This window comes from Falsiroseomonas sp. HW251 (genome assembly GCF_050563545.1).
Classification (GTDB): domain Bacteria; phylum Pseudomonadota; class Alphaproteobacteria; order Acetobacterales; family Acetobacteraceae; genus Falsiroseomonas.
Genome location: NZ_JBNXUM010000042.1, coordinates 1 through 53,270 on the forward strand (window position 1 = coordinate 1; position 53,270 = coordinate 53,270).

A 53,270-nucleotide genomic window follows, 5' to 3' on the forward strand; every position below is an offset into this window, starting at 1 on the left:
CTGGGACACCTGAAGCGACGGATGGCGACCTGCAATTCGACCGTGCGGCCGTGCGAGGGGAGATCCAGCAAGCGGCGCGTGTAGCGGCTATGGACCCGCCCCGACCGCTCCCCACAGCCAGGACAGCAGCCCTCCGGCGCAGCGCTTCGCACAGTCATCGCGATGCGCGTGCTGCTGATCTCGACCTTGTCGAGCAGCAGTCCATCCGGAATCACCTCATGCAGATCCGGGCCAGCCATGGCGAAAACCTAGGGTGTGGGTTCACCCACTACGCGCCGGCAGTGCAGTCGACCGCTCACCTGCACGGAATGTGAGTCAGAGCCCCATTTCCGCGCCGATTGACAAGCCGATGCCGTGGTCGTCGCGGCGAGCAGACTGACGGCCGCGCACCTCGCCGCCGGGGACCGGCTGCGCTTCGTGCAGCATCAGGGGGTCGGCTGGCAGGACACGGTCGCCTGGCAGGAGGTCGCCGCGCGCGGCATCCCGCTCGCCACGACCCCACAAGGCACGACGGTGCCCGTGGCGGAGATGGCGCTGCTGATGACGCTCGCGGCGCTGCGCCGGCTGCCCCACGCGGATGCGGAGCTGCGCCGCGGCGCCTGGCACGTGAACGCCTTGCGGCCGGTGTCGCGCAACCTCGCGGGCCGGGTGGTGGGCTATGTGGGGTTCGGGCGGATCGGCCAAGCGACCGCGGCGCGCTTCGCGGCCTTCGACACGACCGGGCTCTACTTCGATCCCATCACGCGGCTCTCCGCGGAGGACGCGACGCGGCTTCGAGTGCGTCGGGCGGAGACGCTGCAGACGTTGCTGGCGGAGGCCGAGATCGTCTCGCTGCACCTGCCGCTGACACTGCAGACGCAGCACATCCTGGATGCCGCGGCGATCAGGTGCATGCGGCCGGGATCGGTGTTGGTGAACACCGCGCGTGGCGGGCTGGTGGACGAGGCGGCGCTCGCCGCCGCGCTGCGGGACGGCCATCTCCTCGCTGCCGCGCTCGACGTGTTCGAGGAGGAGCCGCCGTCGCCCGGGCACCCGCTGCTAGCGCTGCCGAACGTGGTGCTGACGCCGCACATCTCCGCCGGCACGCGCGACGCCTTTGAGGAGAAGCTGTCGGCGGCTTTCGGCAACGTCGCCGATTTCTTCGCCGGACGGCCCGCGCGCAACCTCGTGGCGCTGCCTGCTCTGGCTTGACCTCGTTGCTTGGCGTCCGCCAGCATGGCCGCGAAGCCCGACCGGAACGCGCTGGCGCCGCTGACGGCCCGGTCGTCGTACAACGCGACGACGCGCCAGCCCTCGCGCTCGGCGAGCCGCCGGCAGACCTCGATCTGGTCGTCGATCGAGGCCTCGCGCTGGTTCTCCGAGGAGTAGCGCGCGTAGATTGCCGCGCGCAGCGGCAGGGCAGGGCGGCTCATCGGCCGGTCTCCTCGGGGAAAAGCGGAAGGGAGCGTTGCCGGCGCGCCAAGCCGCCGCGCAGTGATTTCGCAGGCCTCAGGCTGGCGCGTCTCGCGGCGACCGCGGCGGCCAGCTGCCGGCTCGCCGCGACAGAATTTGCCTGCTTGTAGTGGCGATCTGTCGTGGTCGTGCTGGCGTGGCCGAGCAGCGCCGAAGCCAGCCCTACATGGGCAGGGTCCTCAACCGCCATCGTCGTCACCGCGCAATCCCGAAAGAGATGCGGGTTGATCGCCACGCCGAGCCGCGCCTTGGTGCGCAGCGTGATCGCCTGGCGGATCGTCTGCTCGGCCATGGGATCGCCGAACACGCCGATCCACAGCATCGAAGAGGTGCGGCCACGCAGAAGGTGAGGCCGAACCTCGCCGAGGTAGTGCGCAAGCGCTGCCTCGAGCTCCTCCGGCCACTTGAACTCGATCGGCTTGCCGTTCTTTGTCTCGTCTGGCCCGAAGACAACCCGGTGCCGCTCGGCTGAGACTTCGAGCAACGTCCGGCCGAGCTCCAGGTGTGTCAGGTTGCGCATCCGCAGAGGACGCAGCGCCAGCAAGGCGATAATCAGGCCGTCGCGGAACAGCGCCCAGCGCTCGTAGCGGTGTTCGAGCGGTTCGGTCTCAGCGCCCCGCATCATCGCCAGCCCGAGTTCGACCAGTTGCGCGGCGGGACGGACCCGGCCGGCCTTGGATTTCGCGGGGGCGGCCTCGTAATCGAGGCGCCGCACGGCTGCCTGCAACCAGCCCCAGTCGTGGGTGGGCTCGAGCCCTTTGGCGATTGTCATGAGGTCGACCACGCGGAGCAGCCGCGTATAGGGCGACACGAGCGCCCGCATCGCGGTGATCCAGTCCCGCACAGTCTCCGGCGTGACGCGCGCCACTGGCGCCGCGGTCAGCAGGGCGGGGTGGCGCAGCGTGATGTGGGTCAGCCAGGTGCTGTAGCTCTGCCGTTTCTTGATCTGCGTGCGAGGACGCAGGCTGGCGCCAGGACCGGCATCGTCGAGCACGGTCGGCGCCGGCCGCACGAAGGCCTCCCACATCCGCCGATCCTGCTCGGGCCAGCGGTCGTAGGGCAGGTGGTGCCGCTCGGGGGGATAGCGCCGCGTCGGCTCGCGGTTCATGGCTGGCCGCCCTGCCGCAGGCGCTGGCGCTGCTGGCGCACCACGCCGTCGTAGTGGCGCGCCGCAGCGGTCGCCTCGGCATCGGCGTGGTGTCCCCGGGTCGTCGCCATGTCGCGATGCCGCAGCACGTCCTGCACGATGCCGTAGCCGCCGGGCGTTGCCTCCAGGATCAGCTTGGCGGAGAAATGCCGGAACAGGTGGGCGTTGATCGTAATCCCGGTGCGCTGAAAGACGCGTTCGCTGATCTGCGTGCCCAGGCTGTTGGTGGCCTTGCGGCCCGCGCCCGACGGAAACAGGAACTTGTTGCCGGGCGCCGCGAGAAGCGGCCGGTAGAACTCGAGATAGGTGCGCAGCACGCATACCACCTCAGGGCCGAGCGGCACCTCGTGCGGTTCGCGATTCTTGGTTTCGTGCGCGGCGAGGCCGCTGGCCGGCTGGTGGCGCAGCCAGGACCAGGCGAGCTCCACGAGCAGCGTCCTCGCTGGCTTGTTGCCTGCCTTGCTGATGCCCTGTTCTCGCGCGCTGTCGCCGCTCGAGTAGGGGCTCGGGGCGAGCCCGAGATAGGATGCCAGTTGCTTTCGGTTCCCGAAGTGCCGATGGAACACCTCGGAGACCAGCACGGTCGCGCCGACTTCGCCGATCCCAGCGAGACGAATGAGCTGCCTCACCTTCGGTGCGTCTGGGAAGGCGTCCGGCTGTACCGTGGCGGCTCGTCGCTCGGCGTCGAGCTGCCGCACGTGCTCGTGCACAAGATGGAGCCGCTCGAACTCACGGGCGAGTTCGGCGCAAAGGAAGCGTCCCAGCGGGCGGCCGTCAGCCGTGACGAGCCGGCCGAGTGCTGCCCGCCACTCGCCCCCGTGCAGACCTTCGACCTCGCGGATGCCGTGCAGCGTCAGAAGGCCGCGGATCCGGTTCACGTGCCTCGTCCTCTCGCGCACGAGCTGCGTCCGCTCGCGAGAGAGGCGCTTGGCGTCCTCCGCCTCCGGCGTCGGCACTTCCACCACGCGGCAGACACCCCGGTCGCCGCCAAGATACGCCCTGAGCACGAGAGCCATGGCCTCGACATCGAGGCGGTCCGTTTTTGCCCTCCGGCCCCGCCGGCTCACGAGAAAGCTCGCCGCGTCGAGGACGTGCGTCTCGACGCCGTGCTGACGGAGGAGACGAGCGAGCCAGAAGCCGTCGTAGCCCGCCTCAAAGCAGACTACCGCCGGGACCCTCGTGCCGACCTCGGCGCTGGCTCGCGCCTCAATGCGGCCGAGCAGTGCCAGCAGTCCCTGCGCGTCGCCGCCAAGCACCGTGTAGAGGGCGACCTTCGCCCGGCCCGGGAGCAGCGCTCCGACGAGCCAGCGTGAGCGGCTCAGCTCCAGCGCGACATGGCAGCGCGGCGAGGTCGTGATCGTCGGCGTCATCGGCGGGTCTCCCTGGGTTACTCCGCTGAAGCGGCCAGGCCCCGAGGCGGAGGGACACCCCCATAGGATCTACAACACCATCCATCCCCACTCCGGCTTGCGCATGCGCTCGCCGCGTGAGTTCATCGCTCAGCAGTCCAACAACCAAGCCGCATGTCCGGTTTGATGGGGGCCACTCCACCAACGTGTCCCGTTTCTTTAGCGCTGATAGCTTGAATCCCCTGTCCAATTCGCCCGTGTTGGGACGGTGGTGAATTGGGCCGAAAGCCCGGAGCCGTCGAGCAGCTCAGCGCCCTCGGCCGGGCCTTTCGCCCGGGCGCGGTGCATCGCGAATTTCTACGGCGCCAGCTCGCCGAGGCTGCCGCCGAGCGGAGGCGCCGAGCGGGCAAAGCGTGTGCTCTGGCCGCTTGGCTCGTAAACGAGATCTGGCAGCTCTCGGGGCTCTGGTCCCCGCATCCCTGATCCCATGCCCTGCCAATGGCTTACGGCTAACCTAAAGCCACTGAAGCTTGCCATTTCATCGCGACTTCCGACCCCAACCGCCTTTGCAACTGAGGATCGAGGCCACTGTTCGAGCAGGCGCGTCGGGTCAGGCGGGTTTCTCGCCCTTCACCACCACCCGGTGCAGCAGCCGTCGCGAGGCCGCATCGAAGGCGCCGCGCTGGTGCATGGTGCAGCGGTTGTCCCAGATCATCATGTCGCCGACCCGCCAATGCTGGGTCCAGGTGAAGTCACCGCCCAGCGCATGGTCCCAGAGCGCATCCAGCAGCGCCTCGCTCTCCGTGACCTCCATGCCCATGACATAGGCGTTGAAGCGCTTGCCGAGATACAGCGACTTGCGCCCGGTCACCGGATGCGTTCGCACGATTGGATGCACCGCGCCCGCAATGTCGCGGATGTCGCCGCTCGCTGGGGCGACCGTTCCCGGACGCTGCTTGCCGGACGAGACGTAGACGCCATCATGCTTGATGCTGCGGCCGGCGACCGCCTGCTTCAGCGCGTCGGGCAGCGCGGCATAGGCGGCTTCCATGTTCAGCCAGCTGGTGTCGCCGCCGCCATCCGCCGGGATCTCCAGCGAGCGCAGCAGGCTCGCCGAGGGCGGGGTCTCAATGAAGCACATGTCGGTATGCCAGTCGGCCTCGCCGGCGCCGAGCTCGCCGACCGGCTTCCCGTTCTCGACGATGTTCGAGATCTTCACGATCTCCGGGATGCCTTCGACATAGACCTTGCCGGTCAGGCGCGTGCCCGGGTTGAAGTCCAGCTCCCCGAAGCGCCGACCGAGCGCGACATGCGCGGCGTCGTCCAGCGTTTGGCCGCGGAAGCGCAGCACCAGATGGTCGTGCCAAGCCTGGCGGATGACCTCGAACTCGGCGTCCGAGAGGTTGGCGATGTCGACGCCCTCGACATCCGCGCCGAGGGCGGCGCCGGTCGGGCGGATGCGGATGCCGGTGCCGGCATGGTCGAGCATGGGCGTTCTCCTCCGGGAATGGGAACAACGCTAGGTGCGGGACTGTCTCGGGTCAAGCGAATTGGTCAGACCGGTTGACGGGCCTGTCCGGTGCCGCCTAGGCTTGCCCCGATGTCAGACCGCGCCCGCCCGGAGCTGCCACCGCTGCGCCTCGTCCGCCCGAAGCGGATGTACGAGCAGGTGGCCGAGCAGATCGAGGCGCTGATCCGCGGCGGCACCTTCACGCCCGACATCCGCCTGCCGGGCGAGCGGGAGCTGGCCGATCGGCTCGGCATCAGCCGCCCGTCGTTACGGGAGGCGCTGATCGCGCTGGAGACCGCGGGCCTGATCGAGACCCGCGTCGGCGACGGCACCTATGTGCGGCCGGATCTGCCGGCGACGCCGGTCTTCCCGCTCGCGACGGGGCGGGACCTCGGCCCCGGCACGCTCGAGCAGTTCGAGGCACGGCGCGCGCTCGAGGTCGCCGCCGCCGAGCTCGCCGCGACCCGCGCAACGGCGGAGGAACGCGCGGGGCTGCAGGCCTGCCTCGACCGCATGACCGCGTCGGTCGAGCGGCGCGACAGCCCGGCGCGGGAGCACCGGCTGTTCCACGTCGCGCTGGTGGATGCCGCGCACAACCAGATCTTCTCGCGCCTGGTGCGGGAGCTGTGGCAGGCGCGGCAGGGCCCGATGTGGGCGCTGATCGGCCAGCGGACCGAGAACATCGACAGCTGGCGCGCGGGCCTGGTGTTCCGCGCGCAACTGATGGAGGCGCTGGCGGCGCGCGACGCGCCGGCGGCCAAGGCGCTGATGGAGGCGCATTTCCATCGCGTGGGACGGCGGTATTTCGACCCGGGCGAATGACCCGGGCGGGCGAGGGGGAGGAGGAAAGGCCATGACGACCAGGATCACCCGGCGCAGCGCGATCGCCGGCGCGCTGGCGCTTGCCGCGCCCGCCATCGGCTCCGCCCAGGCGCCGCAGACCATCACCATGTGGACCTTCCTCGACCCCGCGCGTCCCGGCGGGCGGGAACGCGCGCTGAAGCAGATGATCGAGGGCTTCGAGGCCGCCAATCCCGGCCTTCGCATCCGCGTCGAGCCGCAGGTCTGGACCACTATGGCCGAGCGATTCGTGCTGGGCCACAACGCGCGCAACGCGCCCGACATCTGCTGGGTGAACTCCGAGAACCTGGGCCTGATCCTGGGGACGGAGGCGGCGGCCGACCTCTCGCCGGTGGTCAATGCCTGGTCGCAGGAACGCCGCGCCGACATGCTGCTGCCCGCGGCGCTGCAATCCGTCACCGTCCGCGGCCGCGTGCTGGCGATGCCGCTGATGGCGACGACCTTCGTGCTGATGGTCCGGCGCGACCTGCTGGCCGCCGCGGGGAAGACGCTCGACGACCTCAAGACCTGGGACGGCGTCGCCGAGGCCGCGAAGGCGATGACGCGCGACACCAATGGCGACGGCCAGCCCGACATCTGGGGCATGGGCCTCGGCATCGCGACGGAGCGTTATTCGATGACGCCGGCGGTGCTCGGTGCGCTCGGCGCCCAGGGCAGCTTCTTCGACGATCGCTGCGGCGCGCGCATCGCGACACCGGAGGCCGCGCGCGCCGTGCAGTGGCAGGCCGACCTGATCCTGCGCCACCGGGTGACGCCGCGGGAGGCGCTGGCCATGACCTCCGACGATGCGATCGACCAGTTCGCGGCCGGGCGCTTCGCGATGCAGGTGATCTCCAACGCGCGTTTCGAGCAGATCCAGCGCAACGCCTCCGGCTGGAACAAGGACGATCTGGTGATGGCGCCGATCCCGGGCTGGGCGACCGACCGCCCTGGCCCCGCGATCAGCACCGGCTGGTTCGCGTTGGCCTGGCGGCCGAGCCCGCGCGCGCGCGACGCCATGCGCTTCATCGACGTGATGGCGTCGCCGGAGGCGATGCAGCTCTGGTCCGTGCCGGGCGGCCAGGTGCCGATGCTGCGTTCCGTCGCATCCAGCCCCGCGCTGCAGCAGCCGGAGAACGCGCCGCTGAAGCAGGTCGCGGCGATGCTCGGCACGTCGGGGCTCGCCATGCCGAGCCAATGCGCCTGGGCTCGGACGCTCGCCGACTTCAACCTGGCGACGCAGCAGGTGGTGCTCGGGCAGCGCAACGTGACGGACGCGCTGCGCCAGGCGGAACGCGCGACGCAGGACCGGCAATAGGTGGGGCGCAAGGCCGATCGCTGGACGCCCTGGAAGCTGCTGGCGCCGGCGCTGCTGGTCGAGGCGGTGCTGGTGCTGGGGCCGCTGCTGATCGGCTTCTGGTACAGCCTGCACAATGTCCGCTTCTTCCAGATCCGCCGCTTCGTCGGCTTCGAGAACTATGCGCGCGTGCTCGCCTCGCCGGAGGTGCTGAACGCGCTCTGGGTCACCGCGGTCTTCTCGGTCTTCGCGCTGGTGCTGACCTTCGCGCTCGGCTTCGCGCTGGCCGTCTGGCTGGAGCGCGACGGGCGCTTCGCGACGCTGATGCGCGCCGTCGTGCTGGTGCCCTACATGATCGCGATGCTGGTGGGATCGATGCTGCTGAAATGGCTGTTCAGCCAGGAGGCGGGGCTGTCCACGCTGGTGCTCGGGCCGCTCGGCCTCGGGCAGCATTCCATCCTGGCCGATCCCGGCACGGCGATGGCGGCGCTGGTGTTCAACGCGATGTGGCGCGACAGCGCCTTCGCGATGATCATGCTGCTGGCCGGGCTGAAGGCGATCCCGCCCTCGCTGCACCTGGCGGCGCGGGTGGACGGGGCCGGCGCCTGGATGCGCTTCCGCCGCATCACCCTGCCGTTGATGCGCATCCCCATCCTGATCACGCTGGTTCGGCTGATGGTGCATTTCGTCAACATCCTGACCTTCCCGCTGATCCTGACTGGCGGCGGGCCCGGCAACGCGACGGAGGTCGTGGTCCTGAAGATGTTCCGCCTCGGCTTCTCCGACCATGTGCTGGGCCAGGCGAACGCGCTGGCGCTGATGGTCTTCGTCGTGAACCTGGCGCTGGTCGCGATCCTGCTGGCGCTGTTCCGCCGTGCGGGGCGCGTATGAGCGTCGCCGGCCGCCGCGCGGCGCGCGCCGCGGTCAACCTGCTGATCGCGGCCTACGCGCTGTTCCCGATCCTCTGGGGGCTGTCGTCCTCGCTGAAGCCGGCGGACCGCATCGTCGCCTTCCCGCCGCGCCTGCTGCCGGAGGCGCCGACCTTCGAGCACTATGTCCGCGTCTTCCAGGACGACGCTGCCTTCTACATCCTGAACAGCGTGGTGGTCTCCGCCGCCACGGTCGCGCTCACGCTGCTGCTCGGCGCGATGGGCGGCTATGCGCTGGCGCGGCACGATTTCCGCGGCCGCGGCGCGGTGATGATCGCGATCGTCTCGGTGATGAGCATCCCGATCGCATCCCTGCTGGTGCCGACGTTCACGCTGGTCTCGGTGGCCGGGCTGTTCGACACGCGGCTCGGCCTGGTGCTGCTTTACACGGCCTACCAGCTGCCGGCGGCGATCTGGATGCTCTACGGCTACTTCACGACGCTGCCGGTCGAGCTCGAGCAGGCCGCGCGCGTCGATGGCTGCTCGCCGATGCGCACGCTGCGCAAGGTGGTGCTGCCGCTGTCGAAGCCCGGCCTGGTCGCGGCGGCCCTCTTCATCCTGGTCTTCGCCTGGAACGACTTCGTGGTGGCGGTGACCATGACCTCGTCGCAGGAGGTGCGGACCTTCCCCGTCGCGATCTACTTCTACCTCGGCTTCTACGGGCGCGAATGGGGACCGCTGCTGGCGGCGTCGCTGGTCTCGATCGTGCCGATCCTCGCCGTCTTCGTCTTCCTGCAGCGGTATTTCCTGTCGGGCCTCACCGGCGGCGGCGTGAAGGGCTGAGCATGTCCACCGTCACCTTCCGCGGCGTCAGCAAGCGCTACGGCGCGACCGTCGCCCTCGACGCGCTCGACCTCGAGGTGAGGGAGGGCGAGTTCGTCTCGCTGCTCGGCCCCTCGGGCTCGGGCAAGTCCACCACGCTCAACCTGCTGGCCGGGCTGCTCGATGCCGATGCCGGCGAGATCCTGATCGGGGACCGCGAGGTCACGCGCCTGCCGCCGGAGAAGCGCGACATCGCCATGGTGTTCCAGAACTACGCGCTCTACCCGCACCTCACCGTCTTCGAGAACATCGCCTTCCCGCTCGAGGCCCGCGCGCCGCGGCCCGACGTCGCCACCATCGCGCGCAAGGTGGAGCAGGTCGCGCAGACGCTTGGCATCGCCGCGCTGCTCGCGCGCTATCCGAAGGAGATCTCGGGCGGGCAGCAGCAGCGCGTGGCGCTCGGCCGCGCCATGGTGCGCGACCCCCGCGTCTTCCTGCTGGACGAGCCGCTGTCGAACCTCGATGCGCGGCTGCGCATCCGCATGCGGCGCGACCTCAAGGCGCTGCACCACGCCATCGGCTCGACCATCGTCTACGTCACCCATGACCAGTCGGAGGCGATGACGCTCTCCTCGCGCATCGCGGTCTTCGACCAGGGAAGGCTGCAGCAATACGCGACGCCGGCCGAGATCTACGACCGACCCGCCAATGTCTTCGTCGCGAATTTCGTCGGCGACCGCGAGACGAACTTCCTCGACGGCGAGCTGCAGGAGCGCGACGGTGGGGCCATCTTCGCGACCGCGCTCGGCGCCATCCCGCTCGGTCGGCCGGCTGCCGCGGTCGCCGCAAGGGGGCGGCTCAGGCTGGGTGCACGGCCGGAAGCGATTGCCGCGACGCCCGCCCCTGGCGCGCCGCTCCGCGTCGCGCTGGCCGAACTGGCGGGCGCGGACCTCTTTCTCACGCTGGCGGGGCCGGAGGCGACGGAGGTCTTGGTTCGGGTTGATCCGCGCGCGACGCGACTCACGGAGGGCGACGGGGCGCACCTCATCTTCGACCCGGCCCGGCTTCACCTCTTCGACGCGGAGAGCGGTCGGGCGATTAGCCACGGGGCCTGACGCGGCGTGCCGCTGCGGTGGGCACAAAGCGCTTGGCTCAGACTACAGAGGCGGCCAGTGTACGCGATCAGGCTAGACACCGGATCGGCAACTCTCGGTGGCCTCTGGTCCCTGATTTGAACCTGCCACAGGTCGCCCAAATGGTCCGGCGGAAAAGCAAGCACGTGTGTGCCGACCTCTGTGCCGACCCCTGTGCGTCAGGTACGCTCTATGCGTTTTATGCGGCCACTAAGCGCTTGAAATTGTGAGAACAGCACTGGCGCTCTCTGTGCCGACCTCACGCGTGAGCGGTTTGCTAAACCGTCATAGGGTGTTAAGCCCTATCGTGGGTTCGAATCCCATCCCCTCCGCCATTTCAATGACTTAGGTGTATCTGGCCGGGGTCCAAATACAACGGTTTCCGGGCCACTGTGCCGACCTTTGTGCCGACCCGCTGTGCCGTCGTTGCGCTTTCGACGCGCCCAGGGCGAGTTAAACGTTGGCATAAGTTTGTTATGGGTTTGCCCTCGATCAGCCATTCGCCGAGCCAGGGGCGAGCGCTGGCGGGAGCGATCCAAAGCGGTTGCTGTCGCGCCCGTATCGGCGCTGGGCACCCTCGCCGCGAAGGAAGCGCGTGTAGATCTCGGTGGTCTTCACGCTCGAATGGCCGAGCTGCTCCATCAAGCGGTAGATGCAGGTCGGGTCGTCGATGAGCGACGCGATGGCGAAGGCGCGCCGCAAGTCGTGGAGGCGGTACCGTGCCAGCGGGACGGTCTGTCGCCCCTCGACCCGGCCTTCGCGGTCCTCCCGCCCCTGGCGCTGACGGCACCACTGTCCGTAGCGAGTGCTGACCACGGCGCTGTCCGCGGAAAGGTTGGCGAAGAGGCGCCCCTTGGCCGGCAGGCGGTACAGCATGTCGGCGGCCCGCCCCAAGTCGATGGTGCGCGTCTTGAGCCCGCCCGCGTTCCGCTTGACGCCGCGCCGCAGGGTCGCGTGCCTTCCGTCGGGGTGAATGTCCTGTCGATCGATTGCCAGCGCCTCCCCCAGTCGCATGCCGGTCTCGCGTAGCCAGCGGACTAGGTCGGCCACATCCGTCGACCAGGTAGCCACCTCTTCGATGAGCGTCTGCACCGCCGCATCCTCGGGCGGGTCGAGCATGTCGGCGTCGCGGCCGATGTATATCTTCCGCTCAAAGTTCCTCACCGGGTTCACGTCGATCCAGTCCTTGGTGACGGCGTAGCCGAGCACGCGCGACCACGCCGTCAGGTCGTTGCGGACAGTGCTGGACGCGCAAACATCCTCGCGGCGAGCCATGACGAAGTCGAGTACGGTCGCCGTCGTGATGTCGCCAAGGGGCGTGCCTTCCAGTGCCTCGCTGATCTGCACCAGGCTCGTTTCGTAGCGCCAGGCCGTCTTCGAAGTGAGCGCATGAGGCACGGCACGTGGAATGGGCTGTCCTGGATGCCTCGTGCGCGTAAATCGCGGATGGCGCTGGCAAGGAAGGTCCGCTTGGCCTTCCCCCCTGACCGGGATCCACGTGGGATGAGAGAGTTGGCCTCCTTGGAAGGAGGCAGGGATGCCCAGGAAGCGTCACACGGCGGAGCAGATCATTGGGCTGCTGCGACATGCTGAGGTGGAGTAGGCGCAGGGCCGGACGGTGGGGGAGATCTGCCGGCGGCTCGAGGTATCGGAGGCGACGTTCTACCGCTGGCGATCCGAGTATGGCGGCCTGAAGGTGGACCAGGCGCGTCGGCTGAAGGACCTCGAGCGCGAGAATGCGCGGCTGAAGCAGGCGGTGGCGGAGCTGACGCTCGACAAGCAGATCCTCAAAGAGGCTGCGGAGGGAAACTTCTAGGCCCCGAGCGCCGCCGGGCCGGCGTGCGGCATGTGCAGTCGGCGCTCGGGATCTCCGAGCGTCGCGCCTGTCGCGCTCTGGGCCAGCCTCGTTCGACGCAGCGCAAGGTGCGGGTGGCTCGGTCCGACGAGGCTGCAGTGAGCGATGCGGCGGTGTCGTTGGCGGCGGAGTACGGCCGCTACGGCTACCGCCGGATCACGGCGCTGCTGCGGGCTGAGGGCTGGCGGGTGAACGCCAAGCGCGTGGAGCGCATCTGGCGGCGCGAGGGGCTGAAGGTGCCGCGGCGGCAGCCGAAGCGGGGCCGGCTGTGGCTGAACGACGGCTCCTGCGTTCGGCTGCTGCCGTGCTGGCCGGGGCATGTCTGGGCGTATGACTTCGTACAGGACCGGACGCATGACGGGCGGCGGTTCCGCAGGCACGACAGGTGGGATCAGTTGCGCCTGGCCCGCTGGGTGGTGATCGTCGTTCAGCGCGCATCGAAGCCCATGCGGCGTTGATCCTCGACCTTCTCGAGCAGAAGTCCGACATCACGCTGGCGGAGATCCAGGCGGAGCTCGCCAAGGCCGGTGTGCCCGCGGGGATCGGGACGATCTGGCGCTTCTTCGACCGGCACCGGATCACGCGCAAAAAAAGACGGCGCATGCAGCCGAGCAGGACCGCCCGGACATCCTGAGGCGGCGCTGGGCCTGGTTCGAGAGCCAGCCCGACCTCGATCCCGACCGCCTGGTGTTCATCGACGAGACCTGGGCCTCGACGAAGATGGCCCGCACCCACGGCCGGGCGCCTCGCGGGGCGCGCCTGCGCTCGCCCGTCCCGCACGGACACTGGAAGACCACCACCTTCGTCGGCGCGCTGTGGCTCATTCGGCGCGAATACCAGCTGTCCGTATCACGGGCTCCCAAAAGGCCAAGTCAGCCCGCAAGACGCTCGCGAGGTCGTCGGCGGCCGCGTATCTGGCGAAAGCGCCTTGCTCTTCTATACGCCGCGCGAATTCGGCTTCCACGATGATGCGACGAAGGTCCGAGCCGAGACGCGCAAGCGCCTCGGGCGGTGAGCCGGCCGTGCCGAACACCGCGAACCAGGCTTCGAGGTGATACCCGGGACGGCCTGCCTCTCCTGTCGTCGGCACATCGGGCAGTGCGGGATGCCGGTCCTCCGCCGCCAGCGCCAGAGCCCGAACGCGCCCGCCAGCGATCTGCGCCACCGCTGGCGGGACCGAGGTGATTAGCAGGTCGATCGAGCCAGCAACGAGGTCGTTGAGTGCCGGCGCAGCACCACGATACGGCACGTGCACCAACTCTAGCCCGGTGCGCTCGGCCAACAGCGCCCCGCCGATGTGCTGGATGGAACCGACACCGGAGGAGCCGTAGGTCAGTGGACGCCGCGCGCGCCTCGCTTCCGCGAGCAGGTCCTGAAGAGACGCGGGCAGCCCGCTGCGGGCGAGGATCACGTGCGGCGCGCGGACGGCCAGGGCGACCGGCGCGAAGTCGCGCACCGGATCCCACCCCGGGTTCGCGAACACAAAGGGATTGGTGACGTGGTAGCCTGAGTACGACATCAGGAGCGTATGGGCATCCGGCCGGGCACGGGCGACCTGCTGCATGGCGAGGTTGCCCGAGGCGCCGGAGCGGTTCTCGATCACCACGGGCCGGCCCAATGCGGCGGCGAGCGGCGTTGCCAGCAGCCGTGCGGTGGTGTCGTTGGTGCCGCCGGGCGCTGCCGGCACGATCAAGGTGATCGGCCGTTGCGGGAAGGCACCGTCGCCACGGCCGAGGCGCGGCGCGGCGAGTGTTGCGACGGTCGCCAGGATGCCCCGCCGGCGGAACGTGTAGGCCGTCATCGCATGTGCTCTCCTCAGGCAGGCGCCGTCGGTCTTCAGCCTTCGATCGTGATGTTCGCGTCCCTGATGATCGGACGCCAACGGTCGGCCTCGCGCTCCATCAGCGCAGCGAAGGCCTCCGGCGTGCTCGTCTCCGCCGTCACGCCGGAACTCTCGCAATGCGCGACGATGTCGCGCATCGCCATCACGGTCGCTGCTTCCGCCGCGAGCCGATCCACGATCGGCCGAGGCGCGTTCGCCGGCAGGAAAAGGCCTCGCCAGACCGACATCTCGAGGCCGTCGATTCCGAGCTCCCGCGTCGTCGGCACGGTTGGGACCAAGCTTAGGCGCTGTGAGCCTAGGATGGCGAGCGGCACGATCCGGCCTGCCTCGATCAGCGGCATCGCCGCAATCGGGAAGTCGAACAGAGCCTGCACCGCGCCGCTCGCCATCGCGTTGATCGCCGGTGCGCCCCCGGCGAAGGGGACGTGCAGCGGCTCGCTGCCGATCTGCCGGCCGAACAGCTCGACAAGGACGTGGCCCGGCGAGCCGATGCCGCTCGAGCCGAAGGCGACCTTGCCCGGCTCCCGGCGCACCGCCGCGATGACATCGGCGACGCTGCCGAAGCCGCTGTCGCTGGTGACCATGAGTGCCGGCGTGAAACGGGTGAGCAGCGTCACCGGCGTGAAGTCGCGGACCGGGTCATACGCGAGCCGACGGTAGATCATCGGATTGAAGACGTGGGTGCCGATTCCGGCGTCGAGCGTCGTGTAGCCGTCAGGGCGCGACTGCGCGACCGCGGTGCAGCCGATGCCGCCGGCGGCGCCGGGGCGGTTGTCCACGAGCACCCCGCGGCCGAGCTGAGCGCCCAGCCGATCGCAGAAGCGCCGGGCAAGGACATCGGTGATGCCGCCCGCCGGGAACGGCACTACGTGACGTATCGACCGCGTAGGCCAGGCCTGCGCCGCCGCGAATCGCGGCAGGCTGCCGATCGCCAGGCTGGAGGCGGCGCCTCCCAGGACCGCACGCCGTTTCATCATTGCTTCACCCTCCCTTGCAATCGCATGCGTTGTGCCGAGGCGGATTGCCCGTCGGCGCGGCGCGCCGGCGTCATCATGCTGTGTCCGGTGTCACGGCCGGCGCCGACGCCGCATCGATCCAGTTGAACAGCGCGAGGCCGCCATCGACCGGCAGGACGGCGCCGGTGACGTAGCCGGTCGCGGCATCCGACAGCAGCATGGCGACAGCGCGGGCGACATCGGCTGGCGTGCCGACGCGACGCAGCGGGATCCGCGCCGCCAGCGCGGCGAAATCGGCGCTGAAACCGCCGCCCGGAATCGCGCCTGGCGCGACCGCGTTCACGCGTATCCCGGCGGGACCGAAAAAGCGCGCAAGCTCCCGCACCACCATCACCTGCCCGGCTTTCGCCGCGCTGTAGTGCGCCAGGTTGCGCGGCGTGTCGGCGTGCAGCGACGTGACGAACACCATGCGGCCGCGCGTTCCGGTCGCGGCCCAGCGGTTGCCGAGCGCCCGGCCGAGGAAGAAGCCAGAGCGGAGATTGACGTCGAGCATCCGGTCCCAGGCCTCGGCCGACACCACATCGACCGTCTCGCCGGCGCCGCGCGTCGGCGACGCCGCGTGCACGAAGAGGCTGATCGGCGCCTCGCCGATCCGGGCCAGCAACGCGTCCGCCTCGTCCCGCGCGGCGAGATCGGCCGGCACGAAGCTGGCACGCGCTCCACCGGCGCGGAGCGAGGCGATGACCGCCTCGCCCCGCGCGGTATCGATGTCGGCGAGCAGCACCTCGGCACCCGCCGCGGCGAGCTCGCGCGCGACGCCCTCGCCTATGCCGCCGCCCGCGCCGGTGACCAGCGCGGTTTCGCCGGCGAAGTGCTGCGGCGCCATGGCCGTCACGCCGCGAACACCGCCGACGATTCCATGCCCTTGAACTCGACGACGTTGCCGCAGCCGTCCTTAACCAGGGTAATGAGCTGCTCCCCCGGGGTGCCGGCGCGCGCCGTGTGCGGCGGCACGACGAAGGCCACGCCGGCGCGCGCCATGCGCGCGACCAGCGCCTCGAAGCCGGAAGGCGGCAGCACCGCGCCGAAATGCCGTACGGGCGCGGGGTCGCCGGCGGCAATCACGCCGGGGATAGGTCGCTCCGCCTCCTCCGGCAGGTGATGCAGCACGAGGTGATGGCCGAAGAAGTCCACATCCATCCGGTTCGGCTCCGTTCGGCCGACGCGGCAGCCCAGTGTCTCGACATAGAAGGCGCGCGCCTGGGCGAGGTCCGCCACCGGGAGCGAGAGGTGGAGGATTGAGCGCTCTGCGTCGGGGTGGCTCATCGGGGCGTCCTTGGTTTCTGATGAAAGGATTTCTGTTGAGACCAGCAGGCCAAACTGGTATGCCAGAAACTACAATTGGTGTTCAAGGATTAATTTCGATGCCACGACGCAGCGCACCGCACCCCTCGCCCGAGCCTCCGGCGCCCGCACGCGTCCATCGCCTGACGCTGCCCGCCCGCGTCGAGCCGCCCGGCGTGGACGCCCCCCGCGTCGTCATCGCCCGCACGCTGGAAGCCGAGATCGTGCGGGGCGCTTTTTCCCCCGGTGAGCGCCTGGATGAGCGGGCGCTGTCGCAGCGCTTCGGCGTCTCCCGCACGCCGGTGCGGGAGGCGATCGGCCATCTTGTCTCGCAGGGCCTGGTGGAGACGCGGGCGCGCTCCGGCAACTATGTCGCGCGGATCGCGCTCGCCGACGTGCTCCTGCTGTTCGAGGCGATGGCGGAGTTCGAGGCGCTGTGCGGCCGCTATGCTGGGCGACGCGCGACGCGCGACGAGGCCGCGCAACTCCGGCGCCTAGCCCAGACCTGCGCCGAGGTCGCGGGCGAGGGCCCGGATCGCTACTCGATCGCCAACATGGCGTTCCACGACGCGCTCTACGCCGCCGCCCATAACGCCTTCCTGGAATCCGCCGCGCGCCAGGCGCGGCAGCGCGCGGGGGTGTATCGCGCCTACACGTTGCAGCTGCCAGGCCGGCTGGAGCGTTCGGTGGCCGAGCACTTCGGCATCGCCGACGCGGTGATCGCTGGCGACGCCGACGCCGCGCATCGCCGCCTGCTCGACCACGTGGACATCCGCAAGGAGGATTACGCTCCCTTCCTCGCCATGGTGGCCGAGCGCGAGCGAGGCGCTTCATGAAGCGCCGCCGCGCGCTGGTCACTGGCGCATCGTCGGGCCTCGGCGCTCATTTCGCCGGTCTGCTGGCGCGTGAGGGCATCGGCACGCTTTGGCTCGCCGCGCGGTCGGAGGCGCGGCTGGAAGCGACGCTGCGGCGCTGTCGCGAGGCGGGTGCCGGGGATGTGCGCCCGCTCGCGCTTGACGTCACCGACGCTGCCGGCCTCGCCGCTTCCTTCGCACGGATCGGCGAGGCGGGCGGGCTCGACCTGCTGGTCAACAATGCCGGCATCGCGGAGACCGCGCCCGCGCTGGAGGTGGATCCCGCCGGCTTCGACCGCGTGCTCGACACCAATCTCCGCGGCGCATGGCTATGCGCGACGGAAGCGGCACGGCTGATGCGCGGATCGGGCGGCGACATCGTCAACATCGCCTCCATCCTCGGCCTGCGCGTCGCCGGTGGGGTCGCGCCCTACGCCATCTCCAAGGCCGGGCTGGTGCAGATGACGCGCGCGCTGGCGGTGGAATGGGCGCGCCACGGCATCCGCGTGAACGCGCTCGCGCCGGGCTATGTCGAGACCGAGCTCAACCGCGACTTCTTTGCGACCGAAGCAGGCGCGGCACTGGTTCGGCGCATCCCGATGCGGCGGCTCGGGCGGCCGGAGGACCTCGACGCGCCTTTCCTGCTGCTCGCCTCCGGCGCCTCAACCTGGCTGACCGCTGCCGTGCTGACGGTGGATGGCGGCCACCACGCCAGCCCGCTCTGAGGACCGCGCCATGGACTTCACGCTGCCGCCCGAGGCCGAGCGCTTCCGCCGCCTGGTGCGCGACTTCATCGAGGCCGAGATCCTGCCGCTGGAGGCCGACCGGTCGAGCTGGGACGCGCACGAGAACATCGCGGCCGCGCCGCTCGCCTTGGCGCGTGCGAAGGCGAAGGCCGCCGGGCTCTGGGCGCCGCAGGTGCCGCGCGAGCGCGGCGGCATGGGCCTGACCATGGTCGCGCAGGCCGCGTTCTACGAGGAGGCGAACCGCTCGATCTTCGGGCCGGTCTGCCTCAACTGCGCGGCACCCGACGACGGCAACATGCGCGTGCTGTCCCAGGCCGCAACGCCGCGGCAGCAGGACCGCTGGCTCGACCCGGTCGTCAGCGGCGAAGTCCGCTCCGCCTTCGCCATGACCGAGCCGGCGCCGGGCGGCGGCTCCGACCCCGCGATGATCAGGACCCGGGCCGAGCGCCGCGGAGGACGGTGGGTGGTGCATGGCCGCAAATGGTTCATCACCGGCGCGGCGGAGGCGGCGCACTTCATCCTGATCGCGCGCGTCTCGGACGACCCGCGCAAGGGCCTCGGCGCCTTCCTGTTCCACCGCGACCAGCCGGGGTGGCGCGTCGTCCGCCGCATCCCGATCATGGGGCCGGAGGAGCATGGCGGCCATTGCGAGCTGGCCTTCGACGGCCTCGAGATCGCCGATGACGACGTGCTGCTGGGCCCGGGGGATGGTCTCAGGCTGACGCAGATGCGCCTTGGGCCGGCGCGGCTGACGCATTGCATGCGCTGGCTTGGGCTGGCCAAGCGCTGCCTGGAGATCGCGGCCGAGTATGCCGAGGCGCGTACGGGCTTCGGCGTGCGGCTGGCGGAACGTGAGACGGTGCAGGTGGCCATCGGCCGCTGCGCGGCGGCGATCGAGGTCGGCCGGCTGCTGGTCATGAAGGCGGCGTGGAAACTCGACGCGGGCGAATTCGCGCGGAAGGAGATCAGTCTGGCTAAGAACCACGTCGCCGACACGCTGCACCTCTGCGCCGACACCGCCGTGCAGGTGAACGGGGCGCGCGGCTATTCGAAGGACACGGTCGCCGAGTGGATCTACCGCTACGCCCGTCAGGCGCGCCTGGTGGACGGCGCAAGCGAGGTGCATGCCATGGTCCTCGCCGGCTGCCACCGGCGCGAGGGCAACGGGTTCTGGAGCTGGGGGCACGCGGCGTGACGCTCGCCCCGGACCTCGGGCCGCTCGAGGCCTGGCTTTCCGCCACGCTCGGCTCGCGGTTGCGGATCGTCGAGGCGCGGCGGCTGTCCGGCGGCGCGATCCAGCAGAACTGGCTTCTGCGGCTGGCCGGAGACGGGCCGGCGGAGATCGTGCTGCGACGGGACGCCGCAGCCTCTGTCGCCGAAAGCCACGGCCGGGCCGAGGAATATGCGCTGCTGCGCGCGGCCGCGGCGGCAGGCGTCACCGTGCCTCGCCCGCTTGGCCTGTGCGAGGGCCCGGACGTGATCGGCGGTCCTTTCCTGGTGATGGCGAAGGTGGACGGCATCGGATTCGGGCCCCGCGTGGTGAAGGACGCGACGCTGGGCGGCGTTCGCAATGTGCTGGCGCGACGGCTCGGCGGAGAGCTCGCGCGACTGCACGCGATCACGCCGCCGCGGGCGGATCTCGGCTTCCTGGGCACGCCGCCCGCCGATCCCGCGGCGGCCGAGATCGCGCGCATTCGTGCCGCGCTGGACGGGCTTGGCGCCGAGCGGCCCGCACTGGAATGGGGGCTCCGCTGGGCGGAGCTTCATCCGCCGCGCGCCCATGGCGTCGTGCTGGCGCATCGCGACTTCCGCACCGGCAACTACATGCTCGACGCCCGTGGCCTGACCGCGATCCTGGACTGGGAGTTCGCGGGCTGGGGCGACCCGATGTCCGACCTCGGCTGGTTCTGCGCGGCCTGCTGGCGCTTCAGCCGCCAGGACCTGGAAGCCGGCGGCATCGCGACGCGCGCCGCGTTCTACGAAGGCTACGAGGCGGCGGGTGGCGGCGCGGTGGACGACGCCGCGGTGCGCTGGTGGGAGCTGCTGGCCCATCTGCGTTGGGCCGCGATCGCGCTCGCGCAGGGCTGGCGGCATGGCTCCGGCGTGGAGCCCTCGCTCGAGCTCGCGCTGACCGGTCGGCTTGCGGCCGAGCTGGAGCTAGCTGTGCTGCGGATGACTGCGCCCGAGGGCGTGGCGACACGCAAGCTCGCTGCCGAGGAACCTCCCGCCCGCGCGCTGCATCCGGAGGCGACCGGACCCGCGTTGCTCGATGCCGCGCTGCTCGCGACCGAGCGCGACCTGCTGCCCACATTGTCGGGCCACTCGCGGCTCACCGCACTGATGGTCGCCAGCGCGCTGCGCATGGCGGCGCGGGAGGCGCGGCGTCGCGGCGCGCTGCTGACGGCGGCGCCTGCGGCCGGCCTCGGCCCCGCGCTCCGCGCCGGTCGCCACGACGGCGACGCCCCTGCATGGCCTGCTGCTTGCCGATGCCGCGCTGCGCACGAGCCTGACGCGACCGGCAATGCTCACGGAGCAGGAACGCCACGCCATCGAGGAGATGACGCCATGATGCTGTCCCGGCGGGCGCTGCTGGCGGCGCCGGCGCTGCTCTGCCCGCTCCGCTTGAGGGCGCAGACGGCACGTCCGGTCCGCGTGGTGGTCGGCTTCCCGCCCGGCGGTGGCACTGACGCGACGGCCCGCACCCTCGTCCGCGCGCTGACCGCGGCGACCGGCCAGGCCTTCGTCGTGGAGAACCGGGCGGGCGCCAACGGCAATCTCGCGATGGCCGCTGTGGCAACTGCGCCGCCGGATGGCCAGACGCTCTATTTCGGCAACCTCGGCACGCTCGCGATCAGCAATGCTCTCTACCGCGACCTGCCGTTCGACACGCTGCGCGACTTCGCTGCCGTCTCCCAGGTGGTGGCGATCGCACTGGTGGTCGCGATCCGTGCCGACCTTCCCGCAACGAATCTGGCCGAGTTCCTGGCGCTCGCGAGGTCACGTCCGGGGTCGCTGTCGATGGGATCCGGCGGCAACGGGAGCATCACGCATCTCGCCTTCGAGCTGCTGCGGCGTCAGGCCGGGCTCGACATCCAGCATGTTCCCTATCGCGGCAGTGCGCCGGCATTGGTCGATCTGGCGGCAGGCCGCATCGACCTGATGATCGATACCTATGGCCTGCTCAAGCCGCAGGCCGAGGCCGGTCGCGTGCGCCTGCTCGCCTGGACCTCGGCCACCCGCCAGGCCGCCGCGCCCGACCTGCCCACGGCCGCCGAGTCCGGCCTCCCGGGCTATGACGTGACGGGGTGGCAGGGCCTGGTCGCACCGGCGGCGACGCCGGCCGAAGCGATCACGCGGCTTGATGCAGCGGTGGCGCAGGAGATGGCGGGGAGCGAGCTGCCGTCCGCTCTCGCCGCGCAGGGCGCCACGCCGGAATACCTCGGCGCCGCGGCATTCGGCGCGCGCATCCGCGCGGAACGCTCGCGCTGGTCAGCGATCGTGCGCGACGCACGGATCACGCCGGACTGCTTCGACGGGCACGCGGCAGAGCCCTTTCCGGGCCTGCGTGGCGGCCACATGCCCGGCGCGCGCAACCTCTTCTACAAGGACCTCCTCGCGCCCGACGCGAGCTTCCTGCCGCGCGCGGTGCTGCGATGGCGCCTTCTGGCGCTGGGTGTCGATGGCGCGCGCCCGGTTGTGACAACGTGCGGCGCGGGCGTCACCGCCTGCCTTCTGGCGCTGGCGATCGCCGAGGCCGGGCTGCCGGAGGCGGCGGTCTATGACGGCTCCTGGTCCGAATGGGGCGGCCGGGAGGACACGCCGGTCGCGATATCGCCCCGGGAGGAACGCACATGACGACACGACGCGCCCTGGTGGCGGCAGCTCTCGCGATGCCGATCGCATCGCCCACGCGGGCACAGGCCAACTGGCCGACGCGGCCCGTGCGCCTCGTCGTCGGCTTCCCGCCCGGCGGCTCGGGCGACTTCATCGCCCGCAGTCTCACGGAGCCGCTGTCGCGCGAGGTCGGGCAGCCGATCGTCGTGGACAACCGGCCGGGTGCCGGTTCGAACCTCGCGACCGAGCATGTCGCGCGCGCCGAGCCGGACGGCCATACGCTGCTGCTCGGCGGAAATTTCAGCCATGCCGTGAACCCTGCCCTCTACCGCCGCGTCGCCTTCGATCCGGTCGCCGACTTCACGCCGATCACGCGCCTTACCGACCTGCCGACCATCATCGCCGCAGGTCTGCAGACCAACCTCGCCTCCCTCGCGCAGCTCATGGAGCGCGTGCGGGCGGAGCCGGGCCGCTGGAACTACTCGACGCCGGGCAACGGCACGCCGTCGCACCTCGCGGGCGCGATGCTGGCCAAGGTCGCCGGCATCAGCCTGCAGCACGTGCCCTTCCGCGGCGGCGCACCGGCGATCCAGGCCGTGCTGTCGGGCGACGTCCAGCTCACCATCGCGACGCCGCCGGTGGCGCTGCCGCTGGCGCGCGCCGGGCGCATTCGCGCGCTGGCGATGACGACGCGGCTGCCCTCGCCGGTCATTCCGGACGTGCCGGGGGCGGAGGCGGCAGGTCTCCCGGCACTGGACGTCGCGGGATGGTGGGGCGTCTGGGGCCCGGCGCGCCTGCCGGCCCCGATCCGCGACCGCGCCTACGCGGCGCTCGTCAAGGTGGTGCAGGACCCCGGAGTGCGCGAACGCCTGGCAACGGAGGGGCTGCAGGCCGTCCCCTCCGCCTCTCCCGACGAATTCGCGGCCTTCGTGCAGCGCGAGATCGGCTTCTGGGCCGTCGTGGTCCGCGAAGCCGGCGAATCCCTGGAATGAGGAGAGCGGACATGGAACCGATCGGCGCGGACGGGCCGCTGTCGGGCGTGGTGGTGGTGGACCTCACGCGCGCCCTGGCCGGCCCCTATGCGACCATGCTGCTCGCCGATCTCGGCGCGCGGGTGATCAAGGTGGAAAGCCCGGCCGGCGGCGACGATGCGCGCGCCTTCCCCCCTTTCGTGGAGGACCGCTCGCTCTATTTCGCGTCGGTCAATCGCGACAAGGAATCGATCGCGCTCCACCTGAAGGACGAGGCCGACCGCGCGGTGCTCGACCGGCTGATTACGCGCGCCGACGTGCTCGTGGAGAACTTCCGCCCCGGCGTCATGGCGCGGCTCGGCTACGGGTGGGAGGTGCTGCGCGGGCGTCATCCCGGCCTCGTCATGGCGAGCATCTCCGGCTTCGGGCAGACCGGTCCCTACGCCGCGCGCACCGCCTACGACATGGTGGCGCAGGCGATGGGCGGGATCATGAGCATCACCGGCGAGGAAGGCGGCGAGCCCGCGCGGGTCGGCATCTCCATCGGTGACATCGCCGCCGGCCTCTTCGCCTCGGTCGGCATCCTCGCCGCGCTCCGCCAGCGCGAGCGAACGGGCGTCGGCAGCCTGGTGGACATCGCGATGCTGGATTGCCAGGCGGCGCTGCTGGAGAACGCGATCGCGCGCCACCTCGCCATAGGCGAGACGCCCGGGCGCATCGGCGCGCGGCATCCGAGCATCACGCCGTTCGGCCTGTTCCAGGCGCAGGACGGGCACCTTGCCATCTGCGTCGGGAACAAGGCGCAGTTCGCCGCCCTGGCGCGCGCCATCGGGCGGCCCGGGATGGCGACGGATCCGCGCTATGCCTCCATGCCGCTGCGCAACGCGCACCATGCCGAGCTCAAGCAAGAGCTGGACGCGGTGCTGGGCACGGCGCCGCGGGCCCATTGGCTCGCGCTGTTCGAGGCGGCGGGCATTCCGGGCGGCCCGCTAAACGACGTTGCGGATCTCGTTGCCGATCCGCAGATCGCCGCGCGCGGCATGATCGTGGAGACGGAAGGCGAGCGGACGCGGCTCGCCGCGATGCCGGTGCGCGTCTCGACGCAGCAGCGCCGGCGCCCGCGCCCGGCCCCGCGCCTCGATGCCGACCGCGAGGCGGTGCTGCGCTTCGTGAGCAGCACGACGCTGGCCGCCGAATGAGCACGCATGCCTGGCCCGCGCAGCAGCGGGTGCATCACGATGTGGCGCTGGCCGATACGCTGCCCGCCGAGATCGGCGCCGCGCGGCGCGTGCTGCTGGCGAGCACCACCTCGCTGCGCGGCAGCCGCATCCGCGCGGCGGCCGAGGCGGCGATCGGCCCGCGCCTTGCTGCGGCGCATGACGGGATGCGCGCGCACAGCCCGGCGGAGGACGTCGCCGCGCTCGCCGCCCTGATCCGGGAGGTGCAGGCCGACCTGGTCGTCGCGCTGGGCGGCGGATCGGTGATCGACGGCGCGAAATCCGCCTGCTTCGCGGTCTGGACCGGCCGCGCCGGGTCCGCCGCGCTGCTCACCGACCTGCCGCGCGCCGGCGCGGGGGACTGGCCGGAGGCGATGCCGAGCCCCCGCATCGTCGCAGTGCCGACGACGCTGTCCGCCGCCGAATTCTCGGCGCATGCCGGTCTCACCGACCTCGCCGCCGGGCGCAAGCACGTCTTCGGCATCGCGCCGATGGTGCCGCGCACCGTCATCCTGGATCCCGCGGCGACGCTGGAGACGCCGGCCGAGCTGCTGCTCTCGTCCGGCGTGCGCGCGATCGACCACGCGGCGGAACGCTGGTGCTCGCTGCGGCCAGAGCCCTTCTCCGATGCCGTGTCGCGCCAGGCGCTCGAGATGCTCGAGCCCGGGCTGCGGCGGCTGCGCGCCGCACCCGGCGACCTCGCGGCGCGGGCGGCGTGCCAGCAGGCTGCGTGGCTTTCCGTGATGGGTGGCTGGGCCGGCGTGCCGGTCGGCGCGAGCCACGGGATCGGCTACATCCTCGGCGCGGCGCGCGGCGTGCCGCATGGCATCACCTCCTGCCTGTCGCTGCCGGCGGTGATGGCATGGAACGCGCCGGTGAACGCGGCGCGCCAGGCGTTGCTGGCGCGGCTCTTCGGGCGCGCGGAATCGGCAGGGGAGGGGCTGCGCGACTTCGTCACGGCGCTCGGCCTGCCGACGCGGCTCGGCGATGTCGGCATCGCCGGAGAGGCCCAGCTCGCGGATCTCGCGGCGCGCTATGACGGCACGGGTCCGATCGCCACCAATCCTCGCCCGGTGACCGGCGCGGGGGACCTGCTGGAGATCCTGCGCATCGCTGCATGAGCGATGCCAAACGAAAAATCTGGTATGCCTGATTGGAGTTTTGGTGTATCACGCTCGCCAACGGGTACGAACAATCGGGAGCGGCGGACATGGACAGCATCGAGACGGCCCGGCAGGGCGCCGGCGCAGCGAAGCTTCCCTTTCGCCCGATGCTGGTCGGTGGCGACTGGCTGCCCGCCCGCGGGGGCGGCACCATCGCCGTCGAGAACCCGGCGCGCCGCAGCCTGATCGCCGAGGTGCCGCGCGGCACGGCTGAGGATGTGGAGGCCGCCGTCGCCGCCGCGCTTGCCGCCTTTCCCGCCTGGTCGCGGATCGCGCCGCGAGACCGGGGGCGCCTGCTGACCCGCATCGCTGACGTGCTGGAGGCCGACGCCGAGCCGCTGGCCCGCTGCATCGCGGAGGAGACCGGCAATGCCCTCCGCACCCAGGCGCGGCCCGAGGCACGCGGCGTCGCGGAGATCTTCCGCTACTTCGGCGGCCTTGCCAGCGAGCTGAAGGGCGAGACGCTGGCGCTCGGCGAGCACGTGCTGAGCTATACGCGGCGGGAGCCGATCGGCGTGGTGGGCGCGATCATTCCCTGGAACGCGCCTGTCGTGCTGGCCGCGCTGAAGATCGCGCCCGCGCTCTGTGCTGGGAACACGGTGGTGATGAAGGCGGCGGAGGACGCGCCGCTCGGCGTACTGATGCTCGCCGAGGCCTGCCAGCGCTTCCTGCCGGCCGGCGTGCTCAACGTGCTGACCGGGACGGGCGCGGAATGCGGCGAACCGCTGGCGCGGCATCCCGATATCCGCAAGCTCTCCTTCACCGGCTCGACGAGCGTGGGTCGGCTGATCATGGGCTGGGCGGCAGAGCGAATCGTGCCCGTCTCGCTCGAGCTCGGCGGCAAGTCGCCCTGCATCGTCTATCCCGACGCCGACAAGGACTGGGTGGTGGAGGGCGTGATCGCTGCCATGCGCTTCACGCGGCAGAGCCAGAGCTGCACCGCCGGGTCGCGGCTCTTCCTGCACCGCCGGATCCATGACCGCTTCCTCGATCGGCTGAAGGCGAAGGTGGATGGGCTGAAGCTCGGCGATCCGCTGGACGAGGCCACGGATATTGGCGCGATTATCAACCGCCGGCAGTTCGAGAAGGTCTGCGGCTACGTCCGCGACGGGCTTGCGCGGGACGATGCGCGACTAGTGACCGGTGGCCTGCCGCCCGCCGACGGTCCGCTGGCGCAGGGCTACTTCGCCGTGCCGACCATCTTCGCAGGCGCCAGCAACGACTGGCGGCTGGCGCGGGAGGAAATCTTCGGCCCCGTCCTCGTCGCCATCCCGTGGGAGGACGAGGCGGAGATGCTGCGCATGGCCAATGACAGCCACTACGGTCTCGCGGCCTACGTCTTCACCCATGAGATCGGCGCCGGGCTGCGCACCGCGCACCGCATCGAGGCCGGCTGGGTGCAGGTGAACCAGGCTGGCGGCCAGGTGCCGGGCCACCACTACGGCGGCGTGAAGCAGAGCGGCATCGGGCGCGAGTTCTCGCTCGAAGGCATGCTGGAAAGCTTTACACAGCGGAAGAACGTGAGCGTGAATCTGGAGGTGCCCTCTCGGGCTGCCTGATTTGTTGCCGCCGCGCGCCGGGAAGGGCACGGGCGAGAAGGGAAAGGGAGACGTCCAATGGTTCACCAGCGCATCACGCGCCGGGCGATGCTCGCCGCCGCCGGGCTCGGCACGGCCGCCATCCTGCCAGCCGGCGCGCAGGCCCGCGGCACGCTGAGCTTCGTCGGCTGGTCGGCGGCGGTGGACCAGGTGCGGGCGCAGATCACCGCCTTCGAGCGCGCAACGAACATCCGCGTCAACTATGAGAACTTCCCCTGGGCGCAGTTCCGCACCGCGCTCGTCACCCGCTTGGTTGGCAATGCGCCGATCGATGTCAGCTGGGTCTCCGACGCGTGGCTGCCGGAATTCGCCGAGGCCGGATGGCTGGCCGACATCTCCGACATCCCGCAGCTCACCCGCTACAACGCGGAGGCCGCGGAGTTCTGCACGCAGTCCATGATGTACCGCGGCAAGCAGTACGGCCTCGCCTACTACGGCGACCACATGAGCTTCATGGTGAACACCGAGCTGATGCAGCGCGCCGGCCTGGAACGCCCGCCCGTGACCTGGGAGGAGGTGGTGCAGGCGAGCCTCTCCATGAAGCAGCGCGGCATCTGCGAGTTCCCGCTGATGCTCTCGCTGGCCGCCGACACCTGGCTGATCGAGTTCGTCTCGGCGCTGACCTTCTCCTTCGGCGGGCGCTTCGTGGACGAGCGGGGCGAGCCGGTTATGGCGGACGCGATCCGCGGCGCGGTGCGCGCCGCGCGCTTCCTGCGGGAGGCGATCCATACCCACCGGATCCTCTCACCCGGTGCGGTGGAGACCGCCGAGGTCAACGGCCTTCGCGCCTTCGGCACCGGGGCGCATGTCTTCGCCATCATCCCGACCTACCGCATGCGCGCGCTGAACGACCCGTCCCAGTCGCCGGCGGCCGGGAAGATCCGCGTTGCGCTGATGCCGAAGGGCGGGCCGAGCGGCACGCATGAGAGCTGCGGCTGGATCCGCTTCTACGGCATGACGCCCGCAGCCAAGCAGGACCGCGCGCGGCGCGAGCGCGCAGTGCAGTTCATCGAGTTCTTCGGCGGCCGCGACACCAGCGGCAACTACTCCATGCAGAAGCTGATCCTGCAGGATGTCGGCATCCCCTTCTGCACGCTGCCGCTGAACGACGACCCGGACGTCAAGGGCTTTTGGGATCGCTGGGCGGGCGGCGGCGCGGTGATCGCGCAGCAGGCGACGCTGTCGCGCAAGAAGGACGTGATCTCACCCTGGTTCGGCGAATGGGTCGAGACCTCCAACCAGGTCTGGCAGAATGTCTGTCTCGGCCGCGCCGAACCCGACGCCGCGCTGCGCACGGCGGCCGCCAAATGGAGCGACCTGCGCCGGGCATTCCGCTGAGATGTCGGACGCGGGCCTGGTCACGAGGGACGCGCCGGCGCGGCGGGGCCGGGTGTCGGCCCTGCTCGCCCGCGGCCTGTCCTATGACGACCGCAGCGCCTGGCTGCTGGTGGCGCCGGTCATCGCCGTGCTGCTGGTGATTGCAGCCTTCCCGATCCTCTACAGCTTCTGGGTCAGCCTGCACGACATCGTGCTGACCCGGCCGCTGCGCCGGCCCTTCGTCGGCTTCGACAACTACCTGCGCGTGTTCGACGACCCGCGCTTCTGGGTCGCGGTGCTGCGCACCACCACCTATGCCGTCTTCGTCGTCGTGGTCGTAACCGTGCTGGCGATCGGCGTCGCCCTGCTGCTGAACGAGGCCTTCCCCGGCCAGCGGATCCTCGCCGCGCTGCTGCTGGTGCCCTGGGCGACGCCCTCCGTCGTGACCGGCCTGATGTGGAAGTGGATCTACGATCCGAACTACGGGCTGCTGAACGGGATGCTCGTGCAGGTCGGGCTGCTGGAGAAGTACCGCGTCTGGCTCGGCGATCCCGACCTGACAATCTTCCTCATCGCCAATGCGGCGATCTGGAAGCAGATGCCGCTGGCCGCGCTGCTGCTGATCGTCACGATGAAGGCGATCCCCGAGGACCTGTATCGCGCCGCCAAGGTGGACGGCGCCGGCGTCTTCACCCGCTTCTGGCACGTGACGCTGCCCGCGCTGCGGCCTGGCCTCGTGCTGGTGCTGGTCTACGAGACGATGATCAGCATCCGCCATTTCGACCTGTTTCTGATCATGACCCAGGGCGGCCCGGGCGATGCGAGCTTCACGCTCTCCTGGCTGATCTATGTGGAGACCTTCCGGAGCCTCCGCTTCGGGACGGGGGCGGCGATGTCCTACCTGCTGGCGCTGGCGACCTTCGTGCTGAGCTACCTCTTCATCCGCTTCGTCGGGAGGAAGCTGTGATGTCCGGCCCCCCTGTCCTGCCGCGGCTCGCGCGCGGCCTGGTCATCTCCTCCTTCTCGCTGCTCTTCGTGGCCTATGTCGCGGGGCCGGTCGCCTGGCTCGCCTCCTCCTCCCTCCAGACGGAGGCCGAGATCACCGCGGTGCCGCCGAACTGGCTGCCGCCCCAGCCGACGCTCGTGAACTTCAACGCCATCTTCACCGCGCGCGAGCGGGAAGTGACCTACGAGAACCGGCGCCAGGGCGATCCCGCGACCGGCGGCTTCCTGCCCTCCGGCGCGCAGAACCTGGTGCCGGCGCTGTGGAACAGCCTGATTGTCGGCGCCTGCGTCGGCGCGCTGAACCTGCTGCTCTCGCTGACCGGCGCCTACGCCATCGCGGTGATCCCGTTCCGCGGGCGGCACGCGACGCTCTACACCGTGCTCGCGACGCGCGTGATCCCGGACATCGCACTCGCCGTGCCGCTCTTCCTGGTGATCCGCACGCTCGGCCTGGTGAACAGCCTCTCAGCGCTGGTCGTCACCTACCTCGCGGTCACCGTGCCCTTCACCATCTTCATCCTGATCTCCTATTTCGAGGGCATCCCGCGCGACCTCTACCGCGCGGCGCGGATGGATGGCTGCGGCCATTGGGGCGCGCTGCGCCACGTCTACCTGCCGCTGGCGGTGCCGGCGATCGTCGCGGCGCTGATGTTCGCCTTCCTGACGAGCTGGAACGAGTTCGTCTTCGCCCTCGTGCTGACGCAGAACGTGGAGGCGCAGACGCTGCCGATCATCATCTCCGGCTTCATCATGGACTTCACGACGAGCTTCTCCTTCGTCAACGCGGCGGGCGTCATCGCCATCGTCCCGCCGGTCCTGCTCTCCGTGCTGTTCCAGCGCTACATCGTCTCCGGCCTCACCGCCGGCGCCGTGAAGGGGTAAGAAAGATGACCTCCATCACCTGCGAAGCCGTCACCAAGCGCTTCGGCAAGCTCACCATCGTGGACCGGCTGGACCTGTCCATCGCGCATGGCGAGTTCATGGTGCTGCTCGGCCCGTCCGGCTGCGGCAAGACCACAACGCTCAACATGATCGCTGGGCTCGAGGACGTCAGCGAAGGCCGGCTCCGCTTCGGTGAGCGCGACGTCACCTGGCTGCCGCCGCACAAGCGGGAGGTCGCGATGGTGTTCCAATCCTACGCGCTCTATCCGAACAAGACGGTCGCCGAGAATATCAGCTTCCCGCTCCGCCTGCGCGGCGTCCCTGGCGCCGAGGCGGAGCGGCTGATGAGGGAGGTCGCGGCGGAGCTCGAGATCACGCATCTCCTCGACCGCCGGCCGAGCCAGCTGTCCGGCGGGCAGCGCCAGCGCGTCGCGCTCGGCCGAGCCATCGTGCGGGAACCCGCGGTGTTCCTGATGGACGAGCCATTGTCGAACCTGGATGCCGGGCTTCGGCTCACCATGCGCTCGCTCATCAAGCGGCTGCACCACCGGCTGCGCGCGACCTTCGTCTATGTCACGCACGACCAGGCGGAGGCGATGACGCTCGCCGACCGGATCGCGGTCATGAAAGGCGGCGTCATCCAGCAGCTCGACACGCCCGCGGGCATCTACGACCGCCCGGCCAATGTCTTCGTCGCCACCTTCCTCGGCAGCCCGCAGATGAACCTCGTGGAGGGCGTGATCGACGATGCCGGCGGCTTCCGCCGCGGCGAGCTGCGCCTTCCCTTGGCCCGCCCCGCCGCGCGCCCGGGGCAGGAGGTCGTGCTCGGCCTGCGGCCGGAGGACATCGCGCGTCCCGCCGAGGCGCCGGCGCGGATCGCGGCGCGCGTGGACCTCGTCTCGCCGCTGGGCTCCGAGACGCATGTGGAGGTGAGCGCGCCGGGCGACTCCTCCATGGTGCTGCGCGTGCCGAAGGAGTGGCCGGTGCGCGAGGGCGAGGCGCTGGAAGTCGGTCTCGACCCGGCGCGCCTGCACCTGTTTGACCGCGCCAGTGGCCAGCGGCTCGCGGCATGAACGCCACGGCCGCGCCGGCCGGCGCGTTCGGCCAGCCGCTGCGGCGTCGCGAGGATGCGCGGCTGCTGCGCGGGCTCGGCACCTATGGGGACGATATCGAGGCGCCGGCGAACACCCTGCACGCGGTCTTCGTCCGCAGCCCGCATGCGCATACGCGCATTGCCGGCATGGACTTCTCGGCCGCGCTGGTGGTCCCGGGCGTCGTCGCCGTGCTGGACGGCGCCGCGATCGGGCGCGCGGTGACGACGCTCCGCCTGGCGCCGCCGATCTCCGGCCTGCAGCCGGTCGAGACGCCGCCCATGCCGGCCGACCGCGCGCGCTTCGTCGGCGATCCGGTCGCCGTCGTGCTGGCGACCACGCGCCGCGCGGCGGAGGACGCGGCGGAGCTCGTCGCCGTCGAGTGGGATCCGCTGCCGGCCGTCGCCTCGGTCGCGGACGCCATCGGCGGCACCGCGCTCGTCGATCCGGCGCTGCCGTCCAACCTGGTGGCCGAGCAGCGCTTCGCCACGCCGGGGCTGGACGCCGCCTTCGCACGCGCGGCGCAGGTGGTGGAGGCGCGCTTCGGCCAGCACCGCCAGACCCATGCGCCGCTCGAGCCGCGCGGGTGCCTCGCCCGCTGGGATGCGGGGCGGGAGCACCTGACGCTCGAGGTCGGCACGCAGGCGCCGCATCCCTACCGCACCGCGCTCGCCGCGCGGCTCGGGCTGCGCGAATGGCAGGTCACGGTCGTCTCGCCGGAGATGGGTGGCGGCTTCGGCCAGAAGATCGTGCCGATGCGCGAGGAGCTGGCCTGCGCCGCCGCGGCGCGCCTGCTGGGCCGCCCGGTGCGCTGGCGCGAGACGCGGGGCGAGAACCTGACCGCCAGCCTGCATGCGCGCGAGGAGACCATCGTGACCCGCGCCGCTGTCGCCGATGACGGCCGACTGCTCGCGCTGCGCTGCGCGATCGAGGTGGATTTCGGCGCCTGGTGCTTCTTCCCCGCCGACTACATCGCGCGGATGATCGCGCTCATCGTCCCCGGTCCCTACCGGCTCCGCGACTATGGCTACGAGACGAAGGTCTGGCTGACGAACAAATGCCCCTCCGGCCCGATGCGCGCGCCAATGGCGATCGCGGCCTGGGTCATGGAGGGCACGATGGACGCCATCGCGCGCGCCCTCTCCCTCGATCCGCTCGAGCTGCGCCGGCGTAACACGCTCGCGCCCGAGGACCTGCCCTGGACCAGCGCCTCCGGCCAGCGCTACGAGGCGATCACACCCCGCGCGACGCTGGAGGCCGCGGCGCAGGCGATCGGCTACGACGCGCTGCGCGCCCGGCAGGGTGCAGAGCCGCGCCGGTTGCTCGGCATCGGGCTGTGCAGCGTGGTGGAGAGCACCACCTATGGCTCGGCCTTCTACAAGGCGGCCGGCATCCCCGGTTCCGGCCATGAGGCGGTGTCCGTACGCATCGAGCCCTCCGGCGCCGTAATGGCGAGCTGCGGGTTGATGGGCTCGGGCCAGGGCTACGAGACGACGCTGGCGCAGGCCGTCGCGGCCGGCCTCGGCTGCAGGCCGGACGATGTTCTGGTCCAGCTCGGCCATACCGACATCGCGCCCTATGGCATGGGCAGCCGCGGCAGCCGCGGCGCCGCGGCGGGTGGCGGCGGGCTTTACGTCGCGTCCGGTCGCCTCAAGGCGAAGCTGCTGGCGATCGCGGCCGCGCTGCTTGGCCGCAACAGCGCCGACGGGCTGGAGCTCAGCAACGGCATGGTGATGCAGCGCGTGGCCGGCGGTCTGGAACCTGCCGGGCTGACGCTGCCCGAGATCGCCCGCACCGCGCATCTCGATCCGCTGCGCCTGCCCGCCGGCACGACGCCCGGCCTGCACGAGGTCTTCGCCTACGACCCGCCCGACCTGACCTTCAGCAACAGCGCGCATGCCTGCGTGGTGGAGATCGACCCTGAGACCGGCGTCTGCGCGCTGCTCCGCTACGTCGCCGCGGAGGATGCGGGAACGCTAATCAACCCGATGGTTGTCGCCGGCCAGACGCATGGCGCCGTCGCCATGGGCCTTTCCGGTGCGGCGCTGGAGCACGCGGCCTACGACGCCTCCGGCCAGATGGTGGCGGCGAGCTTCATGGACTACGCGATCGGCCGCGCCGCCGACCTGCCCGCCTTCGAGCTGCGTCACATGGACACGCCCAATCCGCACACGCCGGCGGGCATCAAGGGCATGGCCGAAGGCGGCACGATGGGCGCGATCGGCGCCTACATGAACGCGGTGAACGATGCCCTGGCGCGGGCCGGCGGCAGGCTGGAAACCCAGCCCGCGACGGCGGCACGCATCTGGGCCGCGCTGCAGGCCGGACGCGACGGCTGACGCGTCATGCCGCGCCGGCTGCCGCGGGAAGATGCCGGCGCAGAAAATCGATGACCGCGCGCACCTTCGCCGGCAGGAAGGCGCGCGTCGGGTACACGAGCCAGGCTGCCGTCTCGAACTCCGTCGCCGCAGCGCGCCAGTTGGGCAGCAGATCCACCAGCCGGCCGGCGGCGAGGTCCGCGCCGACCAGCCAGTCCGCCAGCAGCGCAGGCCCCATGCCCGCCAGGGCGCAATCGCGCAGCGCCAGCGCATTCGTCGTCGCGAGGTCGCCTGCCACCTCGACGGCGGTCACGGCGGCCGAGCCGCGCCGGAACCGCCAGCGCGCGCGGTAGTCGGGCAGCGCGGAGAGAAGGCAGCGATGCCGCGCCAGGTCAGAGGGCTCGGCCAGCGGCGGCGCGTCACGCAGGTAGGCCGGGCTCGCCACGACGCGGTAGCGCGTCGGCATCAGCCGCGCCGCGACGACATCGCCGCTGACACGCGGCGCCAGGCGGATGGCCAGGTCCACACGCTCGGCGACCAGATCCAGCACGCCGTCCCTCAGCAGCAGCTCCAGGCGCAACGCCGGATGGGCAGCGCGGAGAGACGGCAGCAGGGGCACGACACAGCGCTGGCCGAAGGCGACCGAGGCCGTCAGACGCAGCGTCCCCGCTGGCCCGCCCGTGGTCGCCGTCGCGTCCTCCGCCGCGCGGTCCAGCTCCTCGATCACGCGCGCGGCCCGCGCGAGATAGGCATGGCCGGCCTCCGTCAGCGCGAGGCGACGGGTGGAGCGCTGCAGCAGCGGGACCCCGATCCCGGCCTCCAGCGCCGCGACGGCGCGCGAGATGGTGGAGGGCTCTGTTTCGCGCGCCCGCGCTACCGCCGCGAAGCTGCCAAGCCGCGCGACCTCGGCGAAGATGCGGAGGGTCTCAGTGTCCATTGCTGCAAGCCTCGCACGGGACCCGTGCGTCGCACAGCGTGTCCGGGCCGCGCCGCCCTGCGCATGGTGGCACCCGCATCAGACGGAGCATGCGATGAGCACGGACGGGCTCGCACGGATCGGCTTCCTTGGCCTCGGCGCGATGGGGTCGCGCATGGCGGGGCGCCTTCTCACGGCAGGCCACCTGGTAACGGTGTGGAACCGCACGCCGGAAGCGACAGCGGCGCTGGCCGTCGTGGGGGCCCGGGTCGTGGCCACGCCGGCCGAGGCGGCCGCGGGCGCCGACATCGTGATGGCGATGCTGCGCGACGACGAGGCCTCCCGAGATGTCTGGACCCGGCCGGGTACTGGCGCGCTGTCGGGCATGCCGGCCGGCGCGCTGGCGGTCGAATGCTCCACCCTCACGCCGGGCTGGGTGAGGCAGCTCGGTGCCATGGCGGCGGCGGTGATCAGGTCTTGCGCCTTGAGCAGGCGATAGACCGAGGCTTCCGAGATGAAGTACCGCTAGGCGTCGGTGAACCGCACCGCCAACTCGCGCGGCGACAGCTCGGGCTCGGCGAGTGCCAGATCGACGATGCGGCTGCGGACATCGTCGGGGATGCGGTTCCAGACGCGATTGGGCCGCGAGGGCCTGTCGGCCAGTGCCTCCGGCCCGCCGCTCAGGTGGCGCTCATACCAGCGGTAGTAGGTCGCCGGTGGGCACCGGCTGCGGCGCCCCCGCAGGGGCGTAGACGGCGGTCCAGCTCGGCGCATGCATGTCGGGCATGCCGAGTTCCACCAGGCTCGGTACATGCGGCAGCTCCGATACCCGCTCGCGCGAGGTGACGCCGAGCGCGCGGACGCCGCCGGCCTGGATCAGCGGCAGGGACGTCGCGACGGCATCGAACAGCATGTTCACCTGCCCGCCGACGAGGTCGGACATGGCCTGCGCGTTGCCGCGATACGGCACGTGCAACAGCTGGATGCCGGCTTCGGCGGAGAACAGCTCCCCGAGGAGATGGGTGACCGAACCGCTCCCGCTCGAGGCATAGGTCAGCGCACCGGGCCGCGCCTTTGCCGCGGCGATCAGGCCCGCCAGCGACGGGTCCGGCAGCGAGCGCGCGTTGATCACCAGCACGTTCGGCACGGCGCCAAGCACGCCGATCGGCACGAAATCCGCGTCCGGATCGTAGTTCAGCCGCTGGTACAGCGCCTTGGCGACTCCCATCACGGCGGCCCGGCGGCGAGCAGCGTGTAGCCATCGGGCGTGGCGCGCGCGACGAATTCCGCGCCGAGGTTGCCGCCGGCGCCGGGCCGGTTGTCTATGACGACGGGCTGCCCGAGGCGAGGCGTCAGCGCGTCCGCCACGGCGCGGGCGAGGACGTCGCTGATGCCGCCGGCCGGGAAGGGCACTACCAGGCGGATCGGACGCGACGCAAAGGCCTCGGACTGGCCTTGCGCGGCAAGCGGCCTCGCGAGGCCGGCCAGCGCCGAGGCGAGAAGCGCGTCACGACGGGTCACGGATACGCCTCCTCCGAAAGCCGGCACGCTATGGTGATCGACGGTGAGCGGGACGTCCACCGCTTCGACCGAGCGCCGGTCGCCGCGGAACGCCACCTGCTCTCCGTTTGCGAGCCGGGCCAGTGCCGCCGCAACGAAGGTGGTGTCGTGGCCGATTAGGCGGGCCGCATCCTGGGTCGTCAGCCCTTGGGGGTTGCCCGCCAGGAGGCGAGCAAGGATGTTATCTGTCCGTTGACACCCCGGCACGGGCTATCAACCGAAGGTGTAGCATCTATTCGGCCGAATACACCTGCCTCAACGACAAGTATGTCTCGGGATGCAAGCCGCGATCGCCACCGGTAGAGATCGCGCGCCGCACACCCTAAGATGCTTTGCGCTGTGCTTCCCGCTTCTTTGGTAGGCTGCCCTGTTAGACGGAGGGAACAGCCGATGGCGAGGGCAACGGCCCGTCAAGCGGGCACAGGGTTCTGGTTCGATCGCGCTGCGGCGATGCTCGCAGCCCTGGTGGCGGTCGGCTTGGCGGTGTTTTTGGCGGTGCGCAACGAGCCCTTCGCCTCCGAGCAGATCTTCTTCGTGGTTCGGGTGGTGCTCAGCTTCGCAGTCGCCGTGCTCGGCGCGACCATCCCCGGCTTCCTCGAGCTAGGCTGGAAGGGCGGAGGCCTTGCCATCCGTGCCGGCGGCGCACTCGCCCTCTTCGTGCTGACCTTCGTCTACACACCGGACCTGGCACCAGGGCAGGGCCAGGGCGGGCAGACCACGATCAGCGCCCCAGGAGGCGTAGGGGCCAACACCATCACGAACAGCCCGATCACCGTGAACCCGCCGGCGGCCCCGGCGACGCCGCGATGAGCGCCCGCCTGCCGCTCTGCCTGCTCTTTCCTTGCCTGCTGGCCGTCGCGCCCGAGCCTGTCCTCGCGCAGATGCGGATCGAGGCGCCGGGCGGCGTGGCTGCAGGGCGCATCGAGAACAGCCCGATCACCATCGGCCTGCCCCCGGCCGAACAGATCCGGCTGGTGGAGGTCTTCTCGCAGCAGATCGCGGTGGGCGCCGAGGCACGGGCGCGGGCGGAGGCGAGGGCGGCAGAGCTTGGTGCGCAGCTTGGCTTCACGCGGGAGGCGGTGATCGGCTTCTTCCGCATCGTCGGCGAGAGTGACGTGCCCCCCGAGCAGATCCCGCTCAAGCTGGGCGAGGTCGCGGCACGGCATCGGGCCCTCGTGGAACGATGGTCGGTGCTCGACACCGATGATCCGGCCGCGGCCGAGTTGGCCCGGCAGGCGCGCGCAGCGATCGACGCGGGTCGCTATGACGAGGCGGACGCGCTGCTGCTTCGGGCGAGCGAGCGTGAGGCGGCGGCGGCGCGCCAGGCGGAGCAGTTGGCGCGCGATGCGCAGATGGCTGCCGAGCGGCGCTGGTTGCGGGCGGCGGAGGCGGATGGCCGTCGTGGTGATGTGGCGATGACCCGGCTGCGCTATGCTGAGGCGGCCGGGCATTATGCCGAGGCGGCCAGCAAGGTCCCCACGACGCGCCAAGAGGACCGCCGCGCGTATCGGCAGAAGGAGGCGAACGCACTTTACGAGCAGGGGTCCGAGCGCGGTGACAACCGGGCTGCTGCGTTGGCCATCGAGCGCTACCGCACCCTCGTCCGTGCGTCCGATCGCGCTGCTGACCCGCTCGACTGGGCAGCGACGCAGAACAACCTCGGCAATGCGCTCCTGGTGCTCGGGGAGCGCGAGCCGGGAACGTGGAGGCTGGAGGAGGCGGTAGCGGCCTTCCGGGCGGCGCTGGACGAGCGGACGCGCACGCACGCGCCACTCGACTGGGCAGCGACGCAGAATAACCTCGGCAACGCGCTCTGGGCGCTCGGCGAGCGTGAGGCGGGGACGGCGCGGCTGGAGGAGGCGGTGGCTGCCTACCGGGCGGCGCTGGAGGAGTGGACGCGCCCGCGCGTGCCGCTCCTATGGGCGACGGTGCAGAACAACCTCGGCAATGCGCTCCAGATGCTTGGGTCGCGCGAGGCGGGGACGGCGCGGCTGGCGGAGGCGGTGGCGGCCTACCGGGCGGCGCTGGAGGAAAGGACGCGCGCGCGCGCGCCGCTCGATTGGGCGATGACGCAGAACAACCTCGGGACTGCGCTCTGGGCGCTCGGGGAGCGTGAGGCGGGGACAGCGCGGCTGGAGGAGGCGGTAGCGGCCTATCGGGCGACGCTGGAGGAGTGGACACGCGAGCGCGTGCCGCTCGACTGGGCGACGACGCAGAACAACCTCGGCAGTGCACTCCAGGCGCTCGGGGAGCGCGAGGCGGGGACAGCGCGGCTGGAGGAGGCGGTAGCGGCCTACCGGGCAGCGCTGGAGGAGCGGACGCGCGCGCGTGTGCCGCTGCAGTGGGCGAGGTCGCAGATGAACCTCGGCAATGCGCTTCTCGCGCTCGGGGAGCGTGAGACCGGGACGGCGCGGCTGGACGAGGCGGTGGCGGCTTACCGGGCGGCCCTGGAGGAGCAGCCACGCGAGCGCGTGCCGCTGCACTGGGCGATGACGCAGAACAGCCTCGGCAATGCGTTCCAGGCGCTCGGGGCGCGCGAGACGGGGACGGCGTGGTTGGAAGCGGCGGTGGCGGCCTACAGGGCGGCACTCGAGGAGCGGACGCGCGAGCGCGTGCCGCTCGATTGGGCAATGACGCAGAACAACCTTGGCAATGCGCTGCAGGTGCTCGGGGAGCGTGAGGCGGGGACGGCGCGGCTGGAGGAGGCGGTGGCGGCCTACCGGGCGGCGTTGGAGGAGAGGACGCGCACGCGCGTGCCGCTCGACTGGGCAACAACGCAGAACAACCTCGGCAACGCCCTCCAAGTGCTCGGGTCGCGCGAGGCGGGGACGGCACGGCTGGACGAGGCGGCGACGGCATACCGGGCGGCGCTGGAGGAGTGGACGCGCGAGCGCGTGCCGCTGCAGTGGGCGAGGGCGCAGATGAATCTCGGCGGTGCGCTGCGGGTGCTCGGGTCGCGCGAGGCGGGGACGGCGCGGCTGGAGGCGGCGGTGACGGCCTACCGCGCGGCGCTGGAAGAGCTGACGCGCGCGCGTGTGCCGCTCGAGTGGGCTAAGGCGCAGATGAACCTAGGCACCGCGCTTTTGGTGCTCGGGTCGCGCGAGACAGGGACGGCGCGGCTGGAGACGGCGGTGGCGGCCTATCGGGCGGCGCTGGAGGAGCTGACGCGCGCGCGCGTGCCGCTCGAGTGGGCTAGGGCGCAGATGAACCTCGGCAACGCGCTCTCGGTGCTCGGGTCGCGCGAGGCGGGGACGGCGCGGCTGGAGGAGGCGGTGGCCGCGTTCGACGCCTGTCTGACGGTGACGGCGTCTGCTTGGCCCGAGGCTTGGGTGGGACAAGTCCGGCGTGTTCGCAAGGAGGTCTTGAGTGAAATCAGGCTTCGGACATTCGGGCGGCCGGAGCCGAAATCCGCTTCTGGTTCCCAGTAGCCCTTTCGGGTTGTCGTTTTACGTATCGGAGCGCGGCACCTCGGCGCTTCGTCCGGAAGTACCGGTGCCGTTCGGCATAAGCCGATGCGGGTCCCCGCATCCCGAACTTCGTGTCTAAACAGTCGCTTAGTCGACGCCTGCATCGGCCTATAACGAAAGCCCTCACGGCAAAGACCTGCTTCGTGCAGTCAGCCGCGCCGGACGTTCCAGAACAGCGGCATGCCGCGCAGCACGTCCTTGATGTCGCTGCGATAGGCGCTGGGCTGCAGCACCTGGCCCAGCGGGACATAGGGCACGTCGATCAGGGCTTGGCTTTGCAATTGCCGGGCGAGCACCTGCTGCGCTGGCAGATCCGGCGCGTCGAACCAGGCGGCGCGCAGGCGCTCGATCTCGGCGCTGGTGGGCCAGCCGATGTTCGGGCCCGTCATGCCGTTGCCGCGCAGCATCAGGTGCGTCGCCGGCAGCATCTGCTCGATCCCCGACGCGCCGGAGCAGTAGCCGTTCCAGCCGCCCTGCGCGACCGGCTCCGGCTTCAGGCGCCGCTGCACCACCGTGCCGAAGTCGAGCGCCGTGTAGTCGATGTTCAGCCCGCAGCGGCGGAAGGCATCCGCCACGACTTGGCCCGTCGCGTTGTTCATCGGGCTGTCCGCGGAGACCATGAACAGCACCGGCGTGCCGTCATAACCGGCCGCGAGCAGGTCGCGCCGCACCTGTTCCGGTGGGCGGACGCGCAGCGCCTCCAGGCCGTCGTCGCTCGCCAGCGGCGAGCCCGGCGTGAAGAAGCCGACGCCGGTGCGCCAGAGATCGCGGTCGTCGCCCGCGATCGCCATCACCACGTCGCGCTGGTCCACCGCGCCCAGCAGCGCGCGGCGGATGGCAGAATTGTCGAAGGGCGGATGGAGGTGGTTGATGCGGAAGGTCGGTATCTGGCCCGTCGGGTCGATCATGTCGACGACGATTCCGCGCGACCGGCGCAGGAGCGGCAGGTTGTCGGGCGGCGGCATCTCCCACCAATCCACCTCGCCGGTGCGCAGGGCCGACGCGGCGGTGGAGGCATCGGGCATCATCTTCCACTCGATGCGGTCGAAGTGCGCGACCTTGGGCCCGGCTGTGCCCTGGGTAGGGCCATTCGGGTTGGGCACATAGGCGGCGAACCGCTCATACACTGCGCGGTCGCCGGCCAGCCGCTCGTCGGCCTTGAAGCGGAACGGGCCGCTGCCGACGAGTTCCGGGACCGCCCGGTTCGGATCGCCCTCGGCCAGCCGCGCCGGCATGATCGCGGGCATCATCGCGCTCGTCTTGCCCAGCGCGTCCGGCAGCAGCGGGAAGGGCTTCTTCAGGCGGAAGACGATGGTCCGGTCGTCCGGCGCCGACAGCTCGTCGGTCGCAGCCATCAGCGCCTGGCCAAAGGGATCCCGACGGCTCCAGCGCCTAATGCTCGCCACGGCGTCGCGGGCCAGCACCCTCTCCCCGTCGTGGAAGCGCAACCCCTCGCGCAGCGTCAGCATCCAGCGCAGGCCATCATTCTCTACCACGAAGCCTTCGAGCATCTGCGGCCGCGCGCGATAGGCGTCGTCCTGGCCGAACAGCGTGTCGAAGACCAGGAAGGCGTGGTTACGCGTGACGAGCGGGTTGCTCCAGGTGGGATCGAGCACGACGAGCTCGGTGTGCGGCACGAAGCGCAGCGCGCGGCTGCCCTGGGCCGCGGCTAGGCACGGGGCGACGAGCGCCGCTGTCGCAGCCGCGGCGCCCCGCATGAGGTCGCGTCGCTTCATGTCGTTCCCTTCCCCGTCCGGCCATGCGCCGGTGTGCAGGCCGGTGCAGCCTATTCCCGTCCGGCCGGTGCACAAGTGGCCCCGGCCGGACGGGTGCGCTTCAGGGCAGCGGCGTGAACTGCAGCTGCGAGAAGGGCGTCACGCGATCGGTGCGCTCCATCTTGAACTCGGTGTCGGGACCGAGCCATCGGTTCCAGATCGCGGTCAGCTCGCCGTCCGCCTCCATCGCCTGCAGCGTCTCGTTCACCCGCGCGAGCATTGCAGGCTCGTCGCGCTTCATCCCGATGCCGATCGGCTGCAAGGCCATCGGCTCGGCGATCATGCGCATCGGAATGCCCTGGGTCTGCGAGTCGTTGACGATCTTGGTGATCGTCATCGTGTTGGCCACGATGCCGAAGGCGCGGTTCTGCTGGACTGCCATGAAGGCGGATCCGGTGTCCGCGAAGGTCAGCGGCTCGGAGTTGTTCATGCGGATCGCGAGTTCCGAGGTCGACCCACGCGTCGAGGCGAGGCGTCGGCCGGTATAGTCCGCACGCGTGCGGCCAGGATCGTTGGCGCGGACGGCGAGCATTTCCTTCGCGAGATAGTAGGGATCGCTGAACTGGACCTGCTCCGCGCGGCTCAGCGTATAGGCGAGGTTCGCGATGGTCAGGTCGACGCGGCCGAGCCGGACTTCCGGCACGCGCGCCTCGACCGAGACCGGCGTGATGCGGGCCTGCACGCCCCAGCGGCGCGCGATGGCACGGCAGAGATCGACGTCGTGGCCGACCATCTCGCGCGTGCGCGGATCCGGCGCGGCGAAGGGCGGCACGTCGGCGAAGGTCGCGCAGCGCAGCTCCCGCCGCTGCATGATGTCGGCAAGCTGGTCCGCCTTGGCTGGCGGCGCCGCGGTGACCCCGAGGGCGACAAGCCCCAGGGCCAGCATCGATCTACGCGTCTTCATGTCCGTTCTCCTCTAGCCGTTGCAGATTCGGTTCACCTCGTGCGCAGCTCCGACAGGAAGCGTTGCGCGCGTGGATGCTGGGGGCGGCCGAAGAAATCTTCCGGCGGCGCGGTCTCGACGATGCGGCCCTCGTCCATAAACCAGACGCGATCGGCCACGTCGCGCGCGAAGCCCATCTCGTGGGTCACGCACATCATGGTCATCCCGTCCTGGGCGAGGCCGCGCATGACGGTCAGCACCTCGGTCACCATCTCGGGGTCGAGGGCGCTGGTCGGCTCGTCGAAAAGCATGGCGGGCGGCTCCATCGCCAGCGCGCGGGCGATCGCCACGCGCTGCTGCTGGCCGCCGGAAAGCTGTCCCGGGAAGGCATCGCGCTTCGCCGACAGCCCCACCCGGTCGAGCAGGGCCAGCGCCTTCTCCCGCGCCTCTGCCCGCGCCGTCCCGTTCACCTTCATCGGCGAGAGCATCACGTTCTCCAGCGCCGAGAGATGCGGGAAGAGGTTGAAGCTCTGGAAGACGAAGCCGATTCGCCCACGCAGGTGATTGAGCTGCGCGCTGCTCATCTTCGCGTGCACGTCGCGTCCGTCGAAGAAGATCGATCCGGACTGGATCTCCTCCAGCCGATTGACGGTGCGGATCAGGGTGGACTTGCCCGATCCCGACGGGCCGCAGACCACCACGACCTCCCCCCGGCCGACGGATTCCGTGACGTCCACCAGGGCGGCGAGCGGGCCGTAGAACTTATTGACGCCCCTGAAGCCGATCATCTCGTCGCGGGATGCGCTCATCGCTCAGGCCTCTCCCGGTCGCGGCGTCAGGAAGGACGGGGGCGCCACCGCGGCTGGCTGCTGCGTGCGGCTCGCCGCGATCCGACGCTCCAGCACATGCACCAGCCAGGTCAGCGTCCAGCACACCACGAAGTAGGCGATCGCCAGGATCGCATAGACCTCGAAGGGCTTGATCATCAGGCGGTTGTTGATCTGCCCCGCCGCGAAGGTCAGTTCCGGCACGTTGATGATGTAGCCGAGCGTCGTCTCCTTGATGGTGGAGACGAACTGGCTGAGGATGCTCGGGATCGTGTTGAACAGCGCCTGCGGCAGGATCACCCAGCGCATCGCGCCGAGATGGCCGTGGCCGAGCGAGCGCGCCGCCTCCATCTGGCCCTTCGGCAGCGCCTGGATGCCGCTGCGCACGATCTCGCTGATGAAGGCCGCCTCGTAGATCGCGAGCGTCACCAGCATCGTCACAAAGCCCGGCACGCTGTGCCCGATCAGCAGCGGCAGCAGGAAATAGACCCAGAGGATGATCAGCAGCAGCGGAATGCCGCGCGCGAGGTAGACCAGGGCGAAGACGGGAAGCCGCAGCGCCCGCCACGGCGACAGGCTCGCCAGCGCCATCGCCACGCCGAGCGGGAAGGCGCAGGCGATGCCCAGCACCGACAGGATCAGCGTAGCCGCGATGCCCCCCAGCGGCCCGTTCGGATACTGGCCGATCAGCAGCAGGAGCCAGTTGTCCTGCACGATGCCGACGATGGTGGACAGCATCGTCATGCGACCGGCCGCATCGCGCGGTTGCGCCGTTCGAGCCAGGCGCCAAAGGCCATCAGCAGCAGCGTGCAGGCGAGGTAGATCAGCGTGCCCAGCAGATAGGCCTCGAAGGCGCGGAAGGTGCGGCTCTCGATCTCCTTGACGACGTGCAGCAGCTCCGACACGCCGATCGCCATGGCGAGGCTGCTGTTCTTGAACAGCGAGACCGTGTGGTTGACGATCGCCGGGCCGGCGTTGCGGACGGCTTGCGGCATCAGCACCCAGCGCATCGCGCCGATGTAGGAATGACCCAGGGCGCGCGACGCTTCCCACTGGCCTTTCGGCACGGCGCGCAGGCCGGATCGCAGATCCTCGCTGAAATAGGCGGCCTGGCAGAGACCCAGCGCGATGATGGCGAAGACCGCCTCGCTGTTGTGGTCGGCGAGCGAGAACTGCACGTCCGGCGGCAGCAGGCTCGCGATGCCGAAGTACCAGAACATCAGCTGCACCAGCGTCGGCACATTGCGGTGGTAGGAGATGTAGGCGGCGACGCCGCCCTCGGCGACGCGGGAGGGTAGCATGCGGACGCCGAGCAGGACGGCCGCCAGGCTCATCGCGAGCAGCCAGGATCCCGCGAAGACGACGAGCGTCATCTGGACGCCATGGACGAGCAGCCAGGCGAACTCCGGTTTCGACAGGATCGCCATGACGTCGAAGCCGGACATCGTCGCCTCAGCCGGCCGGAGGCGGGGATGACGGGCGGGCGGTCGAAAGCCCGCCGGGCACCTGGAGCGTCGGCGTGATCTCGAGATGGCCGATGTTCACCGCGACCGGCGCCGCGATCGCGAAGGCGATGGCGTCGGCGACGTCCGATGCCTCGGGCAGTTCGTAGCCCTCGATGAACTTGGCCCGCGTCTCCGGCGTGTCGCCATGGACATGGGCGAAGATGTCGGTCGCGACGCGGCCAGGGCAGATCTCGGTGACGCGGACGCGCTTGCCGAAGACGTCGATGCGGAGCTGGCGGGATAGCATGCTCACCGCCGCCTTGGTGGCGTGGTAGGTGGAGTTGCCGCCGAAATTATAAGCTCCCGCGATGGAGCTGATGTTGACGACATGGCCGCGGTCCCGCGCGACCATGCCGGGCACGACCAGCCGGCAGAGATGCAGGACGGCGCGCAGGTTGACGTCCACCAGGGTGTCAATGTCGTCGCCCTCGGCATCCAGGAACTTTCGCGGGCGGTCCACGCCGGCGTTGTTCACCAGGACGTCGATCTCGGTCGAGGCGACGAGGCGCGTGATGGCGGGCAGGTCCGCGACGTCCATTGCATGAGCGATGCAGCCGGTCCCCGCGGCGAGCGAGGTCAGCGCATCGGCGTTGCGCGCTACGGCGTGCACCGCGAGCCCCTCGCGCCGGAAGCGCCGCACGATTGCGGCGCCGATGCCGGAAGAGGCGCCGGTGACGAGGGCTATCCTGTAATCGGAAAACGGCATGCGCTTCCTCTCTCGCCGCTCACGCTACCCGAGGCGGAAGCGGGCCGGCCAAGACGGTTTCGGTTTGGCGGGATAAGGTGCTCTTATGGCCGTCGGCCTCGGCGTCCAGGCGAGACAGCGGGACCACTTGGCCGCCCTCCGCGACGATCGCCGCGCGGATCGCGCGCGCAAGGTCGACCGCGCCCAGCGTGTCGCCATGGACGAGGATCGAGCGGGCCTGGGTCGGCAGGCGCGTGCCGCTCGCGGTGATCACGCAGCCCTCGCGCAGCAGCCGCAGGATGCGTTCCAGCACGGCCTGCCGGTCGTGGATGACGGCGCCGGGCAGCCTGCGCGGCACGAGGAGCCCGTCATCGCCATAGGCGCGGTCGGCGAGGAAGCTGATGGCCGTGCCGAGGCCGAGCTCGGCGGCCGCGCCCTCGATCGCGACGCTCGAGGAGGTCAGGATCGTCAGCGAGGCGTCGAACGCCGCCACGGCCTCGAGCAGCGGGAAGGCCAGCGCGCGGTCCGCCGCCACCATGTTCCCGAGCGCGCCGTGGAAGCTCATATGCGTCATGCGTGCCCCGGCCGCGCGCGCGATCCCCGCGAGCGCGCCGAGCTGATAGACCACCATGGCGGCGAGTTCCGGGATCTCGACCTGCATCGGGCGGCGGCCGAAGCCCTGCCGGTCGGGGAAGCCGACATGCGCGCCGATGTCGACGCCGCGCGCCTTCGCCATCTCGACCGTTCGCCGCATGATGAGCGGGTCGCCGGCATGGAAGCCGCAGGCCAGGTTCCCGGAGGTCACGACGTCGAGCAGCGCGGCGTCGTCGCCCATGGTCCAGGGGCCGAAGCCCTCGCCGAGATCGGCGTTGATGTCGAGCTTCATGCGGGCTCCCCGTGGGCCAGGGAGTGAAGGCGGAAGAGGGGCGTGCCGTAGCCGACGAGCGTGCCGGGCTCGGCCAGGCGCTCCGCGACGATGCCGGCGCCCGGCGCGCGAACGGGGATGAGCAGCGCGCCGACCTGCAGGCAGGCAAGCGGCTCGCCTTCCGCCACCTCGTCGCCGGTTTCCGCGAAGGGGTGGGCGGCCAGGGGATGCCGGTCGAGGAAGACGCCCGGCGACGGCGCTGCGATCGCGACCGGCGCGGCGGCTTGGCGGGGCGCGGCGTCCGCAATCCGTGCGGCGCCCGCGCGGCCAAGCGTCAGCGCACCCTCGGGCCCCGACAGCTCCAGCCCGTCGATGTCCGTCGCGTCGAGCCAGCGCGACAGTGTCGCGACGAGCGTGGCGTCGAGCTTCATGCCGCGCGCTCCTGCAGGCGGCGCAGATCGACCAGGCGGCGCGCCTCCGCGAGCCATGCCTTGTTCCGATCCAGCGCCTCCACTGCTTCCTCCCAATTGGTGCGGATGAAGCGGATGCGGCTGCCGATCGGCGCCTGGCCGAGCCGCCAGAGATCGGCCTCGATCACGGTCGCGATCTTGGGATAGCCGCCGGAAGGCTGCGCGTCGCGCATCTGCACGATGGGCTGGCCGCCATGCGGCACCTGCACGACGCCCGGCACGATGCCGTGGGAGCGCAACTCCATCGGCGCCAGCAGCTCCAGGATCGGCCCCGCCAGGCGGAAGCCGTAGCGGTCGCTCTGCGGCGTGACCTTCCAGGGCTCGTTCCAGAAGGCGTCGAGCGCGGCCGCGGTGAAGCGGTCATGCTCCGCGGCCGGCAGCGCGCGCACCGCGGCAATGCCCTCGGCCTCCAGCGGCAGGTCGAGTGCCGGCGGCACCAGGCCGCAATCGGCGCACGCAGCCCGAAACGGCTGCGCCCCGAGCGGCAGGCGATCGCCTTCGCACAGCGGCCTTCCCTCATGGCCGCCGAAGGCGCCGCGCAGCTGAGTAGACCGCGAGCCCAGCACCGGCGCGACCGCGAGCCCGCCCGCCACGCAGAGATAGGCGCGGCCGGCGCGCCAGGCCGCGGGCCCGGGCGGCCCGATCTCCAGCACGTCGCCCGCTTCCGCCTGCGCCGCCCACCACGGCAGGATCCTGCGCCCGTTCAGCGAGACCGCGGCGTTCGCGCCGGTCACCGCGACGACGGCGGCGGTCGCGAAGCGTAGGCGGAAGGGAAAGACCGGGATCTCGATCGCCGCCGCGTCCTCGGCGTTGCCGAGCAGGATGTTGCCTGCGGCGAGCGCCATGCCGTCCATCGCGCCGGACACGCCGACGCCCCAGCCCAGTGCGCCGGTGCGGCCAAGGTCCTGCACGGTGGCGAGCGCGCCGGGCGTCAGGATCTCGATCATCGCAGCACCCGCAGGATGCGGAAGCGGACGCTGTCGCCGGGCTGCAGCAGCGTGGGCGGCGTGCGGTCCACGTCAAAGAAGACCATGTCGGTCGAGCCGATCGTGTTCCAGCCGCTGGGGCCGGGAGAGGCCGACACGCCGGTCTGCGAGCCGCCGATCGACACCGCGCCGCCCGGGATGCGCAGCACCGGCGTCCGGCGTCGCGGCGTCGCGATCCGCGGATCCATCCCGCCGAGGTAGCAGTAGCCGGGATGGCTTCCAACGGCGAAGACGGGGTAGGTCGGCGCGGCGTGGATCTCCGCGACCTCGTCGGGACTGAGGCCGGTATGCGCGACGACGTCGGCCATGTGCGGACCGCCTTCGCCGCCATAGACCACCGGCAACTCGACGCAGCGTCCGTCCAGCGGCAGCGGCTCGACCCCCGCCCAGGCCGCAAGCAGCCGCGCCGCCACCGGCGTCCAGTCGCGCTGCGGCCGGGCGAAGGTGACCATCAGGTTGTTCATCCCCGGCACGGCCTCGCCGACGTCCGGCCATCCCGCGGCCTCGCGCGCCAGCGCCCAGATGCGGCGCTGCGTCGCCAGCGTGGTCCCGCCCGGCGCCTCGAACAACAGCGCGGTGGTGCCGAGCAGGCTGACGGTGGGTTCTTCGCTCATCGCGCCGCCATGAGCCGTTCGAGGTGGTGGATGTCGACGCCGCCCGCGACGAATCCGTCGTCGCGGAGGATGCGCCGATGCAGGGCGAGATTGGTCGCGATGCCGCCCACGCGCATCTCGTCGAGCGCCACGCGCAGCCGCGCGAGCGCATCCGCCCGGCTGTCGCCATGCACGATCAGCTTCGCGAGAAGCGAGTCGTAATGCGCGGGCATGCGATAGCCCGCCGAGGCATGCGTATCGATGCGGATGCCCGGCCCGCCCGGCGCCGACCACGCGGCGATCAGGCCGGGCGAGGGGGCGAAGCTCGTCGGGTCCTCCGCGTTGATGCGGCATTCGATGGCGTGGCCGCGGGAAACCACGTCCTCCTGCGCGATGGGCAGGCGCTCGCCCATTGCGACGCGCAGCTGCAACTGCACGAGGTCGAGCCCGGCCGTCATCTCGGTCACGGGATGCTCGACCTGCAGGCGCGTGTTCATCTCGATGAAGTGGAAGGCGCCGTCCTCCACCAGGAACTCGAAGGTGCCGACGCCGCGATAGCCGATGCGCTGGCAGGCCTCGACGCAGGCCTGGCCGATCGCGTCCACCAGATCGGCGGCGAGGCCCGGCGCCGGCGCTTCCTCCACCACCTTCTGGTGCCGCCGCTGCAGGGAGCAGTCACGGCTGCCGAGCCAGACGGCGTTGCCATGCGCGTCGGCGATCACCTGGATCTCGACATGCCGGGGATGCGCCAGGAACTTCTCGACATAGACGCGGCCGTCGCCGAAGGCGCGCCGCGCTTCCTCGGTCGTCACGGCAAGCGCGTCGGCCAGTTTCCCGTCGGCGGCGACCACCCGCATGCCGCGCCCGCCGCCGCCGCCGGCGGCCTTGAGGATGACGGGATAGCCGATCGCCGCGGCGGCGACGCGCGCCTCGTCCAACTCGCCCGTCAGCGCGTCGTCGCCGCCCGGCACGCAGGGCACGCCGGCGTCCCGCATCGCCCGCTTCGCCCCGATCTTGTCGCCCATCAGGCGGATGCTGTCGGGCCGCGGCCCGATGAAGACGAGGCCCGCCGCCTCGACCCGCTCGGCGAAGGCCGCGTTCTCCGAGAGGAAGCCGTAGCCCGGATGGACCGCGCCCGCGCCCGACGCCTTTGCCGCGAAGAGGATCGCCGCCTGGTCGAGATAGCTGCGCGTGGCTGACGCCGGCCCGATGCAGAGCGCGACGTCGGCGAGTGCGACATGCGGCAGGTCGCGATCGGCCTCGGAGAACACCGCGACGGTGCGCAACCCCAGCGCGCGGCATGCCCGCTGGACGCGGAGCGCGATCTCGCCGCGGTTCGCGATGAGGACGCTGTCGAACATCGCGCTCACCCGATCCGCATCAGCGGCTGCCCGAGCTCCACCTCGTCGCCCGAGGCAACGAGGATGGCGTCGACCAGTCCGCCGCGATCGGCGCGGACCTCGAGGAAGGTCTTCATCGCCTCGACCATGCAGATCACCGCGCCCGGCGCGATGCGGGCGCCAGCGGACACGAAGTCCGGCTTGTCTGGGGCGGGGCGGAGATAGACGATCCCGGGCATTGGCGACCGGATCTCCGCCTCGGTCGCGGCCGCTAGCTTCGGTCTCGACGCGAGGCGCGGCTCGCGGTCCGGCGCAGCGGGACGCCGCGGCGCGGACGCCGACGGCACCGGCGCGGCCTCGTCACGGTGCACGGCCCCGCGCGTCAGGCGCAGCGTCCAGCCGCCTTCGCTGAAGGTCATCTCCGCGAGGTCGGAGGCCGCCATCGCGTCGATGAACGCCTTGATCCTGTCGAGCTCCATGCCCCGCCGGCCGATGATCGAAGCGCAAGGCTATCTCCGGTCCCGACAGGATGGCCAAGACGGATTGAGTTTAGCCCGATAAGACATGCTTATGACGCAAGCCGCGTCTCGGCGACGCCGTTCCGCGCCGGCGCCATCTCCTCGATCAGCTCCAGCACGATCTGCTTCACGGCCTGCGCCGGCTCCGATAGGGGAAGATGGTCGGACAGGCAGAGCGCGAGCGGCGCCTCGATCACGGGATCGACGATACGGCGCTGCCAGGCCGCGCAGGAGGCCACGACCTGCCGCGCCATCGATTCCGGCAGGATCGTCGCGCCCAGGCCCTCGGCGATCACCTGCTTCAGCGTGCTGTCGGACTCGATCTCGGCGACCACGCGCGGGGTCATGCTGTTGGCGGCGAACGCCTCGTCCACCATGCGCCGGACCACGTTGTAGGGGCGTGCGACGAAGAGATCGACGTCGGCTAGGTCGCGGACGGGGACCTCCGCCGCGGGCGCCGGCATGCGGTCCGGCCCCACCACGCAGAGCCGCTCCTTCAGCAGCGGCACGAAGCTCAGGCCATGCATCGCGGCCTTGCCGCCGTAGAGCACAGCGAAATCCATCCGGCCGTTCATGACGAGCTCGGACAGCGTGCTGCCATAGGTCTCGTTCAGATAAAGTACGATGCCGGGATGCCGCGCGCGCACCGTCCGCAGCAGCGGCAGCGCGAGCCCCGCCGCCGCCGTGCCGGGCGCGAGGCCGACCGCGACCGCGCCGGCCAGTTCCTGCGCCGCGGCGTGCATGTCGGCGCGCGCCTGCTCGCATTGGCGCAGGATGAGCTGCGCGTGGCGGTAGAGCACCCTTCCGGCCTCGGTCGGCACGACGCCGCGCTTGGTGCGCATCAGCAGCTTCTGGCGGGCCTCGCGCTCCAGCGTGGCGAGCTGCTGGCTGAGCGCGGGCTGGGCGATGAGCAGCACGTCGGCGGCCCGTGTCAGGCTGCCGGTGTCGACGATCTTCACGAAATACTGCAGCCGCCTAAGGTTCACGCTCCGGTCCGCGCGGGGTGATCGATAAGAGATGCCTATAAGGCCAGTTTGAACTCGTCTTGGCCAGGGCTTTCGGCCGCGACTAGCGTCGCCGCCCGATCGCCCGAGGAGCCCGCTGCTGCCATGTCCGCCGCCGAGACCGCAGAACCCCGCGTCGCGGAACGGGTCCGCCGGATCAAGCCGTCGCCCAGCTCCGCGGCGGCCGATCGTGCGGCGGCGCTGCGGCGGGAAGGCCGCAGCATCGTCAGCCTCGTCGTGGGCGAGCCCGACTTCGACACGCCCGCCGCCATCCGCCGCGCCGCGGCCGAGGCGATGGACAAGGGCGCGACGCGCTACACCATGCTGGCCGGCACGCCGGAACTGCGGCAGGCCATCGCCGCCAAGCTGAAGCGCGAGAACGGGCTGGACTACGGGCCGGACGACATCGTGGTCACCAATGGCTGCAAGAGCGCGATCTACAGCGCGCTGGAGGCGACGCTGGAGCCGGGCGACGAGGTCATCGTCCCCGCGCCCTACTGGGTGTCCTACACCGACATGACGCTTGCCTGCGGCGGGACGCCCGTGACGATCGCATGCCCCGCGGCGCAGGGCTTCAAGCTGACGCCGGGCCAGCTTGCCGCGGCGATAACCCCGCGCACGCGCTGGCTGCTCGTCAACTCGCCGAGCAACCCGACCGGCGCGACCTACTCGCTGGCAGAATGGCGCGCCCTGGCGGAGGTGCTGCGCGACCACAGGCATGTGCTGGTGATGACCGACGACATCTACGAGCACATCCGCTTCGGTGGCAACGGACCGGCGCCGCACCTGCTGAACGCCGCGCCGGCGTTGAAGGATCGCACGCTGGCCGTCAACGGCGTCTCCAAGACCTATGCCATGACGGGCTGGCGGATCGGCTGGGCGGCCGGCCCGCGCGACATCATCGACGCCCTGGGCACACTGCTGTCGCAGGCCTCCGGTAATGCCTGCTCGGTCAGCCAAGCGGCGGCTGTGGAGGCGCTCAACGGCGACCAGTCCTTCGTCGGCGAGAGCGTCGCCACCTATCGTACCAGACGCGACCGGATGGTGGCTCGCATCAACGCGATCCCCGGTCTGGCCTGCGCGCCACCGGAGGGGGCCTTCTATCTCTACGTGAATTGCGGAGGCCTGATCGGGCGCCTGACACCGGAAGGACGCCGGCTGGCGACCGACGACGACGTAGCGATGTATTTCCTCGAGAGCGTCGGCGTCGCGCTGGTGCCCGGCGCCGCCTATGGGCTCTCGCCCTATTTCAGGCTTTCGATCGCGACATCGGCTGCCAATCTCGACGAGGGGGCAGATCGAATCGCCCGAGCCGTCGCTGGCCTGCGGTGACGCCTTCCGCGCAGGTCACGCACACCATAAGTCGAGGTTGGCCGTCACTGGCGCACGCAGCGCCCTGACGGCTCCGGGGATCGCGTCGATCCGAGCACGGCGCCCCTCAGCCACTCGATGACGCTTGCACCGTGGTGGAGAGAGTCTGCTTCCCGCCCACTTTGGCTGTAGGCGGGGAAGGAGCGGTCCCCGGGATCACCCTCCGAGGGCGGCGATCAGGGCTCGGTGTCGACGCAGGTGCACCCGCTCGCCTTGACTTGGCAAGGAGGCAACGCCGCCTGAGGTGTTACCATCGAACCACGCTACTGCGCCAAAGCGGTCCGTTTGGGGCGGCGCATCCAGCGACGACCTGCCGACGTCGCTGCTGCGGCGAGCGGCACACAGATGAAGATCGGCAACTCGACGCTAACTAACTACGCTCCGGGCCACTCAGCACTGTTCGGCATAAGCTGATGCGGGTCCCCGCATCACCCTATCAGCAGCAAATCAAGACACTTGCGGGTCCCCGCATCCAGAAAAAAAGTAGGGGTTGACCTAGTTAAGGCTAGGAACGGGGGTCCGAAGCTTGTCCTAGGCCAATCCAGTTCGCCAGGGTTTTGAGCAGACGGCGAGGCGGCGCGTAGTTGAAGCGCCACTCGCACTCGGCGAGGAATAGCGGGAAGCTTTGGCGGGGGATGCCGTTGTAGCGTCTCAAGTGGCGCTTGGCCTGGCTCCAGAAGTTCTCGATGCTGTTGATGTGGGCGCGGCCTTGCGCGTAGCCGCGGCCCTTGTCGACCCGGACATGGCGGAATTCCGAGACGTCGAGCGCCGCGTAGCTATGATAGCCGTCGCTGTAGCTGGTCTACAGCGACGGCTATCACAGCGCCGGAATACGTCCAGCCGTACGTGAAGGCGCAGAAGACTGATGACCGCGACGCCGAGGCGATCGCCGAGGCGGCGACCCGCCCCACCATGCGCTTCGTGTCGCTGAAGAACGAGGCGCAGCTCGACCTGCAGGTGCTGCATCGGGCGCGCCAGCGCCCGGTGGCGGCCAGGACGCGGCTGACCAACCAGCTGCGAGCGGTGCTGCTCGAGCGCGGCGTCATCATGCCGAAGCGCCGCACCATGCTGAGGCAGCGACTGGCCGAACTA

At 70.7% G+C, this 53,270-nt stretch carries 48 protein-coding genes and 6 pseudogenes; 26 read left to right on the forward strand and 28 right to left on the reverse strand.

Going from position 1 to position 53,270, the window contains the following annotated elements:
• On the reverse strand, positions 1–239 hold a 239-nt coding region (locus tag ACLF3M_RS31795), incomplete at its 3' end, for a transposase family protein (protein WP_430661042.1).
• Between the two features lie 115 nt (positions 240–354).
• On the opposite strand from ACLF3M_RS31795, the gene ACLF3M_RS31800 reads away from it, so the two are divergent.
• A complete protein-coding gene (locus tag ACLF3M_RS31800; protein ID WP_430661043.1) occupies positions 355–1,191 on the forward strand; it encodes an NAD(P)-dependent oxidoreductase in 837 nt (278 codons plus the stop codon).
• A 65-nt stretch (positions 1,192–1,256) separates the two neighbouring features.
• Here ACLF3M_RS31800 and ACLF3M_RS31805 read toward each other — a convergent pair.
• The 4 genes and pseudogenes from ACLF3M_RS31805 to ACLF3M_RS31820 all read right to left on the reverse strand — a co-directional run.
• Positions 1,257–1,412 (reverse strand): annotated as a pseudogene (locus ACLF3M_RS31805) (recombinase family protein); the annotation flags it as partial.
• Positions 1,409–2,560: a hypothetical protein gene (locus ACLF3M_RS31810; RefSeq protein ID WP_430661044.1), complete on the reverse strand. Its 1,152-nt coding sequence runs from the start codon at positions 2,558–2,560 to the stop codon at positions 1,409–1,411. The gene ACLF3M_RS31810 and the pseudogene ACLF3M_RS31805, both read right to left, overlap by 4 nt.
• On the reverse strand, positions 2,557–3,969 hold the full coding sequence (locus ACLF3M_RS31815) for an IS110 family transposase (RefSeq protein ID WP_430661045.1): 1,413 nt from the start codon (positions 3,967–3,969) through the stop codon (positions 2,557–2,559). The genes ACLF3M_RS31810 and ACLF3M_RS31815 overlap by 4 nt, the downstream gene beginning before the upstream one ends.
• A 589-nt stretch (positions 3,970–4,558) precedes the next feature.
• Positions 4,559–5,437 carry a TauD/TfdA dioxygenase family protein gene (locus ACLF3M_RS31820; RefSeq protein ID WP_430661046.1) on the reverse strand — a complete coding sequence of 293 codons (879 nt, stop codon included), beginning with the start codon at positions 5,435–5,437 and terminating at the stop codon, positions 4,559–4,561.
• A gap of 111 nt (positions 5,438–5,548) precedes the next feature.
• On the opposite strand from ACLF3M_RS31820, the gene ACLF3M_RS31825 reads away from it, so the two are divergent.
• Genes ACLF3M_RS31825 through ACLF3M_RS31845 form a run of 5 tightly spaced genes read left to right on the forward strand, consistent with a single transcriptional unit; the run spans position 5,549 to position 10,401 of the window.
• A complete protein-coding gene (locus ACLF3M_RS31825) occupies positions 5,549–6,280 on the forward strand; it encodes a FadR/GntR family transcriptional regulator (protein WP_430661047.1) in 732 nt (243 codons plus the stop codon).
• 31 nt (positions 6,281–6,311) lie between these two features.
• Positions 6,312–7,616, forward strand: coding sequence for an extracellular solute-binding protein (locus ACLF3M_RS31830; RefSeq protein WP_430661048.1), 1,305 nt, complete (start codon positions 6,312–6,314; stop codon positions 7,614–7,616).
• Entirely contained in the window at positions 7,617–8,486 is an 870-nt protein-coding gene (locus tag ACLF3M_RS31835; RefSeq protein WP_430661049.1) for a carbohydrate ABC transporter permease, read from the forward strand.
• Positions 8,483–9,307, forward strand: a complete 825-nt coding sequence (locus tag ACLF3M_RS31840) for a carbohydrate ABC transporter permease (protein WP_430661050.1) — start codon at positions 8,483–8,485, stop codon at positions 9,305–9,307. The genes ACLF3M_RS31835 and ACLF3M_RS31840 overlap by 4 nt, the downstream gene beginning before the upstream one ends.
• A 2-nt stretch (positions 9,308–9,309) precedes the next feature.
• Positions 9,310–10,401, forward strand: coding sequence for an ABC transporter ATP-binding protein (locus ACLF3M_RS31845; protein WP_430661051.1), 1,092 nt, complete (start codon positions 9,310–9,312; stop codon positions 10,399–10,401).
• Between the two features lie 510 nt (positions 10,402–10,911).
• On the opposite strand, the gene ACLF3M_RS31850 is transcribed toward ACLF3M_RS31845, so the two are convergent.
• Positions 10,912–11,817, reverse strand: coding sequence for a tyrosine-type recombinase/integrase (locus ACLF3M_RS31850; RefSeq protein ID WP_430661052.1), 906 nt, complete (start codon positions 11,815–11,817; stop codon positions 10,912–10,914).
• Positions 11,818–11,956: 139 nt separating this feature from the next.
• On the opposite strand from ACLF3M_RS31850, the pseudogene ACLF3M_RS31855 reads away from it, so the two are divergent.
• Both ACLF3M_RS31855 and ACLF3M_RS31860 read left to right on the forward strand, forming a co-directional pair.
• Positions 11,957–12,648 (forward strand): annotated as a pseudogene (locus ACLF3M_RS31855) (transposase); the annotation flags it as partial.
• Between the two features lie 5 nt (positions 12,649–12,653).
• Positions 12,654–13,090, forward strand: a pseudogene (locus tag ACLF3M_RS31860) (IS630 family transposase); the annotation flags it as partial.
• A 4-nt stretch (positions 13,091–13,094) separates the two neighbouring features.
• Here ACLF3M_RS31860 and ACLF3M_RS31865 read toward each other — a convergent pair.
• The 4 genes from ACLF3M_RS31865 to ACLF3M_RS31880 all read right to left on the reverse strand — a co-directional run bounded on the left by ACLF3M_RS31865 (position 13,095) and on the right by ACLF3M_RS31880 (position 16,399).
• Positions 13,095–14,075, reverse strand: coding sequence for a Bug family tripartite tricarboxylate transporter substrate binding protein (locus ACLF3M_RS31865; RefSeq protein ID WP_430661053.1), 981 nt, complete (start codon positions 14,073–14,075; stop codon positions 13,095–13,097).
• Between the two features lie 35 nt (positions 14,076–14,110).
• Complete coding sequence (locus ACLF3M_RS31870; RefSeq protein WP_430661054.1) at positions 14,111–15,094, reverse strand: Bug family tripartite tricarboxylate transporter substrate binding protein; 984 nt, start codon at positions 15,092–15,094, stop codon at positions 14,111–14,113.
• Between the two features lie 73 nt (positions 15,095–15,167).
• The gene (locus ACLF3M_RS31875) at positions 15,168–15,959 is read right to left on the reverse strand and encodes an SDR family NAD(P)-dependent oxidoreductase (protein ID WP_430661055.1); all 792 of its coding nucleotides are present in this window, start codon (positions 15,957–15,959) and stop codon (positions 15,168–15,170) included.
• 5 nt (positions 15,960–15,964) lie between these two features.
• Complete coding sequence (locus tag ACLF3M_RS31880) at positions 15,965–16,399, reverse strand: VOC family protein (protein WP_430661056.1); 435 nt, start codon at positions 16,397–16,399, stop codon at positions 15,965–15,967.
• Positions 16,400–16,497: 98 nt separating this feature from the next.
• Here ACLF3M_RS31880 and ACLF3M_RS31885 point away from each other — a divergent pair, with 98 nt between their 5' ends.
• The 13 genes from ACLF3M_RS31885 to ACLF3M_RS31945 all read left to right on the forward strand — a co-directional run bounded on the left by ACLF3M_RS31885 (position 16,498) and on the right by ACLF3M_RS31945 (position 33,434).
• A complete protein-coding gene (locus tag ACLF3M_RS31885; RefSeq protein ID WP_430661057.1) occupies positions 16,498–17,253 on the forward strand; it encodes a GntR family transcriptional regulator in 756 nt (251 codons plus the stop codon).
• Positions 17,250–17,996, forward strand: coding sequence for an SDR family NAD(P)-dependent oxidoreductase (locus ACLF3M_RS31890; RefSeq protein WP_430661058.1), 747 nt, complete (start codon positions 17,250–17,252; stop codon positions 17,994–17,996). Before ACLF3M_RS31885 ends, ACLF3M_RS31890 begins: the two co-directional genes overlap by 4 nt.
• 10 nt (positions 17,997–18,006) lie before the next feature.
• Positions 18,007–19,212 carry an acyl-CoA dehydrogenase family protein gene (locus ACLF3M_RS31895; protein WP_430661059.1) on the forward strand — a complete coding sequence of 402 codons (1,206 nt, stop codon included), beginning with the start codon at positions 18,007–18,009 and terminating at the stop codon, positions 19,210–19,212.
• Positions 19,209–21,872 carry a tripartite tricarboxylate transporter substrate-binding protein gene (locus ACLF3M_RS31900; RefSeq protein WP_430661060.1) on the forward strand — a complete coding sequence of 888 codons (2,664 nt, stop codon included), beginning with the start codon at positions 19,209–19,211 and terminating at the stop codon, positions 21,870–21,872. Before ACLF3M_RS31895 ends, ACLF3M_RS31900 begins: the two co-directional genes overlap by 4 nt.
• Positions 21,869–22,843, forward strand: coding sequence for a Bug family tripartite tricarboxylate transporter substrate binding protein (locus ACLF3M_RS31905; protein ID WP_430661061.1), 975 nt, complete (start codon positions 21,869–21,871; stop codon positions 22,841–22,843). Before ACLF3M_RS31900 ends, ACLF3M_RS31905 begins: the two co-directional genes overlap by 4 nt.
• Positions 22,844–22,854: 11 nt before the next feature.
• A complete protein-coding gene (locus ACLF3M_RS31910; RefSeq protein ID WP_430661062.1) occupies positions 22,855–24,021 on the forward strand; it encodes a CaiB/BaiF CoA transferase family protein in 1,167 nt (388 codons plus the stop codon).
• The gene (locus ACLF3M_RS31915; RefSeq protein WP_430661063.1) at positions 24,018–25,160 is read left to right on the forward strand and encodes an iron-containing alcohol dehydrogenase; all 1,143 of its coding nucleotides are present in this window, start codon (positions 24,018–24,020) and stop codon (positions 25,158–25,160) included. The genes ACLF3M_RS31910 and ACLF3M_RS31915 overlap by 4 nt, the downstream gene beginning before the upstream one ends.
• Positions 25,161–25,249: 89 nt before the next feature.
• A complete protein-coding gene (locus tag ACLF3M_RS31920; protein ID WP_430661064.1) occupies positions 25,250–26,761 on the forward strand; it encodes an aldehyde dehydrogenase family protein in 1,512 nt (503 codons plus the stop codon).
• A 57-nt stretch (positions 26,762–26,818) separates the two neighbouring features.
• Positions 26,819–28,138 carry an ABC transporter substrate-binding protein gene (locus tag ACLF3M_RS31925; RefSeq protein ID WP_430661065.1) on the forward strand — a complete coding sequence of 440 codons (1,320 nt, stop codon included), beginning with the start codon at positions 26,819–26,821 and terminating at the stop codon, positions 28,136–28,138.
• Position 28,139: 1 nt separating this feature from the next.
• Positions 28,140–29,084, forward strand: a complete 945-nt coding sequence (locus ACLF3M_RS31930) for a carbohydrate ABC transporter permease (RefSeq protein WP_430661066.1) — start codon at positions 28,140–28,142, stop codon at positions 29,082–29,084.
• Entirely contained in the window at positions 29,084–30,004 is a 921-nt protein-coding gene (locus tag ACLF3M_RS31935; RefSeq protein ID WP_430661067.1) for a carbohydrate ABC transporter permease, read from the forward strand. Before ACLF3M_RS31930 ends, ACLF3M_RS31935 begins: the two co-directional genes overlap by 1 nt.
• A gap of 5 nt (positions 30,005–30,009) precedes the next feature.
• Positions 30,010–31,077, forward strand: coding sequence for an ABC transporter ATP-binding protein (locus tag ACLF3M_RS31940; protein WP_430661068.1), 1,068 nt, complete (start codon positions 30,010–30,012; stop codon positions 31,075–31,077).
• Positions 31,074–33,434: a xanthine dehydrogenase family protein molybdopterin-binding subunit gene (locus tag ACLF3M_RS31945; RefSeq protein WP_430661069.1), complete on the forward strand. Its 2,361-nt coding sequence runs from the start codon at positions 31,074–31,076 to the stop codon at positions 33,432–33,434. The genes ACLF3M_RS31940 and ACLF3M_RS31945 overlap by 4 nt, the downstream gene beginning before the upstream one ends.
• A gap of 4 nt (positions 33,435–33,438) precedes the next feature.
• Here ACLF3M_RS31945 and ACLF3M_RS31950 read toward each other — a convergent pair whose 3' ends face one another.
• Positions 33,439–34,350, reverse strand: a complete 912-nt coding sequence (locus tag ACLF3M_RS31950) for a LysR family transcriptional regulator (protein WP_430661070.1) — start codon at positions 34,348–34,350, stop codon at positions 33,439–33,441.
• 94 nt (positions 34,351–34,444) lie between these two features.
• Here ACLF3M_RS31950 and ACLF3M_RS31955 point away from each other — a divergent pair, with 94 nt between their 5' ends.
• Positions 34,445–34,828: an NAD(P)-binding domain-containing protein gene (locus ACLF3M_RS31955; RefSeq protein WP_430661071.1), complete on the forward strand. Its 384-nt coding sequence runs from the start codon at positions 34,445–34,447 to the stop codon at positions 34,826–34,828.
• Here ACLF3M_RS31955 and ACLF3M_RS31960 read toward each other — a convergent pair.
• From ACLF3M_RS31960 to ACLF3M_RS31970, 3 genes and pseudogenes are all read right to left on the reverse strand, one after another.
• Positions 34,786–35,049, reverse strand: a pseudogene (locus ACLF3M_RS31960) (helix-turn-helix domain-containing protein); the annotation flags it as partial. The gene ACLF3M_RS31955 and the pseudogene ACLF3M_RS31960 overlap by 43 nt on opposite strands.
• Complete coding sequence (locus ACLF3M_RS31965; RefSeq protein ID WP_430661072.1) at positions 35,021–35,557, reverse strand: Bug family tripartite tricarboxylate transporter substrate binding protein; 537 nt, start codon at positions 35,555–35,557, stop codon at positions 35,021–35,023. The gene ACLF3M_RS31965 and the pseudogene ACLF3M_RS31960, both read right to left, overlap by 29 nt.
• Complete coding sequence (locus ACLF3M_RS31970; protein ID WP_430661073.1) at positions 35,557–35,850, reverse strand: Bug family tripartite tricarboxylate transporter substrate binding protein; 294 nt, start codon at positions 35,848–35,850, stop codon at positions 35,557–35,559. The genes ACLF3M_RS31965 and ACLF3M_RS31970 overlap by 1 nt, the downstream gene beginning before the upstream one ends.
• A gap of 489 nt (positions 35,851–36,339) precedes the next feature.
• Between ACLF3M_RS31970 and ACLF3M_RS31975 the strand changes: the two genes are divergently transcribed.
• Both ACLF3M_RS31975 and ACLF3M_RS31980 read left to right on the forward strand, forming a co-directional pair.
• Complete coding sequence (locus tag ACLF3M_RS31975) at positions 36,340–36,699, forward strand: hypothetical protein (protein ID WP_430661074.1); 360 nt, start codon at positions 36,340–36,342, stop codon at positions 36,697–36,699.
• Positions 36,696–39,317 (forward strand): tetratricopeptide repeat protein, encoded by a 2,622-nt coding sequence (locus tag ACLF3M_RS31980; RefSeq protein ID WP_430661075.1) that lies wholly within the window; start codon positions 36,696–36,698, stop codon positions 39,315–39,317. Before ACLF3M_RS31975 ends, ACLF3M_RS31980 begins: the two co-directional genes overlap by 4 nt.
• A 188-nt stretch (positions 39,318–39,505) precedes the next feature.
• On the opposite strand, the gene ACLF3M_RS31985 is transcribed toward ACLF3M_RS31980, so the two are convergent.
• From ACLF3M_RS31985 to nac, 13 genes are all read right to left on the reverse strand, one after another.
• Positions 39,506–41,092, reverse strand: coding sequence for an ABC transporter substrate-binding protein (locus ACLF3M_RS31985; protein ID WP_430661076.1), 1,587 nt, complete (start codon positions 41,090–41,092; stop codon positions 39,506–39,508).
• A 100-nt stretch (positions 41,093–41,192) separates the two neighbouring features.
• The gene (locus ACLF3M_RS31990) at positions 41,193–42,035 is read right to left on the reverse strand and encodes an ABC transporter substrate-binding protein (RefSeq protein ID WP_430661077.1); all 843 of its coding nucleotides are present in this window, start codon (positions 42,033–42,035) and stop codon (positions 41,193–41,195) included.
• A gap of 32 nt (positions 42,036–42,067) precedes the next feature.
• Positions 42,068–42,823 (reverse strand): amino acid ABC transporter ATP-binding protein, encoded by a 756-nt coding sequence (locus ACLF3M_RS31995; protein ID WP_430661078.1) that lies wholly within the window; start codon positions 42,821–42,823, stop codon positions 42,068–42,070.
• Positions 42,824–42,826: 3 nt separating this feature from the next.
• Complete coding sequence (locus ACLF3M_RS32000) at positions 42,827–43,585, reverse strand: amino acid ABC transporter permease (protein ID WP_430661079.1); 759 nt, start codon at positions 43,583–43,585, stop codon at positions 42,827–42,829.
• Complete coding sequence (locus tag ACLF3M_RS32005; protein ID WP_430661080.1) at positions 43,582–44,286, reverse strand: amino acid ABC transporter permease; 705 nt, start codon at positions 44,284–44,286, stop codon at positions 43,582–43,584. Before ACLF3M_RS32005 ends, ACLF3M_RS32000 begins: the two co-directional genes overlap by 4 nt.
• A gap of 7 nt (positions 44,287–44,293) precedes the next feature.
• Positions 44,294–45,052 (reverse strand): SDR family oxidoreductase, encoded by a 759-nt coding sequence (locus tag ACLF3M_RS32010; RefSeq protein WP_430661081.1) that lies wholly within the window; start codon positions 45,050–45,052, stop codon positions 44,294–44,296.
• A gap of 19 nt (positions 45,053–45,071) precedes the next feature.
• Complete coding sequence (locus ACLF3M_RS32015) at positions 45,072–45,917, reverse strand: LamB/YcsF family protein (protein WP_430661082.1); 846 nt, start codon at positions 45,915–45,917, stop codon at positions 45,072–45,074.
• Complete coding sequence (locus ACLF3M_RS32020; RefSeq protein WP_430661083.1) at positions 45,914–46,327, reverse strand: acetyl-CoA carboxylase biotin carboxyl carrier protein; 414 nt, start codon at positions 46,325–46,327, stop codon at positions 45,914–45,916. Before ACLF3M_RS32020 ends, ACLF3M_RS32015 begins: the two co-directional genes overlap by 4 nt.
• Positions 46,324–47,313 (reverse strand): biotin-dependent carboxyltransferase family protein, encoded by a 990-nt coding sequence (locus ACLF3M_RS32025; protein WP_430661084.1) that lies wholly within the window; start codon positions 47,311–47,313, stop codon positions 46,324–46,326. Before ACLF3M_RS32025 ends, ACLF3M_RS32020 begins: the two co-directional genes overlap by 4 nt.
• Positions 47,310–47,966, reverse strand: coding sequence for a 5-oxoprolinase subunit PxpB (gene pxpB, locus ACLF3M_RS32030; RefSeq protein WP_430661085.1), 657 nt, complete (start codon positions 47,964–47,966; stop codon positions 47,310–47,312). The genes ACLF3M_RS32025 and pxpB overlap by 4 nt, the downstream gene beginning before the upstream one ends.
• Positions 47,963–49,306, reverse strand: a complete 1,344-nt coding sequence (gene accC / locus ACLF3M_RS32035; protein ID WP_430661086.1) for an acetyl-CoA carboxylase biotin carboxylase subunit — start codon at positions 49,304–49,306, stop codon at positions 47,963–47,965. Before accC ends, pxpB begins: the two co-directional genes overlap by 4 nt.
• Positions 49,307–49,311: 5 nt before the next feature.
• Entirely contained in the window at positions 49,312–49,764 is a 453-nt protein-coding gene (locus ACLF3M_RS32040; RefSeq protein ID WP_430661087.1) for an acetyl-CoA carboxylase biotin carboxyl carrier protein, read from the reverse strand.
• A gap of 89 nt (positions 49,765–49,853) precedes the next feature.
• Positions 49,854–50,789 carry a nitrogen assimilation transcriptional regulator NAC gene (gene nac / locus ACLF3M_RS32045; protein WP_430661088.1) on the reverse strand — a complete coding sequence of 312 codons (936 nt, stop codon included), beginning with the start codon at positions 50,787–50,789 and terminating at the stop codon, positions 49,854–49,856.
• 123 nt (positions 50,790–50,912) lie between these two features.
• On the opposite strand from nac, the gene ACLF3M_RS32050 reads away from it, so the two are divergent.
• Entirely contained in the window at positions 50,913–52,139 is a 1,227-nt protein-coding gene (locus ACLF3M_RS32050) for an aspartate transaminase (protein ID WP_430661089.1), read from the forward strand.
• A gap of 544 nt (positions 52,140–52,683) precedes the next feature.
• On the opposite strand, the pseudogene ACLF3M_RS32055 reads toward ACLF3M_RS32050, so the two are convergent.
• Positions 52,684–52,974 (reverse strand): annotated as a pseudogene (locus tag ACLF3M_RS32055) (transposase); the annotation flags it as partial.
• Positions 52,975–52,994: 20 nt separating this feature from the next.
• Between ACLF3M_RS32055 and ACLF3M_RS32060 the strand changes: the two are divergent.
• Positions 52,995–53,270: pseudogene (locus tag ACLF3M_RS32060) on the forward strand (IS110 family transposase); the annotation flags it as partial.

Coding starts and splice junctions, on each gene's coding strand:
- ACLF3M_RS31810 (WP_430661044.1), bottom strand. CDS start 2,560: ATGAACCGCGAGCCGACGCGGCGCTATCCCCCCGAGCGGCACCACCTG.
- ACLF3M_RS31815 (WP_430661045.1), bottom strand. CDS start 3,969: ATGACGCCGACGATCACGACCTCGCCGCGCTGCCATGTCGCGCTGGAG.
- ACLF3M_RS31820 (WP_430661046.1), bottom strand. CDS start 5,437: ATGCTCGACCATGCCGGCACCGGCATCCGCATCCGCCCGACCGGCGCC.
- ACLF3M_RS31825 (WP_430661047.1), top strand. CDS start 5,549: ATGTCAGACCGCGCCCGCCCGGAGCTGCCACCGCTGCGCCTCGTCCGC.
- ACLF3M_RS31830 (WP_430661048.1), top strand. CDS start 6,312: ATGACGACCAGGATCACCCGGCGCAGCGCGATCGCCGGCGCGCTGGCG.
- ACLF3M_RS31840 (WP_430661050.1), top strand. CDS start 8,483: ATGAGCGTCGCCGGCCGCCGCGCGGCGCGCGCCGCGGTCAACCTGCTG.
- ACLF3M_RS31845 (WP_430661051.1), top strand. CDS start 9,310: ATGTCCACCGTCACCTTCCGCGGCGTCAGCAAGCGCTACGGCGCGACC.
- ACLF3M_RS31865 (WP_430661053.1), bottom strand. CDS start 14,075: ATGACGGCCTACACGTTCCGCCGGCGGGGCATCCTGGCGACCGTCGCA.
- ACLF3M_RS31870 (WP_430661054.1), bottom strand. CDS start 15,094: ATGATGAAACGGCGTGCGGTCCTGGGAGGCGCCGCCTCCAGCCTGGCG.
- ACLF3M_RS31875 (WP_430661055.1), bottom strand. CDS start 15,959: ATGGCGCCGCAGCACTTCGCCGGCGAAACCGCGCTGGTCACCGGCGCG.
- ACLF3M_RS31880 (WP_430661056.1), bottom strand. CDS start 16,399: ATGAGCCACCCCGACGCAGAGCGCTCAATCCTCCACCTCTCGCTCCCG.
- ACLF3M_RS31885 (WP_430661057.1), top strand. CDS start 16,498: ATGCCACGACGCAGCGCACCGCACCCCTCGCCCGAGCCTCCGGCGCCC.
- ACLF3M_RS31890 (WP_430661058.1), top strand. CDS start 17,250: ATGAAGCGCCGCCGCGCGCTGGTCACTGGCGCATCGTCGGGCCTCGGC.
- ACLF3M_RS31895 (WP_430661059.1), top strand. CDS start 18,007: ATGGACTTCACGCTGCCGCCCGAGGCCGAGCGCTTCCGCCGCCTGGTG.
- ACLF3M_RS31905 (WP_430661061.1), top strand. CDS start 21,869: ATGACGACACGACGCGCCCTGGTGGCGGCAGCTCTCGCGATGCCGATC.
- ACLF3M_RS31910 (WP_430661062.1), top strand. CDS start 22,855: ATGGAACCGATCGGCGCGGACGGGCCGCTGTCGGGCGTGGTGGTGGTG.
- ACLF3M_RS31915 (WP_430661063.1), top strand. CDS start 24,018: ATGAGCACGCATGCCTGGCCCGCGCAGCAGCGGGTGCATCACGATGTG.
- ACLF3M_RS31920 (WP_430661064.1), top strand. CDS start 25,250: ATGGACAGCATCGAGACGGCCCGGCAGGGCGCCGGCGCAGCGAAGCTT.
- ACLF3M_RS31925 (WP_430661065.1), top strand. CDS start 26,819: ATGGTTCACCAGCGCATCACGCGCCGGGCGATGCTCGCCGCCGCCGGG.
- ACLF3M_RS31930 (WP_430661066.1), top strand. CDS start 28,140: ATGTCGGACGCGGGCCTGGTCACGAGGGACGCGCCGGCGCGGCGGGGC.
- ACLF3M_RS31935 (WP_430661067.1), top strand. CDS start 29,084: ATGTCCGGCCCCCCTGTCCTGCCGCGGCTCGCGCGCGGCCTGGTCATC.
- ACLF3M_RS31940 (WP_430661068.1), top strand. CDS start 30,010: ATGACCTCCATCACCTGCGAAGCCGTCACCAAGCGCTTCGGCAAGCTC.
- ACLF3M_RS31945 (WP_430661069.1), top strand. CDS start 31,074: ATGAACGCCACGGCCGCGCCGGCCGGCGCGTTCGGCCAGCCGCTGCGG.
- ACLF3M_RS31950 (WP_430661070.1), bottom strand. CDS start 34,350: ATGGACACTGAGACCCTCCGCATCTTCGCCGAGGTCGCGCGGCTTGGC.
- ACLF3M_RS31955 (WP_430661071.1), top strand. CDS start 34,445: ATGAGCACGGACGGGCTCGCACGGATCGGCTTCCTTGGCCTCGGCGCG.
- ACLF3M_RS31965 (WP_430661072.1), bottom strand. CDS start 35,557: ATGGGAGTCGCCAAGGCGCTGTACCAGCGGCTGAACTACGATCCGGAC.
- ACLF3M_RS31975 (WP_430661074.1), top strand. CDS start 36,340: ATGCTCGCAGCCCTGGTGGCGGTCGGCTTGGCGGTGTTTTTGGCGGTG.
- ACLF3M_RS31980 (WP_430661075.1), top strand. CDS start 36,696: ATGAGCGCCCGCCTGCCGCTCTGCCTGCTCTTTCCTTGCCTGCTGGCC.
- ACLF3M_RS31985 (WP_430661076.1), bottom strand. CDS start 41,092: ATGAAGCGACGCGACCTCATGCGGGGCGCCGCGGCTGCGACAGCGGCG.
- ACLF3M_RS31990 (WP_430661077.1), bottom strand. CDS start 42,035: ATGAAGACGCGTAGATCGATGCTGGCCCTGGGGCTTGTCGCCCTCGGG.
- ACLF3M_RS31995 (WP_430661078.1), bottom strand. CDS start 42,823: ATGAGCGCATCCCGCGACGAGATGATCGGCTTCAGGGGCGTCAATAAG.
- ACLF3M_RS32000 (WP_430661079.1), bottom strand. CDS start 43,585: ATGACGATGCTGTCCACCATCGTCGGCATCGTGCAGGACAACTGGCTC.
- ACLF3M_RS32005 (WP_430661080.1), bottom strand. CDS start 44,286: ATGTCCGGCTTCGACGTCATGGCGATCCTGTCGAAACCGGAGTTCGCC.
- ACLF3M_RS32010 (WP_430661081.1), bottom strand. CDS start 45,052: ATGCCGTTTTCCGATTACAGGATAGCCCTCGTCACCGGCGCCTCTTCC.
- ACLF3M_RS32015 (WP_430661082.1), bottom strand. CDS start 45,917: ATGAAGCTCGACATCAACGCCGATCTCGGCGAGGGCTTCGGCCCCTGG.
- ACLF3M_RS32020 (WP_430661083.1), bottom strand. CDS start 46,327: ATGAAGCTCGACGCCACGCTCGTCGCGACACTGTCGCGCTGGCTCGAC.
- ACLF3M_RS32025 (WP_430661084.1), bottom strand. CDS start 47,313: ATGATCGAGATCCTGACGCCCGGCGCGCTCGCCACCGTGCAGGACCTT.
- pxpB (WP_430661085.1), bottom strand. CDS start 47,966: ATGAGCGAAGAACCCACCGTCAGCCTGCTCGGCACCACCGCGCTGTTG.
- accC (WP_430661086.1), bottom strand. CDS start 49,306: ATGTTCGACAGCGTCCTCATCGCGAACCGCGGCGAGATCGCGCTCCGC.
- ACLF3M_RS32040 (WP_430661087.1), bottom strand. CDS start 49,764: ATGGAGCTCGACAGGATCAAGGCGTTCATCGACGCGATGGCGGCCTCC.
- ACLF3M_RS32050 (WP_430661089.1), top strand. CDS start 50,913: ATGTCCGCCGCCGAGACCGCAGAACCCCGCGTCGCGGAACGGGTCCGC.